The sequence below is a fragment of the Methanobacterium sp. BRmetb2 genome (genome assembly GCA_003491285.1).
Classification (GTDB): domain Archaea; phylum Methanobacteriota; class Methanobacteria; order Methanobacteriales; family Methanobacteriaceae; genus UBA117.
Genome location: CP022705.1, coordinates 675,172 through 732,842 on the forward strand (window position 1 = coordinate 675,172; position 57,671 = coordinate 732,842).

A 57,671-nucleotide genomic window follows, 5' to 3' on the forward strand; every position below is an offset into this window, starting at 1 on the left:
ACTCCTGCATTGGTTTCTCAGGGACTTCATAATGCATTCATTGTAGGGGCCTTGGCAATGGGCATTGCACTGATCCTTATAGCCATGACCAAATATAAACCAGTTAAATAAACTACATTCTTTATATATCTAAACAATACTACACATTGAACAATTTTACTGCATTTTCACCTAATATCAGTTTTTTATCCGTTTCATTGATATCTAAGCTTTTTATTCTTTCAATATCTTTTTTAGGATTTATCCATGGATAATCTGAGCCAAAAAGTATTCGATCTGCACCGATAGTCTTTATAATGTCAGCTGCATCCTCATCATCTAATGTAGTAGGATTTTGAATGTATGAAATTGCAATTGCAGTGTCGAACATTACATGAAGGAATTTATCAGCTATTTCAATGGTTTGATCCCAGAACCCGTTACCCAAATGAGCCAGTATTAGTTTAAGATTTGGAAAATCCTCCAAAACAGTATCCCACCTTTTTGGCTCGCCGTATCGAGACGTTCCATCAATATTAACTCCAGAATGGGCTGTTATGGGTAAATTATGTTTTTCTAACCATTCGTAAACCGGCCACATCCGTTTGTCATCTGGAGCAAAGTTCTGGGCCACAGGGTGAATTTTCAAACCCTTCATACCCCATTTGTACTTGTGTTCCAGTTCTTCAACTGGTTTTCGCCCAGTCATGGTGGGACTGACAGATATAAATGGTATAAACTGAGGATATTTAGCTGGCCGATTTTTTCCAGGCTTGGTGATGGCTACTGTCCAGAAGTTATTGTTTTTAAGTTGGTTATCTGGTGCAAAACTTACCATAACTGCTTTATCAATATTTGCCTTTTCCATTTCCATTAAATAGTCATCGGGAGTACCATAACTGTAATACCCAACACCATGTTTCTCTTTAATCATTTCCACAACCATTTTTCCAACTTCTCTTGTTGGATGCAGGTGTACATGGGAGTCAATAATCATAATATATCCTCTACATCAATTTGTTCTCTCTAGAATAAATCATTTATTGGATTACAGTTTTATTTAAGGAGAATATTCATAACCACATTCTTTACATTTATATTTATACCATAAGATGGGTCCATTGCATTTTGGGCATTTAAATCTGTTTTTTTGATCTTCAACCCAGTTTTCTACCCCAATTTCTCTAATTTTTTTAAGATTATCGTATATTTCATGGCGATATTTGAATCTAGCTTCGCCAGGATACGAATTTTTTAATTTTTCTATTAAAGCACAGGGAAATTCATCGCAATCAATGCATAAATTAAGATTTTTATCTTCAAAGCAGCATTTTCGAATCTTGCATCCCCATTTACTTTTCCTTTTCTGTTTTCGGTCATCGGAACCGCACCCTAAACAGCTTTTTTTATAAGAAGGACATGCTCCGCAAAAAACTCCGCATGGAGCTGCCTCATCAGGTATTCTGCCCATTTAAATCTCCTTTAAAATTTTTTCCATATTTTAATGGCTTTCCAGGTTAAAACCTAATAAATATCCAAAAACATGCTTATAAATGGTGTAATAGTACTATTTTCAAATTTTTTTGTTCATTTTTTTCCACTCTAATATCATTTCCGGATAGGCTGCCTAATAACGGTTTTTAGTTTTTCTGGTTTGGTCCTGCGCATGTCACTTAGATAAATCTCATGGTGTTTTTCTTTAGTACCGTCCATCAGGTAGCCATTTTCATGGATGTAATTATGCAGTAACTCTACAGCAGGCCCTTCCTCCTTATATGGGCCAATGTGCAGAGTCTGAACTGATAATCCTTCTTTAAGAGTTTTAAGGCGAATTTTATCTAAAGCTGCCGGATTTTTCTTTTCTTTGACTTCTTCTAATACTCTTTTAAGTAATTCTGTGGTGATGAAATCTGGTTGTCTAATCATAGAAGTCCATTGCCAGTTGCTCTTGTCCTCAGTGTTGAATTCTTCCATATTTTCAGTCCACCAAAGGCCCTCCAGGGGCATCACCACATAATCCTGATTTAATTCTTTTTTAGATAGAAATTTAGTCTTGTATGCTACTGGAAACAATGTTTCCATTGCATCTTGATATTCCGGGGAGGTGTTAGGGTCTCCCTTACCATCAATCATTAAATAATGCATGGCCGGTACCTCCACCAGTGATACTTCACCAACTTTAGGGTAGTACAGCTCTTTATCTTCTTTTTTTAAATCTATTTTTGGCATTGTTATTTCCCACTATCATTTTTTTGACTAATTTGTTGGATAAAATCATCAACCCAATCTTTTTCAGCTTTTAAAATGGTTAAAGGTCTGGTAAAAAGAGCAATGACATTGAAAGGTGAATCGATACTTTCGTGCATGTCTATGGACTTTTCAAGAAATTCAATACGTTCCTCAGTCGATTTTAAATAGAGTTTCAAACAATTGATTGTTTCGTCTATACCTAAAATTTCAATATTGGCCATTCCCAGGTCAAATGGTGAGATCTGTTTTCTATTTTCAGATAAAATATTTTTTACTTTGTTTTCCATGGCTAATTTTCCTTCCCTGGTTATATAGTAAACCTTTCTGGAAGGTTTGCCCTTACTGATTTTAACTTGACTTTCAACTAATTTGTTTTCTTCCAGCCTTTTAAGGACGTAGTAAATGGATGAAAATCCTATATCTGCCCAGTTACGCATACCCCTTTTTTTTATGATCTGTTCCAGACGGTAGGCGTAATGATGATGTTCATAAAGCAGTCCTAAGATAGCTGCCTCAAGATCTGATATTTTATACATAGAATATTCTATGAATATAATATGATAAAAAGGTTTCCCTATCCAAACACATTAATGATTTAGAAATTTCTGATATTATCACAAATAATTAGAAAAATACTCAATTTTTACAAAATTATTAGTAATTTTCCCAAATCTTTATATATAATCGGGATATATCTTACTTTGAAGATCACTTTAGGTGTTGGATAAAAAATGGACGATATAGATCTGGCAATAATACGCTCCTTAATAAAAAATTCAAGAATTACTATATTACAGATGTCAAAAGAAATTGATGTACCAGATGCTACCATATCTAACCGACTTAAAAAGTTGGAAGATACTATTATAAAGCGTTATACCATGATTCCTAACTGGCAAAAATTGGGAATGGAAATAACTTCTATAATTATTATCCAAACCGAATCTGAAAAGCATGAATCTGTTAAGGAGATGCTATCAAAACTTCAAGAAGTATCTGAAGTTTACAGTGTTTCAGGAGAGTATGATATTCTAATCAAAGTCTGGGTAAAAAACATTGACGAACTCAATCAATTGATAAATAAAAAAATCCGTTCAATTGACGGTATTGAAGATCTAACAGAAATGATAGTAATGGAACGAGTTAAAGAAGATGTTCCAATAATTTAATTGATATTAAAAGATGAAAATGTCAGAAAACAAGGATAATAAGAATTATTCTAGTTTAAATAGCTTATTTAGGTTATTTAGTATAGAATTAGACAGTGCTAGGATTTCAGGGTGGTTGCGTGAAATGGATGGAGAAAATTCTGAAGAAGACCGGGCAGTACATTCACATCATTCTAAACTGGACAGTGAAAATAGCAATCCTAGTGTCAAGAAGATCCCTTGAATTTCTTCAAATACCCCTGGTTGTAAGTAGTAAGATTACTAATTTTTTAAAAGACATTTCAAAAGTTTTAAGGGAAACATTTATTGCTCTTTTTATATGTGCTATTGGGGATCTAATAGCAGGTCTGCTTCTAAGTGGAATGACCGACGTATTTTCAATCCTTCCTGGACTCCTTGTTCTTATACCCGGAGCAATTGGGATGAGGGGTAATATTTTTGGAGCGTTAGGCTCCAGGTTAGGCTCCAACCTCCACATTGGTATTTTATCTCCAGAACTTAAAAAATCAAAAATTTTAAACCAGAACATTATATCTGCAATTATTTTAACCATTATAATGTCCATATTCCTTGCATTTATGGCTAAAGGATTTTGCATTCTTGTGGGATTTGAAAGTATTAGTCTTGTTGATTTTACAGTGGTATCAGTCCTGGGAGGTATATTTTCAGGGGCACTGCTCTTACCTGCAACTATCTTAATTTCCATTAAAAGCTATGAAAACGGCTGGAACCCAGATAATGTGACAACACCATTAATTGCTGCTGCAGGAGACCTTTTTACCATTCCTTCAATTTTATTAGCAGTTCAAATACTTTTATGGATTAGAAATGGCTTTATAGAAACATTCCTATTTTTGATATTCATTGTAATTGGAATAATCGGCTTTATTATTGGAATAAAAGGTGGATATCACCTCAAGAAGATTATTAAACACAGTACCCCTACACTTTTTTTATCTTCAATATTTGGTACAACTGCCGGTACAGTTTTAAACAGCACTTTTTCCACAATTTTAAATAATCCAAGTATACTGACTCTTGTACCTCTGTTTTCAGGTGAAAGCGGTGATCTGGTAAGCATTCTTGGTGCTAGATTATCTTCTGGATTACATATCGGTTCTATAAAAGCTTCACTTAAACCCACACCAGAAACACTGCGAAATTTTGGGATAATTATAACCCTGGCCCTTATAATTTATCCCCTAATTGGACTGCTGGCACATCTAGCTGCAACATCCATGGGAATACCATCAATAGGCACTGAAAAGATGGTTCTAATTAGCACATCTGCCGGACTGCTACTCACACCAGTTATGATATTGATTGGATTCTTTTTGAGCATTATTACATACAGGAAAGGGCTGGACCCAGACAATATAGTGATACCCTTATCAACCAGTTTAACCGACCCTCTGGCCAATACATTTCTGGTCATAATGGTTATTTCAATTTTAAGTACTGCCCTGTAAGTGTATCTAAATATTTTTTATGAAAATCCTTTAATGATTCCCACTACGATGTGGAGCATTCATAAAAAGGTGAATCGTCTTTACTTATTCCCTTTTCCCACACTTTTTCCACCTGGAAATATTCATCAACCCATAGTCCAATAACTCTACAGGAGAGGGTGTAGTTTTTTATCCGTTCAACCGCTTTTTTGATCTGTTTTTTATGTGTTTTTTCGTCTACAGAATTAACTCCACAATCAAAGTGGCCAACAATGAAAATAAGATTAGAATCGTGTTTATTGATAGATATTGTTAATTTACTAAGTACATGAGTCGGATCAAAACTGTAATTTGCCAGTAATCCGTCCATACCTGCTTCGGTGATCATGTCCACATAATCTACTTCATAATTTTGAGTAATCCAATTAATAACCGGTATCTGAACCCGGCCATCAATACAATTAAAACATACCGCAAATTTAGAATTCATTTTAAAACCTCTAAAAAAATATTTTTTTTACTATTATTCAGTTCAACTTAAAATTGTTCTGATTATTAAAATCCTTTATTTTAATTAAATATAATAGGAATATTAAAGCCAATACGAGAGTATATCGTCTCTGTGGAATTTATAAAGGTTATTATCCTTAATATTAAAGATTCATATCTTGAAGGATATTTTCCATCTAATTGTCGTGTTTACTTATTATAACACCATACTCCTTTATAACTATATTTGTTGCTACATTGAAATCAAAAGAGTTAAATAGTTTTGTAGTAAAATAGTTTTGTGGTGATTGTAATGCCCCATCAAAAAACTTTGAATGTTAGGATTCCCATGGAATTAATGGACAAATTTAAAGAAAAATCGTATAAAAAATTTCATTATGAGAAAGGATCAATTAAAAAGGCGTGCATTGAGGCTCTGGAAGATTGGTGTGCTAAAAATTGAATTATTACTAATTCCCAAAAATTGATTATTTTTAAGAAATGGATCTTATATTCTTTATTTCAGATAATTATTTTTTAAAAAAATTGATTATATACTCAGTATTTAGATAATTATTTTAAGTTTGAATAACCAAAAGCCTGTTTTATAAAGTCTGAATTCCATATAAAATCATAAAATCCGGTTATTATATCCACAAACTCCTGATACTGATTCCATATAGCTATAGCAGTTTCTGATAATGCAGTATCTCCAGATACCTTGCAAAAAACAATTAACATCTCTTTTTTGTCTCTTACAATAAGTTTAATAAAGGGAACCGGGAAAAATTTTATTTCCAAGGGTGCATCTTCAATTATCTCCTTTATAGGAACTTCAACATCATCCACCTTACATTTAGAAGCAGTAAGGAGCCTTACATTTACTCCTTTTTTTGTAGCTTTTTCCAGATTTAATTTGAGCTTTGCAGGTTCTTCAGGAAACATTAACCCACCCATGACAAAAAGAGAGTCTTCAGCCCGGGATATGATCTCAAGCTCCTTTTTAACAATTTTATCTTTGCCATGAACCAACCATATTGGCGCTGGAACCTTGGGGATCTGGCTTTCATATACCTGGTTAATTTCTGCTTCAGCTAACTCCATAACCTCTTTAATGTGATTTTTAGATTTGTGGAAAACTTCATGAGGGGGTACAACCGTGAATTTTAATGGTTTTCCCCTGCTCATCTCAATAAATCCTTTTTCTTCTAGATTTTTTAAAACCTGGTATACCTTGGATCGGGGTACATTAGCAGCGATACTAATTTCAGTTGCATTGGCAGATATTAAAGAGTTTAAAGCAATATAAGTTTGTGTTTCATAATCAGTAAGTCCCATAAGTCTTAATGCCTCTGAAGTTTCCCTATTTAAAACCATAAAATTCACCTACACTTTTCAACTAATCAATGATTCTTTTTTGTATTGATAGAATAAACTTGTTGTTTCATTTTATACTACTTTAGTGACACAACATATAAATGGTTGTTCCCTTAAAACATGTTTAGGTAAAAGGGGATAAAGATATGACGCAAAAAAATGATTATGTTATCTTGACCAACCATCTCAACAAAAAATTCGGAAAATTCACTGCCGTAGATGGTTTAAACCTTAATGTAAAAGTTGGAGAAATATACGGATTGTTAGGCCCAAATGGAGCTGGAAAAACCACCATTATCAGGATGTTAACCAGCATCATCAATCCTACATCTGGAACAGCCAAAGTACTGGGAAAAAATATACCTGATGGAAATATATCCTCAAAAATTGGCTACATGCCCCAGGAAACAGGTATATACCTTAATTTAACTGTAAAACAGAACCTGAAATTTTACGGTCGAGTTTTCAATCTCAATAAAGAGGAAATGGAGAAAAGGGAAGAAGAACTCCTTGAATTTGTTGATCTAGAAGATTGGAAAGATGAAATGGTGGAAAACCTCAGCGGAGGTATGAAACACCGGGTATCCCTAGCCTGTACCCTAATCCACCAGCCAGAACTTCTTTTCCTGGATGAACCTACAGTAGGGGTGGACCCTGAACTTAGGATGTCCTTCTGGAACTATTTTCATCAACTGCGGGAAAAAGGAACTACTATCCTCATAACAACCCATTATATGGACGAAGCACGTCATTGCGACCGTATTGGATTTATGAAAAAGGGCCACCTCATAGCTGAAGACACCCCAGACAATCTCCTTAAAAAGAGCAGAACAGAATCACTTGAAGATGCTTTCCTTGTTTTCTCCAGGGAAGATGAAAAAACAAATAAAGGGATGATCCCATGAAATTTTACCGTGTAATGGCCGTCAGCCGTCGGGTTTTTCGAGATGTGGCCAATGATAAACGGAGCCTCGGCATGCTGTTTCTGGCACCTATCTTTGCCATGTGCGTCTTTGGCCTGGCCTTTAGTGGCGACGTAGAAGATGTTAATGTGATCATAGTAAACCAAGACCAGGGATTCATTTCAACACCAGGTAACACCACTTATCTTTCTGATACTATTATTTCCCATTTAGATACCGACGTTTTGAATATAGAAAATATGTCTGACCCTGCTGCTGCCCGAAATAAAGTGGTTAATGGTCAATCTTCTGCAGTGATTATCTTTCCTGAGAATTTCACCCAGAATGCCCTCCTAAAAACCCGTGATCCATCTTACCCTGATAATGCCCAAATAATAATCCAGGGCGATGATAGTATAACCAACATTAAAAATGCTATTTTAAAGACAGTAAATCAGGCTATTTCAGACACATTAGAAGAGGAAGGAGTAGAACCTGCTTTGAATGTTACTTCAGATCCTGTTTATGGTAAGGACGCTGATTTCATTGACTTTTTCGTGCCGGGAATTCTTGCCTTTGTTGTGTATCTGCTTACCACCATTTTAACCCTTATCACCTTCGTAGGTGAAAGGGTTAATGGTACTCTGGAGCGTGTGCTGGCCAGTCCAGTTACTGAAGGTGAACTGGTAACGGGATACGCCATAACCTTTGGTACTTTAGGTATCATGCAGGTTGGACTTCTGCTCTGCATTGCCATTCTGGTATTTAACATTATTGTGGTGGGTAATGTCCTTTTAGCATTTTTGGCTGTGGCTATTCTGGCTGTAACCTGCCAAGCCCTTGGAATATTACTATCCAGCTTGGCTAAAAGACCAGAACAAGCAATACAATTCTTCCCCTTTGTAATATTACCGGCTTTTCTTCTTTCAGGAGTATTCTGGCCACTGCAGGCCATACCCTCCTGGTTAAGACCATTTTCATACCTGGTACCTCCCACCTATGCTGTGGATGCCTGCCGGGCGGTGATGCTTAAAGGGTGGGGTCTGGACATGATATGGCCAGATATTATGGCACTGGTAATATTTGCCGTTCTATTTTTAGCTCTGGCCGTGTTTTCCCTAAAGAGAAGTAAAAAATAATTTTACTTTCTATTTTTTATTAAATAATCATTAGAAAAGTATAATAAATTATGTTAAAAATTTAGTTGAGTTATATTTCGTTATATGACAGCTTAACGAAGTTTTCAATAATAGATGTTCAACTTATGGATACCTAATAACTTTGATCTAAATTTTGTTAATTTAATGGAATAATTATAAAAATAGTAAAAAAGTAGAATTAGAACTCTTCCAGATTTTCCAGATTATCCGAAGCTATGCTATTTTTGTCAGTGCGCATATATTTGGTTCCATCCACTTCAATAAGTTCAACTTTCTGCCCCTTATCATAACGTCCTGTGTTATTTTTGATGACAGTTACAAATTCATAACCTTTTTCTAACCCTGCAACAACCTGCTCTCGCGACCATAATTTAGCATCACCAAGTTTATCTCCCAAATCTTTAGCGCCTCTTAATCTTTCTATGTGAGTTCTTTCACTGTTATATCTGACGGCAAATATGCAGTAGTCAGCCCATTTTACCATTTCATCTTCCCCTTTACAAATTTACTTTTCTATTGTTAAGTTTTACATAGCCCTTAATAAAAAGTTGTTTATGAAAAAATGGAACAACAGAATTTTTAATATTAACACTAATATATTGGGAACTGCTTTTATGTCAGAAAAAGAAATCAGCAGCTAAAAAAATTTGAAGATTAGAACTCTAATTCATCGTAAAACTCAGTGAAACTTTCTATAATCTGGTCTTTAATCTCATCTATACTGGGGCCTGAAAGATCTTTTAATATTAAAGTCACAGCAATATGGGCTATGTTCTTATGATAAACCACTTGTGAAAGGTCTTTATTTACTTCAAAACCCGTAATTAATGGATCGTATTCTTTTATTTTAGTTTTAATAAGTTCAACATCATCTTTTTCCAGTTCTGAATCAAGAAAATGAAATGTATAATTTTGTGCAAATGGCCCTTTTTTACCTAATTCCTTTGTATATTCAAATTCTAGCATCTTTCTTCACCAATTCTACATTATCAGATTACTCTTTTATAAGTTTTTAAAAAAATTAATCAGTAAATAATGTTATCAAATATTAATTCCATCCTTCATCGCCTTCAATGTTTTCAGGTATAACTCCGCACATTTTTTCTTTAACTATTTTATATAGTTCTTTTATAGGGCCAAATTTTATTTTGAAAGGTCTTCCTTCTATAAGATACAAAAGCATTTCTTGGGTTAATACTCCTTTAATTTTGGCATCTACTATTTTATCCCACTCGATTTTAATATTTTTTGTATTTGCTTTTCTAAAGTCTATTTTAACCCCATTTTCATGTGTTGAAATGTAAGCATATCTTTGTTCGTAGAGTTTTTTTCCACTTGCAACACCAAGACCAGTTATGCCAAAAAGTTCTGTTGAAATAACTTTAGATGTATTATCCCTTTCTTTGTAAACAGGCACACTAACTGAAAATTTTTGAGGATCCATTTTATTTATCATTTTTATTATGAGTGAATTTCCACAGTTAAAACAGAACTTAGCTTCATCTTGGTTTTTTTCTCCACAATTTGGACATTTCGTTTGAAACACCCCCCCCCCCCCATCAGTAATTTAAATCTAATTAACTATTATTTCTGTTTTATTCGTTCCTTTAACTTTTTAAGCTTTTTTCCATCAATCTTATCATGGTTAATCTTGATAAAATTAGGCAAATAAAACAATCTACATTTATTGGCTTTCCAAATTTGACAATTATCAATAGAAATGGTAACAACTTTGCCTACTTCATTAGTATTGAGTCTATTAAAAAAAGGTTCTAATTTATTCATTACACTTTCGGCTTCACTAAAACTTCCAACATTATCCAACTCGTCAATTAAATGATCAAAAAGATTAAATTCAGGAAACTCTTTTTTGATGGGATTTATTAAATAATCTAGAGGAACTTTTTTTCTTCCTACTCCGGTTATTGGTTTTCCTTGGCGATGATCCATGAAACCATAGGGGTTAATACTTTTGTCAAGAGTTAAAGGGATCAATAAAATATCCCTAAAACAAGCGATACCCGCTTCCTGAGAACACCATTTAGAATCCTTAAAATTATTACTTAATATAGGAATGAAAATATCTGCTTCCTTTAGTTCATTTAGAATGCGTTTTTTCCATTCTTCGGATATTTCAATATCATTATGGGCCATGAATGAGTTTATTCCCAATCTTTCAAGAATTTCTTTTACTTCAGCTGCAACAAGTTTTTCTTTATTAGAATAACTAATAAACACTTTAATCTTTTCTTTAGAGGAATTTTTTTCTATGGAGTTGATTTCAGATGGGGGTTGTTTGTCATTTAAAAATTCAGTTAAGCCACGATATTCATTTAAATAGCCTTTCGAAATCTTTAAATCTTCTTTGATGATGTGATTCATCATTTCTTTAGATTTAATGGGATTTTCTAGATATGCATCCCTAAGTACATATTTAATTTGCTCTGGATAATCTTCATCATTAAGAAATTGACTATTTAATAGTCTAGGATGTGTTTCTAATAAATTTTTAAAGTCAAAAGCTGCTAAAATTAAGTCCCAATCTATATCCTCTTTTTCATTGTTGTAAATGATTTTTGCAACTTTACCTACAAAAATTATGTTTTTATCAGCCATTTTATTTCACCATTTATATTGTTATTTTATTGTTGGGATTAATGCGTCTAATTCATCAATAAGATCGCCTTCTGCTATGAAATATTTACCATTTTTTTCAAAACAATAAGCTCGATAATAATAACTAGCCTGCCACGTGTATACTTCACATTCGGTTCCATTCACTTCTTTTAATTCTTTAGAACCTGAATAAAAGTTACAATCTTCTTCAATAGCATTTTTTACTTGTAAATAGTCCTTTTCATTATCATAATACTTAACTGACAAACCTAAAGATGCAGACTTCAAATACACGGTCTGGTTACTAGCACCTACTTCCATCTCAAGATTAGATGGATATTGGAATTCCATGTATTGGCTTTTATAAGTTTTATTTTCAGGTTCAGATGTACATCCTGAATTCATTACTATAAAAAATAGAACAGTTATCAATATCAATGATATTTTAAATTTTTTCATAAAGATAAAAACCCCCTGATTATTATGAATTTGATATCATTTATTAAAATCAATTTCTATTTTTTTCCTTGGACAAATCGAATCATTACATTTAAAATATTAGAATTTTGAATAATTGATAATAATAGTACAAGTAAAATATTGGGGGTTTGTTTTTAATATGCCAAAAGCACCAGAAGAAATCATAAAACTAGTAGAAAAATTCGAAAGAAATTACCCGGCTTACAAAAATCCCAGTTTTAAAGAAGAAAACATTAAACAAGAATTCATAAACCCTTTTTTCAAAGCCCTAGGCTGGGATGTGGATAACACAGCAGATGCAGCCCCCCAATACCGGGATGTTATTTTTGAAGATTCCATAAAAATTGCAGAAGGTACCAAAGCACCAGACTACTGTTTTACTCTCGCCGGTAGGAAAATGTTCTTTTTAGAAGCTAAAAAACCATCTGTAAATATAGATAAAGACATTAAACCCTCTTATCAGCTCAGGCGTTATGCTTGGAGCGCCAAACTACCATTATCAATACTAACTGATTTTGAAGAATTTGCAGTCTATGAATCACGGTCCCGGCCTAAAAAGACTGACCGGGCCAGTGTAGGTAGGATAAAATATTTAACCTACAAAGATTATGTGGAAGAATGGGATTACTTGTATAACACGTTCTCCAAGGATGCAGTCTTCAAAGGTTTATTTGATCAGTATGCTGAATCAACCAAGAAAAAAAGAGGCACAACCGAAGTTGATGACGAGTTCTTATCCGAGATAGAAACATGGCGAAAGTTACTAGCAAGGGATATTGCTCTTAGAAATCCTGATCTTTCAGTGGATGAGTTAAATTATTCTGTGCAGCAGATAATTGACCGGATAATCTTTTTGCGTATGGGTGAGGATAGAGGATCTGAAAAATATGGGCAACTGCGAAAGTTCCTGGACCAGGAAGAAATTTATCATGCATTATGTGAATTATGGAAAGATGCAGATGAAAAATACAATTCCGGCCTATTCCATTTCAAAGAGGAAAAAGGACAAAAAAGCCCACCAGATACATTAACGTTAGAATTAGAAATCAAAGATGGTGTATTCAAACAGATAATAAAGAATCTTTATTATCCTGATAGTCCCTATGAATTCTCAGTATTATCACCAGAAATACTGGGGAACGTCTATGAGCAGTTCCTGGGAAAAGTTATCAGATTAACAAAAGGCCACCGGGCCAAGATAGAAGAAAAACCAGAAGTCAAAAAAGCAGGTGGAATCTATTATACACCACAATTTATCGTTGATTACATAGTTGAAAATACTGTTGGTAAACTTTGCAAGGGTAAAACTCCCCAAAAAGTATCAAAACTTAGAATACTTGATCCAGCTTGTGGGTCAGGTTCATTCTTACTAGGAGCTTATAAATACCTTCTAAGATGGCATTTGGATTACTATACCAATTTAAGTGATAAAAATAGACTTAAAGGCCAAATATACAAAGGAAAAAGCAATGAATGGCACTTAACAATCAAAGAAAAGAAAAGAATACTCCTTAACAACATTTACGGGGTAGATATAGATCATCAGGCAGTTAATGTAACGAAACTCAGCTTATTACTCAAGGTATTAGAAGGAGAGAACAAAGACGTATTAGAAGCACAACAAAAACTCTACAAAGAAAGAGCTTTACCAGATCTGGAAAATAATATTAAATGTGGGAACTCTTTAATAGGAAATGAAATTTATGAAGATTCTGACTTAAATGAAAGTGATATTAAACGTATTAATCCTTTTGATTGGGAAAAAGAATTTGGAACTACTAAATTTGATGCAGTTATAGGAAATCCACCTTACATACGTATTCAAGCAATGAAAGAATGGGCTCCAATTGAAGTTGAGTTTTATAAGAAAAATTATGTTGCAGCAAGTAAAGGGAACTATGATGTCTATCTTGTTTTTGTTGAAAGAGGTCTTGATTTATTAAATGAAAAGGGACTATTAGGATTCATTTTACCTCACAAGTTTTTCAATGCAAAATATGGTCAACCTTTGCGCTCATTAATTGCAGATGGAAGGTGCTTGGATAAAATCGTGCATTTTGGTGATGAACAGGTATTTGAGAATGCAACAACTTATACCTGCCTCCTATTTTTGAATAATTCTAGTCATAAGATCTTTAAATTAATAAAAGTAAATAATTTAGATAAATGGCGTAGTTCTAGAGAATCAGTTGAAGGAAAAATTAATTTAAATAAAGTTAATGGGGATGAATGGAATTTTATTGTAGGTAGAGGTTCTGAAATCTTCAATAGACTAGATGAAATGCCTATAAAGCTTGGAAGTATTGCTCATCTATTTGTTGGGCTGCAAACTAATGCTGATAATATTTTTATTCTTGAAGAAATATCGAAAGATGGTAAAACTGTTCTTTGTAAGTCTAAGGCAATGAATACAGAACACTGGTTTGAAGATGATCATATTAAGCATTTTTTAAAAGGTTCAGTTAATATTCGTCGTTATTACCTTGAAAATGTCAATAAAAGGCTTATTTTTCCATATGAAATGCAAGGTGCAAAATCAGTGCTTATATCTCAAGATAACTATAAGAAAAATTATCCTTTAACTTGGGATTACCTCAATGATAATAGAAAAGTGCTTTCATCGAGGAATAAAGGGAAAATGGGTAATGAATGGTACGGTTATGTTTATAAAAAGAATCATACTCGCTTAAGTATGCCTAAACTTGTTGTTCCTTCTTTAGCAAATCAAAGTTCTTTCGCACCGGATTTAAAAGGAGAATACTACTTCGCTGGAAGTGGAGGAGGGGGAGGGGGAGGTTATGGAATAGTTTTAAATGACAATGAACCTATATCTTACTATTACCTATTAGGCATTTTAAATTCAACAATATCAACTTTTTTCCTTAAGAATGTAAGTACGACATTTAGGGGTGGCTATATGGCCTTAAACCGCCAATATATTGAAAAAATTCCAATAAGGACAATTGATTTTGATAATCCCAAGGAAGCTAGTCTTCATAATAAAATGGTTGAATTAGTTGAAAAAATGCTAAAATTACATGAAGATTTAACAAATAGTAAAATTCCGAATGAAAAAGAGATGATCCAACGTCAAATTGATGCTATGGATAAACAGATTGATCAGTTGGTTTATGACTTATACGACTTAACATCTGAGGAGATCAAGATCATAGAAGACAGTCTCAGTGCTTAAATTATTTTTTTTAATATACAATTTAACGGATTTGGTATCGTTGGTAATAAAAAAGATGAAAACGACCGAAAAAGTTGAATGCAGAAAACTTAGACAGAAATATAGATGTGAACCTATTTGTAAAGAACTAAATGAATTAATAAAAAATATAACAAATTTGGTTATTAAAGAGGGTGAAGGTTACAGAGCTCCATCATACCAGTTTGAGCAGCATAGAGACTTGCTTTTTAGTCATCTTTATGAAAAGACGGATCTTAAGGATAGACTTAACAATCTTAAAGTTTCAGATAGTTCTCTTGGAAATTTATTAGAGATTTTTTATAAACTCAGAAAAACAGATGAAAATATACTTACAGACAAATTAATGGAATTTTTGGAAGTAGAATTAACTAAAATAAAAAAAAGAAAGGTAAAAACTTATAAATTTTTAACTTTATTAAATATTCAAAAATTCAGACAAATTGACTTAATTGATTCATTTAATGTTCAAAAAGAATTTAACATATACCGAAGTATTTTAGAATTATTCAACATTAAAAGAGTAACCTTAGAAGATTATTTTTTAAATATAGACAAAAAAGATAAAAGTGAAACCTCTGATGAAAAATTCATAAGAAAAGTTTTGAAAGCTTATGAAAGTTCATGGGGCGAAATTATTGAGATAAATGTCAAAGCAAGAGATTATGGATTTGCTTTTAAAGAAGCCAATATGATTTTAGATTTGTTTTTTGGTTTTTTATCATGGGTTAGATATGGATTTGTTACATTTCAACGTTATGGGTACATTGAATATTCTATTGAAGAAATAAATAGTATTTCATACATTGTTTTAAAAAATAACAAATTATTTGGACCCTCTAAATTTAAAGAATATCATATAACGTCAATAATGAAAGATGTTAATGAATTGAGTCTAAGTAATGTTGTTGATTTGAAAATTAGGGAAAAGGATCAAAAATTTAGAGATTTTATCACAATTGTAAATAAAATACAAAAAAACAGGAAAAAAAATAAATTATGGAAAATTTTACAAGAAATTCTTCGTTTATATCATGCTGCTTGTACTGAGAAAAGTCTACATTATTCTTTTCTTAAATTTTGGATGGTTGCTGAAAAAATATTAAGAAAAATTAGAGGAAGAAGTAAAGACGAAGAATTATTAACCATTATGGCTAAAGTTCTCAAAATATCTGTTAATCTACCCATTGAGGAATTTATAGAAAAACGAATTAAATTTCTTTATAACAAAAGGAATAAATTGGTTCATGAAGGCAAATTTGAAACAATTTCACAAGAAGATAGAAACATATCAAAACTTATAGCTGATAGTACTCTCAGGTTCTATATAGATTATTTACTAACATTCCAAAGTGTTAATGAATATAATTTCTTGATTCAAAATATATCAAAAAATATTGAGGATATCAAAAGATATTCTGAAATATTGGACTTTATTGAAAAAGATAAAGAAGAAGAAAAGATACTTCAAATTATGAAAAGATGGTTATCCTCAAAATAAAGTTTTGTTATTTTGAAGTGTTAGATTTTTCCACACAAATCCTGATACACAAGATCATTTCGATACTTGAAATTCGAATCCCACTCTACCATGATTACTTCGTAATCACCTCCCGGGAAGTAGTAATAATTGTTTTCAGATCAGCAATTGACCAAGTTCCAGAAAATTGATACTAAAATTGATAAGATGATTTATTAAGTACAAGACCTAACGCCAGAGCAGATTAAGATTATCAAGGATTCTGTTAGTTGATCATTTTATATATTATAATTTTATTTTTGTAATATAATAATACTAAAAATTTATTAACAAGTATTAGTCATATCATATGCTACATATAATTGGTAAATTTGGCTAATTATATGAAAAATAAAATTTTTATTTTGCGGGGGGATTTTTTATGGATGAATTTTTTAAATTTGTCCAAGAATCTTATGGAATTGGAAAAAGTTTAAAAATAAAAAATAAAATAGCAGTTAGACCTATTGAAATATTTGAAAGACCATTTGCGGTGGACATGTCCACAGGATTAATGTCAATGGATGGAATATTTGATGTATCAAAGGGAGAACAGTTAATAGGAATTTATTATACTCCCACCATTCCCATGCCATCAGATATTCAAGGTTATTATTATGTGATTTCCGCGCCATCAGGATCTGGGATTAAAATTACTTGGAGTCCTCCCGCGCATAACATTATGATACGTCATTATCCCCTTGGTAAACCTCCAGTACAAAATTTATATCAAGGACGACCTCTTTTAAGATATATTAACGCTGATTTTTCAAATGCTAAACCTGGAAAATATCCATTGCGTTTTGAGGCTTATGAAGTTCCGTTAAGTGGTGTTGGGCCGATACGTCGTCCTGAATGGGATTTGGAGAAATATATTTTTGTTACCAAGACAACTGCGGATCACTTTACGAATAATTATGTGGCTGAATGTCCAGAAGGTAATTTAGTAACACATTTTACCAAAGTTGGTGTTTATCCATGGATGGATTGGAAAAAATGGATTATGCCACCTACTACAGCTAAAGCTCCGAGTGTATTCCCGCCACTGATCATTCCCATTGATTTTTCAATGGAAATGCATCCTACGGAACCTTTTTTTGGTAAATTAGGGCCACTGCCCTATTCTGATCCGTTATGGAAAGTTTTAGGGGCAATAGCTGCTATCCTTTTAGCAATAGCTAGTGCAATTCTCGGTGGCTTGGCAGGATCAAAAGAGGGCAAATGGGTATGTGAACAAAGACAGGGCATTCCAGGCAATACGATATGTGGTTTAGAGGGTTTATCAAATGAACAAAAATATTTGATAGCTGCTAGTTCAATTTGTGGAATTATTGCCGGCATTTTAGGCAAATTAGCTTTAAGTGATGGTGAAGATCCATTTCTTGCAGGTGAAAAAAATACTGATCCTGCTTTAAACGAAGCCACTACCAAAGAAACTGTAGATGTGCAGATTGATTATCTTGGTTTCCCTAATATTGCTGGACCTGCGGACTTAAATGTAAATTGGCAATTTAATAGATATACAGATTCAGGTAACATTTACAGTCATTCGGATACATGGAAAATACGTGCAAATCCCGTGAATGAAAAAACTAAAACATCAAAAAAAGAATACTATTTGAATGAAGACGTTACAATCACTTCTTCATTTGATCATGATGGAAAATTACTTGTTGGCAGTGATGCTTATGTAACAGGATTTCTTTTAGGACCTAATGATCAATTCAAACCTATAAATTTAAATGATACATTAAATCCAGGAAAATATGAATATACTAATAAATTCACTTCATCGAAGGATATAGGTAAGTGGGAGATTATTATTATAGCACAATCAGTTAATAAAGCACGAGAATTTGATACACCTGAAGAAAGTGCCAAATCAATCGGTGGTTCTGTATTAAACCAAATTTTAACAAAAATTCCTAAACGTGAATGTGTTCTTAAGTTTGTAAAATCCGCTACATTTGAAATAATTCCTCCCAAACCAGTAATAGAGTGATAGAAATAATTTTATGAACATTATTTTTCTTTCACTTATTTTTTAATACTCTAAACTTTATTTTGAAGTTTTTTATTCTCTGCATAATTCCTGATACACAGGATCATCCAATAAAGGAAATTAGAATTCCACTCAATCAAAACTATTTCATACTCCCCTCCTGGAAGTAGTAGTAAGTGTTTTCAGGACCAGGAATCTCATCAGGGTTGGGGTCTAGTTCTATTAGTTTGATAGTATGGCAGGTTTTTTATCTCTTTTTTAATGAAAATATTCTCACGGGTTAATTTTTCCACTTGAAAAAAAACCCACATACTCCTCATAATCAATCCCATATTCCAAAATTATTCTATGAATCCCTTTTTGGTAAGTAACACTTTTTTTATATTTTTCATCTGGGTTTTATAATGGTTTCATCTCTTATTCTACCCTGATTTCTCCTGTTTCTATTGAAAAGTTATTTGATGATCTTTTAACTCATAATATCCGTTCTGCGAAGTTTTACGGACTTATTTATGAAAATACTATTTGTTAGTATAAATGTTTTTATGAGTTGTCAAACAGATCTAATAACAGAACTGGGGGGTTTAATATGTTAAAAAAAGGAAGTAAAGGATATACAGTTGGTTTAACCCAGCTTTTTTTACAGAGTTTGGGTTTTTATAAAGGAAAAATAGATAATGATTTTGGAGCAGTGACTGAAAATGCAGTAAAATCATATCAAAAAGCTAAAAAGCTCAGTATAGATGGAAAGATAGACAGTGAAACTGCAAATTCATTATTGAATAATTTAAAAGTGAATTTAAAAAAAGGAAGTAAAGGTTCTCTTGTAAATAGATATATGGGCCTACTAAAAGTCAAGAAATATTACTCTGGTAAGGTAGATTCTATTTTTGGTCCTCTAATGGAAGCATCTGTAAAAAAATATCAAAAAGATAGGAAGTTAACTGTAGATGGTGTAATTGGGAATATAACTGGTAAATCTCTTTATTATACTGGAGCTGGAATATCAGGGACTCCAACAGAACCCAGCCCAAAGAAAGTAGAAACAGAAAAAGTAGCTGCTTATAAAATATATTATCTGGATAAAAGTTATGGTGGAAACATCCTACAAAATCCTGAAATAGCAGATAATATCCCACAAACCGCTTTATTTAAGAAAATAGCTGAAATGAGTAAAAATGGAAGGGTAGTTGTTGAATTAGGGGAAGGAAACGGTGAAAACGTTTTAGTTGAAGCCTGTATCCATGGAAATGAGGAAGAAGCATCCATAGCTACAATGAAATATCTGGAAAGTGTTAAGGATAAAAAGATAAAAGGAAAACTTTATGTCGTTCCTTTTGCATTCCCGGCAAATACTGCTAAAAATCAGAGAAATTACATAGTAAATGCTAAGTCTTACGATCCCAACCGTACTGCAAATTATCCAGGATCACCCGGCCATAATATAGTTAACTTCGCTAAAAAGAAAGGAATTAAAAGGATACTCGACAACCATAGTGGTGGAGGAGTTTCACCTAAAGGATTAATATTTTACAGGTATGATACTGAAACTAAATGGTATAACAAAATAAAATCTAAATCGGGTTGTACAGGCCAAAAAATCGGAGGAATTGTAGGTTCCATAAGAAAAGTTGCCAATGACAATAATATGTCCTGTATAACCTTAGAAGTGGAAAGAGATACCAGACCAACCAGAGATATGGCCACCACAAATTATAAAATGCTTGTACCAGCCATGCAATTTTTTGGTTTCCCATAATCCATATAACAAAATAAGAATACTTCAAATGGAAGGGGGACTTGTTGATGAAAAAGGGAATAAATAAAAATAACAACCTAATTAAATTTTTAATTATCTTAGGAATTGTAATATGCTCTCTATCACTGGTGGCTGCCCACCAGCCCAGGATAACTGATGGGGATTATTCTCTTCTAGAAAATGCCGTGTTGATTGAACAGCCAGAAATTTCCCAGGCATTTTATGGCCAACTTACTGGAAAACCAGTGTACTACAAGATAACTTCAGATAAACCATTTAAATTATATGTGGGCATTTTAATACCGGACATCTCCGGTGTCCAGAAAAATTTTATGTCAGTAGAAGTTACTGATTCTGCAGGTAATAGTGTCCTATTTTTAAATGGTTCTGATTATGATTGGAAGCCATATTTTGAGGAATTTGGAGGGGACCAATACCTTGAAGGCCCGGAAGCCCGGAAGAATGTAACGGCCGGGACCTATTATATCAAGGTTTTCAATAGCAATAATCAGGGAAAGTATTCACTGGCAGTTGGGGAAATTGAATCGTTTCCCCCATTAGAATCCCTGCAGGCTATGGTTTTATTACCTATCCTGAAACAGCAGTTTTTTGAGAAGAATATAGTGGTATTCCTTTTACAGTTCGTTGGTATTATAATTGCCCTTGGTACTTTAACCGTCATGCTCTCCTTAAATCTTAAAGCTAAAAAATCAGAGGAATGGCTAGAAACAGCGCTTAAAGTAAATCCTTATATTAAAAACTTTTACTGGATAGGATTTATATTAACCATAATACTCTGGCTGGCCCACTACATCAGTAATCCATTGAACATACTGGGGATCATCAATACCCTGGTCCTGGTAATATTGGTAATAATGTCCTACAATTTAAATAAGAAATTTGCCAATATAACCATGGACAAGTTATATCTAAAAAGAAGTGTGGCTTTATATGTACTGTGGTGGTTATTCGTGTTTTTAACTGTCACCGTGATCTAAAAAAAACTAGAATTAAAAATTATAAGAGGCTAGTAATGGAGAAAATGTTATAAATGGAAGTCATCAGTCTAGTAACTATTTTTGGACTGGCTATTCTAGAGTTATGGGTAGCCATACCTGCTGGTTTTGCATTTGAGCTAAATCCAATCCTTATTATCATACTTTCCACGTCGGGTAATATTGCTGGAGCTTTAATTATCCTGGTAATTGGTGAAAATATCAGGGACCGTATTTTAAAGTGGCGGTTGGGGGATGATAAGAAGAATAGTCGCCTCTATCATATATGGAATAAATATGGTTTAATTGGATTGGGATTATCTTCACCATTATTATTCGGAGCCTGGCTGGGCACCGCCCTTGGGGTAGCTTTAGATGCCCCTAACGGGCGTTTAATGCCTTGGATGAGTGTAGGAATTATATTGTGGAGTATTGGACTTACAACTGCCATATACTATGGAATATCTTTTTTAAACATATAATTCCATGCTTTGTTAGGTAATATCTGGATATTAAAATTTATAATGACCTATGGCCCAGATTTAGGAGTAGAACAAAAATTTATCCTTTATTAATAAAAAATTAATATTATATATTGAATAGTTTTAGTTAAGGGAACTTGATCGAAACATTTAATAGTGTACCAAGTAAATTTAAAAGAGATATTAACCTAAAAGTTAATATAATTAAATTATGATATTTATTTTAAGATACTATTAATATAATACAATTAACGTTCAAAATAGCATTAAAAGGTGTTTCAATTGGATAAGATAAAAATAGCGATAATTGGTTTGGGTAACTGTGCCAGCTCACTAATACAGGGCATTCACTATTATAAAGACAAAAAACCAGAAGACGCTATAGGTTTGATGCACTGGGATATTGGAGGATACAATCCCAGCGATATCGAAGTTGTGGCTGCTTTTGATATAGACAAGAGAAAGGTAGGAAAAGATGTAAGCGAAGCCATTTTCGCCAGGCCTAACTGCACCCAGGTTTTCTGTGAAGATATTCCTGAAACTGGAGTCAGAGTGTCAATGGGTAAAGTATTAGATGGTGTTGCCCCACACATGAAAGACTATAAAGATGATTACACGTTTATGGTTGCAGATGAAGAAGAATCAGATGTTGTTCAAATATTAAAGGATAGTGGAGCAGAAGTTCTTCTAAACTATCTGCCAGTAGGATCAGAAAAAGCGGCCCGTTTTTATGCCCAGTGCGCGCTGGATGCAGGAGTAGCCTACATCAACAACATGCCGGTTTTCATTGTCAGCGACGATGAATGGGCCTCTAAATTTGAAGAAAAAGGGATACCCATGGTTGGTGATGATATAAAAGCCCAAATAGGTGCCACCATAACCCATAGAACCCTTGCTAACCTCTTCAAAGAGAGAGGAGTTAAATTAGATCGGACCTATCAACTTAATACCGGTGGTAACACCGATTTTCTTAACATGCTAAATAGAACTCGCCTGGATTCAAAAAAGGAATCAAAAACCGAGGCAGTTCAATCCATTCTTGCAGAACGATTGGAACCCGAAAATATTCATATAGGACCCAGTGACTATGTTAACTGGCAAAAAGATAACAAAATCTGCTTCCTGCGCATGGAAGGCAGGACCTTTGGTGATGTTCCTATGAATATTGAGTTAAGGTTGAGTGTGGAAGATTCCCCCAATTCAGCCGGATGTGTTATAGACGCTGTGAGATGCTGTAAACTTGCCCTTGAACGTGGTATCGGAGGACAGTTAACATCCATATCTGCCTATACCATGAAACACCCCCCAGAGCAGTTTATTGATGAAGAAGCATTTAACATGGTCAATGAATTTATAGACGGAAAAAGAGAAAGATAATTTCCTATTATTTTATTATTTTTATTGTATGCCTAAAATAACTAATTCTTTTTTTAATAACAATCTTAATAACAATACTTCTCTTTCTTTTTAATTTAGTATTACATTAAAAAATGATTTAAAATAAATATTATAATTTAAAGTCACCGTGTGCTATTTAATAAGCTTTCCCTAAGTTAAACACAAAAAATTTCAATTTAAAAGGGTATTAAAGCCAGATATTAGGAAAGTTTTAACCATCATTATATGAAGTCTCCATACTAAAGGGACAATATATATGGAACTTAGTACTATGTATATAGAGAAATAAATAGTAATTCAATGACATTACGAGGGTCACAATGAAAAGAATAGAAATCATAGAAACAGCATTTAGGGATGCACATCAATCTCTTCTGGCAACCAGAATGAGAACTCGGGACATGTTACCCATTGCTGAAGAAATGGACAAAGTTGGATTTTTTTCAATGGAAGTTTGGGGAGGTGCAACTTTTGATACTTGCATTCGTTACCTTAACGAAGATCCATGGGAAAGGCTAAGAAGCCTTAAAGAAGTCATAACCAAGACCCCCCTTCAAATGTTACTTCGTGGTCAAAACCTGGTGGGCTACAAACACTACCCTGACGACATAGTCAGAAAATTCGTGGAAAAATCATATGAAAATGGGATAGATGTTTTCCGAATCTTTGACGCTTTAAATGATTTTAGAAATATGGAACAATCTATCAAAGTTGCAAAGGAGCAAGGCGCTTATGTACAGGGTACTATATCTTACACTATCAGTCCATTCCATACCATAGAAAAATATGTCGAGTTTGTAAAAAAATTAGAAGAAATGGAATGTGATGCCGTAACAATAAAAGATATGGCCGGACTCATATCACCCCAAAATACTTATAACCTTATAAAAACTCTTAAAGAAGAAACTGATCTTGACATAAATCTGCATTGCCACTGCACCAGTGGTATGACTCCTATGAGCTATTATGTCGCCTGTGAAGCTGGCGTGGATGTTCTTGATACAGCAATATCACCCTTTGCATGGGGAGCATCGCAGCCCCCAACAGAAAGTATAGTGGCTGCACTTAAAAATACCCCATACGATACTGGACTTGATTTAAAACTTTTAACCCATATAAAGAAATATTTCGAGGAAATTAAGAAAAAATACGGTGGTATATTAGATCCTATTGCTGAGGGCATTGATACAGATGTTTTAATCTATCAGATCCCTGGAGGCATGCTCTCCAACCTGGTATCCCAACTAAAACAACAAAATGCAATGGATAAATATGAGGAAGTTCTAGCTGAGATGCCTAAAGTCAGGAAAGAACTGGGATACCCCCCATTAGTAACACCCACCAGCCAAATAGTAGGTATACAGGCTGTGATGAATGTTTTAGGTGGAGAAAGATATAAATCTGTATCTAAAGAGGTAAAAGATTACATTAAAGGATTTTATGGTAAACCTCCTGCTCCTATTGATCAAGAGATCGCTAAAAAAATCATAGGCGATGAAGAAGTAATTGATGTTCGACCAGCTGATCTTCTAGAACCACAATATGAAGAATTGAAAAAAGAAGCAGAAGATATGGGTATTATTAAAAAAGAAGAGGATGTCTTAACCTATGCCCTTTATCCAGCTGTTGCACCAAAATTCCTCAAAGGTGAAGCTGAAGAAGAAACTTTGGAACCGCCTAAAGAAACAGGACCAGCTGAAACTTCTGCTGCAGTACCCACTGAGTACAGTGTTGAGGTCGATGGTGATGTTTTCGATGTAAAGGTTGTTCCCACCGGTTACATGGAGATTGCAGATGCCACTATGCCAGATAAACCTTCTGGACCTGTTGAAGGCGGTGTGACCTCCACTATGCAAGGCATGATACTCAAACTTAAAGTTAATCCTGGTGATAAGGTCCAGGAAGGTGATGTGGTGGCAGTAATTGAAGCCATGAAAATGGAAAATGACATCCACGCACCACAGTCCGGCACTCTGGATGAGATATTTGTTGCAGAAGGAGATAATGTAAACGCCGGAGATACCTTGATGGTTATAAAATAAGATGAATAGGTATATGGATTTAAAAATAGGTTAAACTATTTGTCTTTTCTTTATTTTTTCACATAAAATAGGAATTAATTTTTTTATTGTCTAAAATCTGATCAATTAGAGTATTTTGTTTCATCTTGAATTTCAGCCTGTTCAAAGGCTCTTCTACGTCTCATACAAGATTCACATACACCGCAATGAAGTTCATCCCCAAGGTAACAGGAATAACTCAAATGTAGGGGCGCCCCAATATCTTTTCCGATTTCAACAATTTCTTTTTTGTTACTTTTTATTAAAGGGGCTTTAATCTCTATTTCTTCAGGTGAACCTATTAATAAAAGGTGGTTAAAGGCTTCCAGAAATTCCTTTGAATTATCAGGAAAAGTTATGGCTTCCTCATAATCCCAACCAACTATAATTTTTTTAGCATTTTCTGCTTCAGCATAAGCAGTTGCTATTGCAGTAAATACGATGTTTCGGCCAGGGACCCATACCAGACCCGCAGTTTCGTTACATAATTCTTCATCATCTAACTGGCTCATTTCCAGTTCTGGTATTTCTTTAGAGGAAGTTAAGGCTGATCCACTAATTTTACCCATCCAGGGAAGATCAATAACCGTATGATCAATACCTAATTCGTCACAGATTGCTTTAGCAGATGAAATCTCCATTTCAGCACTTTTCTGTCCATAGTTAAAGGTTAATGCATGTATATCGTAACGATCCTTGTAGAAGGACGTGGCCACTGCTGAATCCAGTCCTCCAGATAAAACACTTATTGCCTTTTCTTTTGATTTTCCCATATTAAAACTCCTTTTAAACTATAAATTTAGTTAAGTATCCTGTTAATTCTAATAACATCTAATATAATGGTTCTGCTATATCATTTTATGATAATTTCCCACTATTAACATACCGCTTAAAAACTTCTTCAGCCTTTTTCATCACAATTTTTAAGGGAACTTTGAGTTCGCTGGAGATTAATTTTGCATCTTCATATTCCGGGCTGTAATTAATAATCTCATCTCCAATAATGCCCACTTTTACATGGATCATTCTGGTGACGCCATTTATATCCAGATTAATAGGTATGATCTTCCTTTTCAGGATATTTCTATGTACATATGGTAAAACACGTACCCCCAGAGTCCCAGTTTCCCTGAAAATAACCTCTGATAACCTATCACAATCTTCTGGTTTTGATATTACTCTTAAAATGTGTCCCGGCCGATTTTTTTTCATTATGGTAGATATTAAAGATACATCCAGTGCTCCTTCATCTAAAAGTCTGTCAAATACATGTCCTAGAACTTCGCCGGTAACATTATCTAGATTAGTTTCCAGTATGGATATCTTATCGGTGGGAACCGTTGAGTCTGCCATTAATATCCTTAAAATATTTGGGATTTCCAGATCCATTCTTCCTGCCCCATAACCAATTTTCCGATTTATTACTAGGGGATAGTTGGTGCAGAATTCATCCACCATATTTACAAGTAAGGCCGCCCCAGTAGGGGTTGTTAATTCAAAATTAACTGGACCCCCCATTACTGGAACTCCCTTTAAAATTTCAATGGTGGCCGGAGCAGGGACAGTTAAAGAACCGTGCATACTTTTAATTCTGCCTCCCCCTAAAGCTACAGGCACGCTTAAAACTCTTTTTGAGTGTAACCCTAAACTATGGAAACAGTAAGCTGTTCCTATAACATCAGCAACTGCATCAGCAGCACCTACTTCATGAAAATGTATTTTATCCAGAGTTTTACCGTGTACTTTTGATTCAGCAAGAGCCAGTGTTTTAAAAACTTTTTTAGAAAAATTTAAAACATCTTTACTGATGTTCTCATGCTCAATTTTGTCAAATTTTTTAATAAAATCGTTATATCTAACAGGTTCCCTGTCCGTGCATTTAACTTCCGCAAATGTTGCCAGAATGCCTGATTTTTTTGTTTCTTTTATATTTACAGTGACATCTCCAAAATAAGATCCAGCATATTCCATCAAATCTGCTGTAATATCTGGTTCTGCCCCTAAATTGATCATGGCCCCCACAACCATGTTTCCAGATATTCCTGAGTTTTGAGGGTCAAATATAACCACCATGATTTAAATCTCCCTTATAAAATAATTTTTGTATCAATAATTCCATTATTACTTCTTCTCGATTTAATCTAAAAAAATTTAATAAATATATCTCCAATAGCTTAAAAAGGGGGGTAATGTTTAGTTTAAGAATAAGAGTGCTTAATTTAGGTTTAAAAAATTTCTTTACATTCCCTTTTAGGCGTTGAAATTGTAATACATAGTTAATAAAAAAATATGACAATTTTTTTTATTCAGGTGTTTCTAATATGTGGAAAGTATAATATCTGGTGAATCCACATTCCTTGCAGCAGATAGTCATTTTATATTGGTCTATGTTGATTTCATGAATAGTGGCATCTCCACAGTTATAACACTTTGAGGATTTTTTGAGTTTCCATGGTTCAATTTTCATTTAATCACTCCTCAGGATTTTCTACTCCTTTAAAAATATAATGTCTGGTTGCACCACAATTAGTACACCATATTTTCGCTTTGTTTACATCTACACGTATTCTCTGAGCAGCGTCTTCCCCACAATAAAAGCAGGGGACTTTTTTCTCAAGGAACCACACATCAACTTCTTTTGCTTTTTTGTCCTGGTTTCCATAATTAACTATTATCTTTCGAATTGGAACTTCAATTATGGTGTAGCGATCATTTTCCAATGCCTTATTAACTGATTCTTCAACTACAGGTACCTGTTCCTCATTTAAAACTGTGCAGATCTGAACTGCATCGTTTGCATAATCTCTAATCATTCCTATGGCTGATTTAGGATCTTCTTTTATACTAAATCCTTCCCAATCCTCTGGTGACATTCCTTTATATTCTAAAATATAAAATCCAGTTATACCTGAATCTGTTAAGGCATTCATGGCCTTGCCCAGATTTTCTATCTCTACAAAAACCCTTAAATGGACCTTCACTTTACCACCTTCGTTTCACTTATCCTTAAGATTGAATAACATGGAATAATATCCAGGATAAAATCTCCCATTATATTTATCTCTAAATAGCTATTAAAAATTTTCAGTTTTAACATGGTACTTTATGATTTTCAGATATTATAAAATTAATTTTTATCCTCACCCTAAAAATTGTTAATCTATAAATTTTTTAAATCCACAAAACTTCTAAATATCTGGATAAACATATTCTTGCATGGTGGGATCATGAAAAATCAACATTTCAAAGAATGGATGGTTCTATGTCAGAATAAAAACTGTAAAAATAAATATATCCTGCCTGAAGATGCAGTTGTGGATTGGAAAACTCGTAAAAGCTTTGGCCTGTGTAAAACTTCTTGTGACACAGTTTATCCTGAATTAAAAAAAGGAATTCCCTGTCCAAAATGCGGTAGAATAAATTTTAGAGTAATTAAAGCTTATCAAAAAACAAAAAGGGTTAATTAATCTAATTTTGGATGTAGTTACTTAAAAAAATTGATATGAAGTTTATCCAATTAAATAAGTTTTTAATCAAAATAGTTATAGAATCATTATCAACAATCATATTATAATAGGAGGAGTTAGATGAAATTCCGGGGTGCTTTCGGCATATACAATAAAGGTAAAGTTGAGATTTCTGAGGATAAAGAAAAATCAGATGAAGTTTTTAATTCATTAAATGAATCAGAAAAGGTAGTGGTTATCTCAACTCAACAGTTTATAAAGTGGCTTGAAGATTTAGAGATTTCTATAAGCAATATAGAAGAATATGACAAAGAATTGATGTCCCTCATGTTTAGAATAAAAAAATAGACATGATTATTCCTATTTTATTTTAAAAAAATTTATATATTAATTTTTATTCCACCTGGTGATTTAATGGAAGAAACTATCTCTATCAACGATGCAATTGTTAAATTTAATCAAGAAAATCTTATTATAAGTAGAAAAAAAGGATTTGCAATTTTAACTAACCAAAATTCTAAAGACAGTTTTCTCAATGTTAAATCCGTGGTAAAACATAAAAAAACTAATATTACAGAAACGAAAATGATTCTAGATAAATTAAATCATAACAAAGATGTTAGCCCGCCCTTTAGCTTATTAGTCGATGATGTTAATATCAATGATGTGGTAATAGTCACCTATGATTGTGTGACTGCAATAGTAAGTTTAGAATTAAGTAAGGCAAATGATAAGAACCACCAAAGTTCTTCAGATATCATGAAAGGTGGAAAAAAATCATTAAAAAATATTAACATATTGTTATTTGTAGATAAAAATCTAAGCAAAGATAATCTTTTAAAATTGTATATGAACGCAGTTGAAGGTAAATCTTCAGCATTATGGGAATTAGATGTCCGGGACAAATTCAATGAACTATTCACTGGTGGAAATAATGATACAGTTTTAATTGCCTGCAAAGAATTTGAAGATCCAGAAGAAGAAACTGACGAAATAAAACTTCAACAAATGGTTAAAAAATGTGTTAGAGATGCATTAGTTAAGGCCATAAGAAATTCTGGTTATTTTAGAAATATATTAGATTTTATCAATAGTGTGGGCGTAGAAATTGATGATCTAGTTGAAGCGGGCATGGATTTATGTGTAGGTGTGGAGAAAACTGATGAGTTATACCAGAAGCTTAAAGCACAGATTTTAAAATCTCTGGAAGATATAAATGTTATCACCTTGATCATGGCCGGCATCAGGGTTGAGGAGGACTATGAGAAACACCGCCTTGAAGAAGTTGATGTGGATGATGACCCTGCATATCTGTACACTGATGAGGTTTTAGGTATGGCCATTGCGAACCAAATTGCTGGTACCAAAGCCATATTTAATTTTAAAAGATATGATGAAGAAAAACCTGGTATTATAAGTGACTTGGGGCCTATGCTGGATGATATTTTTGCCGGTCTGGTTGCTGGTTGCATGTCAAAAATTTTTGAGGAATGATCATGATCTTAGAAGGTTTTAGAGGATTGCTGGGACTGTTATCCTTCTCCACTATACTGCCCCTAAATATACATACAAGCATTGAAGAAATGGCTAAGGTCACCTGGTTGTGGCCTCTGCTTGGTGGAATAATTGGCATATTTGTAGGGGCTGTGGGTTTTGTCTTTGTGAACCTACTACCTATAGACCAGTTGATCACAGCAACCATTGTTTACAGTTTTGCCATTTCATTTACTGGTTTCCATCACCTTGACGGTTTAATTGACATGGGCGATGCTTTAATGGCCCACGGCGATTATAAAAAAAAGATAGGAATAATGAGAGATTCAAGAATTGGAACTGGTGGAATAGCATCCTTTTTTATTATAGCATTAATAACTGTGGCATCGATCAATGCCATATCCCCCAGTTCTATATTTCTAGTTTTACTGATATCAGAGATAGGGGCTAAAATGGGATTAATAACCTGTTGTGCCTTATCTCGACCCTTTCCAGATGGGACTGGGAAGTTTTTCATTGAATCTATGAATATGAAATTGCTGTTATTATCTTTAATCTTGTGTTTCATAGTGGGATTCATATTATTTAATGTAATCGGAGTTCTGGGAATTATTGGTGGCACTATAGCTGGAGTTATATTGGCTGTAGTATCTAGGAAAAGTTTTTATTGGACTACCGGTGATATTTTAGGTGCTTCCAATGAAGTAGGAAGAATGTTATCTTTATTAGTAATGACCAGCATGGTGATACCGTGGACGTTAATGTTTTAAGATTAGATCACAGAAGAAAAAGGGATGCCCGAATCACCACCCATGTTTGTTTAACTGCCCGGGCTTTTGGAGCATCTAAAACTATTTTAAGTGGTGAAAAAGATTCTAAACTCATGGAAAATGTTGAAGATGTGGTTAGAAGGTGGGGAGGAAATTTTAAAATTGGATATCAGAAAAATTGGGAGAATTTAATGGAAGAATGGCAAAAAAATGGTGGAGAAATTGTTCATCTTACCATGTACGGCACTCCAGTACAGGAAGCTATAAAAGAGATAAAAAATTCCCCAAAAGATAAATTAATAGTGGTTGGCGGCTCCAGAGTTCCAACTAAAGTTTATAAAAAGGCTGATCATAATGTTTCTGTTACATCCCAACCCCATTCTGAAGTTTCATCACTGGCCCTATTCTTACACATGTTATTTGAGGGAAAAGAGCTAGAACTAAATTTTGAAGGTGGAGAAATGAAGGTTATTCCCACAGCTCGGGGTAAAAAAGTGGTTACCCAAAAAGAGGATAAATAAAAAATTAAATTTTTTCCTATTTAATTACCCACTTTTATTCTGATGATCTTATCATCATCAATTTTAGGCACCCCCCTTCCATCTTTATTAGATGTAGCAATGTAAAGGTAACCTTTGTGTTCGACTACATCTCTTATTCTGCCAAGATTATTGAAAAGTTCATCCTCACGGGTGATCTCCATGCCAGAACTATCCAGATACAGTCGTCTAAGCTGATTACCCCTTAGACCTGCCACAAAAAGAGAGTTTTTATAGAAGGCCATTCCAGACGGTGCCAGGGTAAATTCACTAAAACATCGGATAGCATTAATATATCCATCAGTACTGTTATCACACTCTACAATAGGCCATCCATAGTTTCCCCCTTTTTCTATGATATTTATCTCATCATTTCTAGTGGCCCCGTGTTCTGAAGCATACATTAATCCATTGGAAGTATTCCAGGTTATGCCCTGAGGATCTCGGTGTCCATAAGACCAGACATAATTATTGAATGGATTATCAGCCGGTACTGTTCCGTCCTTGTTTAATCTCAATATTTTACCGGCTAAAGAGTTATTGTCTTGAGCCAGAAGTTCATTGCCAGCATCACCCGTGGTAGCATAAAGTTTACCATCTGGACCAAATTTCAATCTGCCTCCATTGTGAATACCAGAACTGGGGATGTTATCCAGTAGAACTGTTTCATTGGTAAGATTTGTGTTCAATGTAAACCTGGAAATTCTATTTCCATTATTCTGTGTAGTATAATATAGATAGACGTACTTGTTGTTATTAAAATCAGGATCAACAGCTATTCCTAAAAGACCAGACTCACTAACCTCTTTTACATTAACGTTTCCAACTTCTTGAACCTGATTTCCATCCCATATCTTTACTTTACCTCCTCTTTCCGTGAATATCATCCTATCATCAGGTAAAAATGCCATGGCCCATGGTGTGTCCAGATTGGTAAGTATTACCTCAGACTGATATCCAGATTCATCTACAGAACTTGGAACAAGTAATACAATCAAGGCGACAGTTATAATAATTAATATTCCCACAAAAACAATGAATTTTTTCTGCATTCCATTCCCCCTAACCTTTTATTGATTTTATTCTAATAAATCATTTAATTCGTTAAATGATCAAAGTTCTATGAAAACCATAGTATTAGGAACTTTAAATAGCACCACTATTAGGACAGGGCATTTCTGCAGCAAATACAAACCCTGAATAACTTAAAATAAACAATAGAATTATTATAAATAAACATTTTTTTGATCATATTTCAATTAAATCCCCTTTTAATATTATTTTATAAAGGGAACTAAAAAATTTTTCGTTTTCAGCGAGTTTATTATTTTAATGGTTATAATTAAATATTTTTCAAATTTAGTAAGTATTCTTTAGTTAATTTTGAATAACAATATTTTAAAAATAATAAAATTTAAAATAGTAATTATAATGGCTAAACTTTATTAAAAGATAGAAACTAAAAATCAGAATAAATCTCCTCTTTATTATCAATTAGATTAGATTAAATAAAGATTCAATCACCTTATTTATAAAATTGGCTCAAATTTGTTTTTAACTGTTCAAAACATAATTATTTGAATAGACTACTTCCAGCTTGATTTTTCTTCCATGAATTTTATCTTTTACCATTGCTTCAAGTTTTTTAAGAGATGGAAGTTGTCCATTTCCTATGATTCTTACAGTTACAATATCTTCTTTAGATTCAGCATCAACAGAGACCAACTCATATCTACTGCCACTCAACCAAGTACTTGATGCCTCAGTTATGGTTCCAGTAATGCTATTATCAATATAGATTGTGTAACCAGTATAGGCTAGAGGTACAGAAATCAAAACCATCATAACTGTAGCAATGGCTATACCCCTTTTTTTGGCAATTTGAGACTTATCTTTCACTGCTATCTTAGAAAAACCCATGATACCAAAAAGAGCAGTTCCAGTAACGAGTATGGCGAAATAATTTGTCATAAAAAGTAAAAGGCTACCCAGGGCCAAGGAATAGTTGGAACTTGCCAATAGAATACCCACATTTGCTAATGGAGGAACAAGAGATATGGCAATGGCTACTCCTGGCAATGTATCAGAAACATCATGGCGGGACATTGCAAAAGCACCAGCAACCCCAGTAACTAGAGCAGCTAAAAGGTCTAGAAGACGTGGAGAAGTTCTAACAATAACTTGGCCTATGTTTTCCGGTTGAAAAAAACTGGTCATAGGCAAGGTTAATAAGAATCCAACTCCAATGGCAGTGGCAATTCCTCCCAGACTTACCAATAGTGAAGTCTTGATAGCCAAACTATCACTTGCGCTGATACTAAAAGCAAGACCCATAATAGGTAGCATTAGAGGCGCGATAATCATGGCACCTATAATTACGGCTACAGAATCTCCAAGAAGCCCATAGGTAGAAATCCCCGAAGCAAGAATAAGCAGACAGAAAAATTTTACCAACTTTTTTTTAACATCCTCACCTTCATATACTACTAAATCTCGAATTCTTTTTACTTCTGCTTCATCAACAGGATCCCCGTGCAGCAATGTACCAATAGATTGTTTCATTTTCAATTCTCCAATATTATATAGTATAAACCTGGTTATATTACTTAGGAACTAAAAACTCGGCCACACCATAACCTTCTTTACCATCCCAATTGTATTTAAAAAGTGTTTCTATGATGATCATATCTCTATCAACCGGAACCATTCCATATATTATAACTTCTCCCTCTACTGTATATTTCATACCTTTTTTGTCAGATAAGATCATTGAAAAATTAGAAGGAATTCCCTCACTAAATTTTACATCTATATCTGATTTAGCGAGTGGTTCATTTACTGAATCCTTATAGAAATATCCTGCATTTATATCTCCTTCATCAACAGAGATTTTAGTAATATTAAAGGATTCATCGTCAGATAACTGGGAATTAATCCACATCCACATCTTAGGAGATCTCCAGTGCCTAATACCGCGGCTCAAATCTCGTTCACCCAATGCATTAATTTCAACTGATTCGCCATCAATATCAATTTTTCCCACAGCTTTTCCAAACTGTTCATAATGCTGGGATATTACATTAGATGACATTTACCTAAATTAAGTGCCTTACCTCCTATTTTTTCTATTGGAAGGCCTTTTTCTTCGAATTTTATCACATAAGTGTTTGTATCTGCCATATTACCATTACCTGCCATATCATCGTCATATTTTTCTATAGTTATCAAAAATAAGAGAATTCTGTATTTATCTTTAGATAAATAAAATATAAACAATAGGATTTTTTAAAAATTGAAAAATGAAACTAAAAAATAAATTTTAATAAAATATAAAACAAATATAGGCCTTAGAGTGTTATATATAAGTTTTAATATAAAGTTATTATGTGATATTATCCAATTAAAATACTAATAAATCTAAAAAAAGTGATTAAAGATGTTAAAAATTGTTGATCATATACTGGCCCAGGAAATTCTCACCAAGATCAGGAAGAAGGGAGTAGATAGTGTCCAATTTCGCTCGGGTGTGGTTGAACTTGGTCGCCTAATAAGTTATGAATTCATAAATACCATGGAACGAAATTCAGTTAAAGTAGAAACACCTTTAGGATTTGCTAAAGGAATCAAAGTAAAAAATAAAAAGGACGTTGTGGTTATAAGCATATTAAGGGCAGCTATCCCCTTAGTTGATGGTATTATGAGAGTTTTCCCTGAAGCCCAGTGCGGGGTGGTTGGTGCCTGGAGAGAAGATGAGCCTCCCTTTAAGGTGAAAATGGATTATATGAAAATACCTAACTTAGATGGAAAGATAATTATTGTGGCTGATCCTATGTTAGCCACAGGCAATACTATGAACACAATTTTAAAAGCCATAAAAAAGTTTGGAACACCTAAAAGACTTGTACTTTTTAATATAATCTCTACTGATGAGGGTATAGCAAAGGTAATTAACAATCACCCTGAAATTGAAATATACACTTGTTCCATTGAAAAAGAGTTGAGTAAGGAAGGTTATATTATACCTGGATTGGGAGATGCAGGAGATCTGGCTTTTGGTAAGCCTAATTAGTTACTTTTGTTATATATGGATTTTCCGTGGGCTGCTGCCACAATACCTGGGATTCCATCAACTTCCAATTCATAGATTGCTTCCATTCCTTCCTCAGAAAAGGCCGCTACTTTTTTAAATAAAACTTTACTGGTTAAAAGTGCAGCTACCGGCGGTGTAACCACATATACTGAATTTTCAGTATTTAATGTATCTATAGTTTCTTGTTTCAATATTCCCTTACCTAAATGTATTTTAACACCATACTTAGCAAGTAATGGTATGCTTCCCTCAATATCTTCCTTGTTACTGCTGGTGGGTGCTATTCCTGCGTCACTTACTGCAGTGTGCATTATCACTGATCCTTCTAGATCCAAAAGATTACTGCCATCTTCCAGTTTTTTAACCAGTTTTGGTAAAGCTGCATCTCTACCAGTAAATATTTTACCGTATATCTCAACCCGGTCTCCTATATCCAGAGTTTCAATTACCTCAGTTTTAACTGGTGTTTTAATTTTTTTCATAGTAACCACCGCATTAAAAGTATAATATCAAAAAACTTCTGAGATTCAATGAAAATATGATCAATTACAATAATTATGATTAATTCGCAGTTATTTGTTTTAAATCACTTAAAAATTGTGTAATATGTTCTTTTTTGATATGAGGCATTACTATAATTCTTATAGCTCGCGGATAGGAAGATATAGATACTGCCCATCCTTTATCACTCAATTTCTGTGCAAGTTCATCTACAGACATTTTTTCTGATTTAAAAGCCACTATATTTAGTTCTGGTTCAGTTATTAATTCCAGTCCTAACTCTTTTAGTCCCTGGGCCAGGGTTTTTGTAATTTCCATGCAGTTTCTGGACAGAGCCGTGTACCCTTCTTTTCCCATATATTTTAAAAGCGCCCATGTAGCAGCTGCTGAAGCACCAGTTCGGGTGCCTACAATAGTTGACTGTTTTTTTTCGGTTAAATAGGGAGTTTCTATACTCATAACATCCAGATATTTTTCATCCCGGAACAATATACCGCCGGTAGGTATAGGTGCTAAACCCATTTTATGCGGATCAATGGTCAGGGAACATACACCATCCAATGAAAAATCAAAGTCAGGAAGATCATAACCAATCTCCTTTAAGAAAGGTATAATAAAACCACCGAATGCGGCATCAACATGTAAATAAATTTCCTGTTCTGTGCATATTTTGGAGAGTTCCGGTATGGGGTCAATCTTTCCCAGTTCAGTGGTTCCAGCCACACCTACCACCGCCACAGTTCTATCAGATAATAGTTCCATTACTGAATCTAAATCCATTTTATAATCATCATCAAGCTTTGCTTCTTTCAGTTTAAGAGATAGAATATCTGCTGCTTTTTTAAAGGAAAAATGAGCCGATTTTGGCACAATTATTTCTGGATTTTGTACATTCGAACAGTTTCTGGCAGCACGCATAGCCATAATGTTTGCTTCGGTTCCTCCAGTAATTATATGGCCAAAAACATTCTTTGAGCCAAGGATACTTCCAAGAAGCTCTATAGATTCTCTTTCAAGTTTCTGAGTGCCTTTAAATAAACCAGGATCTCCCAGATTAGATTCTAAAAACATGGCATAAGCTTTTCTTCCGACTTCATGAGGACAGGTGCACATAGACCCTAATATCTTTCCAGATCGGTGGGTTAAATCCTCTTTCTGAAATTCTCTGAGTTTCTGGAATACTTCCTCTTTTGAAAATCTATTTTCATCCATATTAATTACCTGAAAAAAATAACTGATTAAAAAAATAGTATTAAAATTTAAAAAAAAGAATTATGATATTTTTATTCCTGCATCATTTTTCGGGCAGCTTTTAAAACCAGTTTCTTCTCTATTCGAGCTACTGTTTCTCTTACGGCTGGCACAGCATCAGTATTTGCAGATACACTGTCAATTCCAAGTTCCACTAATTTTTCCACAATATGTGGAATACTTCCTGCCTGTCCACATATACTGGTTTTTACTCCAGCAGCATTACATTTTTTGATAACCCGTGCTATCAATTTTAGTACAGCAGGGTGTCCTTCACTGTAAAGGCCAGCTACATTTTCATTGTTTCTATCAATGGCCAATGTGTACTGGGTAAGATCGTTGGTTCCAAAACTGGCAAAATCTATTCCAACATCAATGAAATCTTCAATCACCATGGCCGCTGCAGGTGTTTCCACCATAATACCAAATTCTATATTTTTCTGTGGTTTTAAACCAACTTCTTCTGCTATTTGCTTGGCCTTGCGCAGTTCATCTGGATGCTGGACTAATGGAATCATTATGCCTATATTGGTATAGCCCTGTTCATGTAATTTTTTTATGGCCTTAAATTCTGCTCTGAGAATATCTGGTTGATCTAGTTCCCGTCTGATACCCCTCCAACCCAGCATAGGGTTGTGTTCGTATGGTTCATCTTCTCCACCGTCTAATGTTTTGAATTCGTCAGTTGGAGCATCCAGTGTTCTGTACCATACTGGTTTAGGATAGAAGGCATCCACCACTTTTAGAATATTTTCCATAAGTATGTGAATGAGTTCGTCTTCACGACCGTCTTTTATGAATTTGATAGGGTGCACACCGGCAGTTAACATCATGTGTTCCGTCCTAAGTAGGCCGACACCATCTGCACCAGTTTGCGAAGCTTTTTTAGCTGCCTCCGGCATGCTGACATTCACTTTAACATCGGTAACTGTGAGTATTGGTGATTGCACCACTGCCTGCTGTCTTTCAACTTCAACTTTTTCAGCTACTTTGAGTTTACCTTTATAAACAATTCCCTTATTTCCATCTATAGTTACCAGTTGATTTTCATCCAGGATTTGTGTGGCATCTGTAGTTCCAACTACACAGGGAATTCCTAATTCTCGAGATACTATAGCTGCATGACAGGTTACACCGCCTTCATCAGTTATGATTCCACTGGCCCGTTTCATGGCCGGCACCATATCGGGAGTGGTCATGACTGTTACTAAAATATCACCGGTTTCCACTTTATCCAGTTCATCTATCTCTCTTACAATTTTTACTGCTCCAGAGCCCATGCCAGGACTTGCACCTAATCCTTTGGTTATAATGGTTCTTTCGTCTTCCATTTCTTCCCCATCCTCTTGATTTGATGATTTATCCAGAGTGGTTACTGGCCTTGATTGTAACATGTAAACCTTTCCATCTTCAATAGCCCATTCTGTGTCTTGTGGGAAGTTATAGTGACTATGTATATTTTTTCCAAGTTCTGTGAGTTCTGCCATCTCTTCAGCAGTTAGTACCTGTTTGTTCTTCATGTCTTCAGGAACTTCTACTTTGACTGTCCTGCCAGACTGGGGATCCTTATGGAACATGACATTTTTTTCACTGACCATGGTATCCAGAATTTCGCCGGTTTTTTTATCTATCCAGTAAGTATCTGGTGTAACAGTTCCAGAAACAACAGCTTCGCCCAATCCCCATGAAGCTTCGATTAATATTTTTTCTTCACCGGTCGATGGGTGTACCGTGAACATTACACCTGCTTTCTCAGCATCCACCATTTCCTGAACCACAACTGCGATGTAAACCTTTGAATGATCAAAATCATTTTCTTCACGATAAAAAATTGCTCTAGCACCGAAAAGAGAAGCCCAACATTTTTGAACATATTTTACGACATCTTCAGAACCGCTTATATTAAGATAAGTATCTTGTTGACCTGCAAAAGATGCTTCAGGCAAATCTTCTGCAGTAGCAGAAGATCTTATGGCCACAAATGCGTTTTCTTTGCCAATTTTATCGCAAAGGGCGTTATAAGATTCAGTAATAAGGGTTTTTATTTCATCAGGGACCCATGCATCCATAATGATCTTTTTTATGCGTACAGCAGCGTTTTGGAGTTCTTTATTATTATGAACATCCAAAGCATCAAGAATGTCCATGATTTCATCAAAAATTCCGGTTTCATTTATGAATCTTTCGTAGGTTGCTGATGTAACCACAAATCCTGGCGGAACTGGAATTCCTGCCTGGGTTAATTCACCTAAATTTGCTCCTTTTCCACCTGCAATTGCAACATCTTCTTTGTTTAGCTCATCAAAATATGCGACATTCTTCATGCTGATCCCCTAATTACAATTTTGAAAAATTTTTATAAAAAAATTCTTATTTGACTAATTCTTCTCCCTTGTCAATCACGATTCTACATGGTACGGGTAGCTTCATAGCAGCTCTTCTTAATGCTTCTTTTATATCTTTAAAGTTTTTCTTATTGGAATGGATAGTTAAAACTTTTTGATTAGGTTTTACTATTGCAACTGAACTTACAGGTTTACCGAAAGCTTTTCTCATACCATCCTGAACCCGGTCCGCACCAGCCCCAGTTGCCATTGGATTTTCTCGCACTATGTGGTGTGGATATACCCTTAACTTAAGGTGGTATCCCATTCTACCTGCTTTTCTCTGCATATATCTATTTGAAGCAATTCTTGCTGCTTCTAATGCATTGTGTTTAATATGTGCCGGCTCTTTAACTGCTAAACTAAGAGATAATGGGAATTCCGCTGATAGATTACCCATATCATATTGAACAATTCGTGAGCCTGGAATTTTACGTATATACTCTTTTCTTGTGTATGCTCTTACCATAAATAATCCTCCTAATAAAAATTTGAGTGTGAATTTTATACCTTAAAATTGGTCTTATAAAACTTTAAGTTCACAGTCTTAATAAACCTTCTCCTTAATATATAACCATATTATTACTATAATTAATACAGTCATATAATTACCAACATAACCAAAGATATTGGTTATTATTCATATAATACCTATATAACCAAGTTTATCAGTTATAAAAAGATGGTGAAAACATGAAAATTGCAATAACGGGAAAAGGAGGGGTGGGTAAAACAACCCTTTCTAGTACTTTATCATGTATCTTGTCACAGACTTATAAAGTATTCGCTATAGATGCTGATCCAGACATGAACCTGGCATCAAGCCTGGGTATTCATGAACAAATCACACCTATTTCTAAAATGAGAGATCTTATAAAGGATAGAACTGGTGCAGAGTCGGGATCATCCTTCGGCGAAGTATTCAAGATGAATCCCAAAATAAATGACTTACCTGAATCATTATCAATTAAATATAACGAAAATTTGAAACTTCTGGTAATGGGGACCGTGGATAAAGGAGGAGAAGGATGTGTCTGCCCTGCTTCAGTGTTATTAAAAGCACTTATGAGACACATGATCCTCCAAAAGGATGAAATCGTGGTTCTGGATATGGAAGCAGGTATTGAACATTTGGGACGTAGAACATCTGAATCTGTAGATCTAATGATCGTGGTAGTAGAACCCAGCCTTAAATCAGTTGAAACTGCTAAAAGAATTAAAAATCTGGCAACCGATATTGGAGTTAAAAATATAACTGCCGTTATAAATAAAGCGTCTAATAAAGCAGAAGAAAAATTTATCCATTTAAAATTAGATGAAATAGACATTAAAGTAATTGGATGCATTCCTCTTGACAGTAATATTGTCAGGGCAGATATGGAAGGAAACCCTTTGATAAATTATCCAGATTCGCCTGCATTTAAGTCAATAGAAAATATTGCAGAAAGTATTTTAAGTTTTAAACAATGATCTAAAAAATATGCATATAAAAACCAAAATAACCTTTGTTTACCACCAGGAATTTCAGGCAAAAACAGCACATGAGTCACTAAAACCAGATAATATGGATTTTATTGATTCTCATATTGATAATAATCATCTAATTTATGAATTAAAAGGGAATTCTTTGAGAACTATTTTGGCAACTGTTGATGATCTGATATTTTGTGAAATGATGTCAGAAAAAATTTTAGATTCAATCTAATAAAGGAAAATTAATTATTTAAAAAAATTTTTAAACAGATTTATAAAATTATTATTTGTTAGAAGGTGATTTAAAATGAAATTTAAACTTAAAGGGAAAATCACGTTCAGTAAAGATGCACAAGAAGCTGAAAAAGATATTGAAAAGTTTATAGATTATGCTAACCATGACCTCTTTCAAAAAGGGGTTCCTGAAGAACAAAAAGAGGATGCCTCCTACATAAAAAACTGGAATTTAGAGGACAATACACTACATATAACCATTGAATCTGGAAGACGTGGAAGGGCTCATGATGCACTTTTACGGATGAAAAAACCGTTACTACAAATTATGGGACCTAAATATCATGTGGGGGTAAGAAAGATTCATGTAAGTGAATATGAAATCCAGATACCTACCACTAGAAAAATCGATCTAAGCGACATGCCATATGTAGCTGAATTTGAAACTATAGATGACGTGATCATTATCAAGTTCCAGGACTTGGAGGAAGGAGACCTTAGAAGACACGTGGTTGACCGGGTAATAAAACAGGTGCTGGCTGAAACTGAAAAAGATACGGTTACAACCGAAGGTCCCAGTGATATCTTAACTAAACAGGTTACCAAAATAGAACCCGGCACAATAGTATCCAAAAGCCAAAAACAAAAGTTCTTTTTTGAAGGCGACGCCACAGAAGAGGCTGCAAAACTGGGATGGGTCAAGAAGTTTCCAGGAAAAGGACAATGGTTCTACGGACCAAAGCTTATTGCCTTACAACGAACCATAGAAGAGATATTTCTGGAGGAATTAGTCTACAAAATGGACTTTGTAGAGTGCATGTGGCCTAAACTGATACCAATTCCAGTGATGAACAAAATGCGTTACCTTGAAGGACTCCCAGAGGGAATGTACTATTGTTCTGCTCCCCGTAGAGACCCTGAAATTTTTGAAAAGTTCAAACAAGAAGTTGTAATTAAAAAAGACGTTCCAATTGACCTCTTAAAAGAAGGGCTTAAAGATCCTTCCTATGTCCTAGCACCAGCCCAGTGTGAACCATTCTACGAATTCTTCTCTCACGAAGTAGTTGATGAATCAGAATTACCCATAAAGTTTTTTGACCGTAGTGGCTGGACATACCGATGGGAAGCTGGAGGAGCCAAAGGACTGGATCGGGTTCATGAATTCCAACGAGTGGAACTGGTATGGCTTGGAAAACCAGATGATGTGGAGAAAATAAGAGACACCACTGTGAATATATCCCAAAAAATCGCCGATGATATGGAACTGGAGTGGTATACAGAAGTGGGCGATGATCCATTCTACCTGGAAGGCCGAAAAGTGGAAGAACGAGGAATCCAATTCCCAGATATTCCTAAATATGAAATGAGACTTGTTGCGCCTAATCAAAGTAAAGGAGTTGCTGTGGTATCCGCTAATGTACATGGAACTCATTTTACTGAAGGATTTTCCATCAAAGAAGCCCATAAACATGTTCTGTGGACTGGTTGTTTGGGTATCGGTATTTCCCGGTGGATATTTGGATTTTTAGCTCAGAAAGGTTTTAATCCAGAAAACTGGCCAAAAGATGTAAAAGAAAGAGTTAACGATGTTAAAGTGCCAAAGATCTTAACCTGGCCTTAAATAAATCCGATAAATAAGTTTTTAATTTAAAAATAAATAAAAAATTAAAAGGAATCAATGATTATTCCTTTTTTTCTTCTTCAATTTTTTCTTCTACTTCTTCAGCAACTGTAGATTCTTCTTTAGCTTCTTCTGCAATCTCTTCGGCTACTTCTTCCGCACCTTTAACTTCTTCAGCTACTTCTTCAGCTACTTCTTCGGCTACTTCTTCCGCACCTTTAACTTCTTCAGCTAGTTCTTCAGCTGCTGCAGCTTCTTCTGCCTTTTTCTCAAAGACATCGGTAAATTCCACTTTTTCAATACCTTCAATGTTTTCCCAAACATCACGTGCAATGCGGAATCTGGCAAAAGTTATGTCCATGTAAGGTTTTTGATCAAAGCGGGCCATTTCATCCATTTGTATTACGACTTTACCATCTTCTAGTTCTATCTGGGTTTTATCCAGGTCTAAATTACCGGCAGGATAGTGTAATTCTATCATGCTTTTGATCTTGTCCATGTCATCATCAATTATCTTTTCAACCTTAACATCGTAAACCAGATTTTTACCTGCTAATTCATGGTTGAAATCAACGTTAACTCTTCCGCCGCTTATACTTCTAATGATACCATTATGTCCTTCTGAAGTTATGGTCATTCCCACGTATGGTTTTATGTTCTGTTTTTTAAATTCTCGCATAGGGACCAGTTGTATGAGTTTAGAGTCTCTTTTACCAAATGCTTCTTCTGGAGTTAGCTCCACGATTTTTTCTTCGCCTTCATCCATGCCCACTAAAGCTTCATCAAGACCTTTTAATACATGGCCACCTGCCACTACTATTGGTATTGGTCCGTAATTTTTATTTTCAACAAGTATTCCTGCCTCTTCTGCCACACTTTCAATTGTGGTGTCAAAAACATCACCTGTTTCCTTTGTTTTTGCTGTATATTCTAATCTTATAAAATCTCCTTCTTTCACTGCCATATCTCTAGCCTCCTGTGTGTTATTTTTTCATTAAACTTTTTTAAAATGTTTTTATTTTTGAAATTTAATATTCTTATTATAGATGGATAAGAATCTATATATTTTGATATTTGATCCTTATTTATTCTTGCCTCTAATGATGATAAAATCCTTTGCTTATAATGACGGCTGAATCCCCATGAAATAATTTTTTCAATCTCCTCTAAACTTTCAAAAGGACGCCCTTCAATCATATTCTGGGCAGTAACATCATTGATAAGATTCAATGAAGCTAAATCATCCAAACTACTTTGGTTTACAACTTCCAGTATTCTCTCCTGGTCCCTTATATCATTTAGGGGTGCTCGATTATTCGCTATTTCTTCTTTTAAAACTGCAATAGTTTCAGATGGTAACATTTCCTTAGCAGATTCAAAATCGCCATTGGAAACGAATTGTCTGATTTTTGTGCCGCTGACTCCTTCCACACGTTTTACAAATATGAATTTATCCTTAAAGTTAAACCCAACCTTTTTCAGAGACTTGGAAAGGGATACTATTACGTAGTTATCTTCATCCAGTTTTCCCTCTTTTAAGACTTTTTTACTTTCCACATCAACGAACTTGTAGGGTTTAGGGGCGACTGCCTTACCCTTATTTATATGTTCTAATATTTCATTAAAGCCTTCTACTGGTTTATATCCTCGGGGGATGAAATCCGTGTTTAAAGCTTGAAACATTTTGGCTAAACACAGCGAATATTGTCCGGATCCCATAATACCCATTGGTGGTCCTTCTACTACCACGTCCGCCCCCACATTCACCGCGGCCTTAGCACGGGCCTGGCGTGTCATTATATAGGGCATACCCCTACCATTTCGCTCGAAAAGTCCGGGAACCACTGCAACAAAAATGGCATCTGGCTCTTTTTCCTTTGCTTTCATCATACAGTGGCGGTGACCAAGGTGCAAAGGAGAATATTCCGTGAAATCAGCCATTATCTTAACTGTGCCAGTTGGTTCCTGCAACAAAGGTTCATTACTTAGATCATCAAAGAATATTTTCCTATCCCGTTTAATTAAATCTCTGATAAAATCAGTTTGTGATACCATAGACACACACATACCATTATGTAAATTTTGGGATAAAATATTTATTATCAATATTATTATAGAACTGACTCTTTTTTTAGAAGATTTTAACTTAAGCGTTAATTTAATTTATCATGACTACGTTTAATTTCAAAAAATATATAGACTGGATTTTATAATATCTTACTGAGGACTTATCATGAAATTTAAACATCTAATCACTATTCTTGTATTTGTTATAGCTGTTATTTCAGTATGTGGATGCCTAGAAAGTAAAAAAACCTTTGAAGATAATGAAATATCCTTTGATTATCCATCCCAGTGGAAAACAGGCGAAGTTATGGACCTGCCTGGAGCCATTATTAGTGTTAGAAATGGAAATACAGATGTTATCATATCTAAAAATAAAATGAACAATAGTTCTAGTTTAAAAGATTATTACAACAATTTTAAAGAGAATAATAAAAAAAGTTTAGTAAAATACTGTTATGAACTCATATCCGAGAAGACTCTGAAGGTAGATAATACCGACGCTTATGAGATAATTTATAAAATTGGATGCAATGATACTCAAACTCGTCAACAGCATCGAACTATTTTCACAGCAAAAAATGGCTATCTATATACTATATCTTGTACAGTTATACCTCCCGAAGAATTTGATAATCAAAAAAATGATTTAGACATTATAATTGAAAGTTTTCATGTGAAATAATGTTTTAAACAAATGGTGTTTTAATGATGGACCTGTGCATTGTAAACTGCAAAATACCTCCCATGAAATCAGAATGCTGTATAACTGTGAATAATGGAAAAATAATATCCATTAAAAAACTTCCAACAAAAAGTGATGATATAATTGATTTGAAGGGTAAAACAGTTTTGCCAGGATTGATAGATGTTCACGTCCATCTAAGAGATCCTGGGTTAACTGAAAAGGAAGATTTTAGAACCGGAACCATGGCAGCGGCGCATGGAGGATTTACCACAGTTTTTGACATGCCCAACACCCTCCCCCCTACAAATACTGTTGATGCATTTTGTCAGAAAATGGAGATAGCTCAAAAGAAAAGTTTAGTAGATTATGGTTTGCATGCCGGTGTTGGAGATCTGGATGAAATAAAAGAAATTGCCAAACTGAAACCAGTGTCTTTTAAAATTTTTATGGACCTAATAGACAACAAATTCTTAATAGAATCTTTCCAGCAAATATCAAAGTTAAAATATAACCCTATAATTTCTTTGCATGCGGAAGATGGTAACATTGTCCAGTACTGCACCTCTCAAATCATGAAGAAAATTGATTTAAAACCTGAATTATATGCAAAAGCCCGGCCCCCATTGGCTGAAATAATATCTTTATCCAATGCCATTGAAATGGCCAAATACATAGGAAATAAAATTCATATTTGTCATTTGAGTACAATAGAATCCTTAAAATTAGTTAAAAAAGCTAAAAAAGAGGGTTGTGATATAACTGCTGAGATAACACCTCATCACTTATTTTTAAACTCGGATTATCTCAGATTGAAAGGTAATTTTGCTAAAACTAATCCTCCTCTTCGTTCAAATAAATATAAAATTGGAATAAGCCAACTAGAGGAACTAGATATGATTGGAACAGATCACGCACCCCATAGAATTGTTGAAAAAAATCAGGACGTTTGGAATGCTCCACCAGGTGTTCCTAATCTGGAAACTGCACTTCCACTTCTTTTAACTGAATTTAATAGGGGAAATATTAGTCTAGAACTTATTAAGAGATTGTTGTGTGAAAATCCATCAAAAAGATTTAACTTAAAAAGTAAAGGTTTCATAAAAAAAGGGTTAGATGCAGACTTTGTAGTTGTGGATTTGAAAAAAGAGGGAATTATAAATCCAGAATATTTTAAATCTAAGGCAAAATATTCTCCTTTTGAAGGATTTGAAATTCAAGGAATGCCCGTCATGACACTGGTCAGAGGTAAAGTGGTAATGAAAGAAGGAGATATTTTTGAAAATAAGGGAAAATTTGTTTATGATTAACTTTTTATTATTCTTTTAATAAACTTCTTTTTTTAAAATTATAGAATTGAATATTCTACCAAAAATTAGATGGATCAAATCTTTTTGAAAAAAATTTATTTAGACAGTTAATTACAATTAAATGAAATTAGGTGATAAAATGTGTGAATCAAGTGTTTATAGTACTGAAGGCTCACTGATAATGGAAGATGTTATCTATATCAAAATTGACAATGCAAAAATAGATTTAACTGATATTTTAAATCAGAAAAAAGAGCTAAAAGGTAAAATTGTTGAGATGGATCTTGAAAAGCATAAAATCTATGTAAATTTAGAATAAGGATAAAAATTGCTGAAAAATAACTCAAATTTGGGTTAAGAATTAAAAAATTATTTTTTTAGATTTAATATTGAGTTAAGATATTCTTAAAAAAATAGATAATACTGATTTAAGAAAATTCTTAAAAAAAAATAGATTTTGGTGGAAAATCCACCATTAAAAAATTTTTATTTTTGATTTTACTTGAGGAATAGTGCTCCTTTTGGACATGCAGGTATACATTGGTCACAAAGTATACAGAACCCTTTGAGGGGTACTTTATCATCTGTGAGTTTCAGCATGTTGTAAGGACAGACTTCCACACAGTCTCCACATTCTGTACATTTTGCAGGATTGTACTGTATTCTTTTACGTTTTTCAACTTTTCCATCAATGACTTTGTCCATATCCACTAGGGTTAAGGCGTCATTTGGGCAAGCTACAGTACAGGCACCACATCTTGTACACATGGCAAATGATGGTTCTGAATCCACCTTTTCCTCGCCAGGAACTTGCATTCCAGTTTTAGTTACGACTCTTATGGCATCGTTGGGACATATTTGTGCACATGCTCCAATAAAATCACATTTTTCTTCATCGTATACTAAACCTTCATCACTGGCAGGCGTTGCTGGTTCGAGTTCGACTTCTAAGTCTATAGCATCTACTGGACAGATATTTTCGCATAAACCACATGCAGTACATATTTCTGGTAATTCTACAGTTAAATTAGATGGATTAACTCCTATGAAGTCACCAGGACATGCTTCCACACACGTGTTACATCCTATACAAGTATCTGCGTCCAAATCGAATTTGATGATTTCTTTTCCACGTTTTACTGGCTTTTTACCAGATATGAATACTGCATTCCATGGGCAGGTCTGAGAACAGATTCCACACTTGATACATGTATCTTCATCAATTTCTATGGTGCCACCTATCTCTGGGAGAGTTATGGCATTAACTGGACATTCATCTACACACATCCCACATCCAACGCAATCTGCGATGTAAATAGGGCCTTCAATTTCCAGTTCAACTGTTTTAGGTTCTTTAACTCCTTCAACCCCTATAACTTCAACTGGGCAGATGTCAACACATTTTTGACACATTACACAGTATCCTTGAAGTGGAACTTTTTCAGCCTTTCCACCACCTAATTTCAAGGTTTGTGGTGGGCAAACTTCTACACATTCTCCACATTCATCACATTTTGCAGGGTTGAAGACTATACGACCTTGAACATTTCCTTCCTCATCTAAGACCATATCTTCAAGTTTCAAGGCATCTTGTGGACATACTTCTACACATTTTGGCTCCCCTCCACAGATATCACAGTATATCACATCTTCTGGTGATACTTCGATTGCTGCGGTGGGACATGTGCCTTGACATGCTCCACATCGGATGCAGTCTTCTTTGTTGACTACTATCATTTTTTATTCACCCCTGGTGAATTAAATCTTTTTGACGAGATGTCCGTCACTATCAAATACTTCAAGGGTTGATAGTCTCATTTGACTGTCTAATTGGTGGGTTGCACAGGATAGACATGGGTCGTATGCTCTTATTACCATTTCCATCAAGTTGAAAATACTGTCGTCTACTTCAACACCTGGTTTTATGTAATCTTTAGCTACTTTTTGTATACCCATTTCCATAGCTGGGTTGTTTTGAATTGTGGCTACTACAATGTTTGCTTTGGTAACTAAACCATTCTCATCACAAGCATAATGGTGAGTTAAAGTTCCACGAGAAGCTTCAACAATACCTACACCTTCTCCAGCTGTTTTTTCTAGAGCTTCTGGGAATTTTTGTCCAGATAAATCTCCTTCAAGAGCATCAGCAGCACATTCTGATGCAGCTAATAACTCTATAAGTCTTGCCCAGTGGTATAGTAATGGTTCATGAGCATATCCAAAGGTTTTCTTGAAATCTTCAAATTCTGCTTGAGCTAATGGGGCGGCATCAGGCATTTTATCAGCTACATTTAGCCGGGACAATGGACATACTCTGTAAATACCATCAGGATATCCTAAATCTTTAATGTATGGGAATTTTAGCCAGGAGTATGGTTTCACATGTTCTGCAATGTAGTCAAGGTAATTACTGCAATGGAATTCTGCATATATATTACCTTCCTTATCTTTCATACGTACGTCTCCATCGTACATATCCCAAACACCATTTTTAACCAGACCAGTGTGATAAGTTTCTATATAACCAAGAGTTTTTACCAAATCAATATTTTCTTCAAATATTGGTTTAGCTAGTTCTAATGTAGCTTGAGACAATTCTACATTTCTTTGCGCTTTTTTAAGAAGATCTTTTTGAGTTTCATCATCTAGACTAGTGGATATTCCACCAGGAGTAGATGAAGTTGGGTGAATAGGTCTTCCACCAGTAGCTTTAATAAGATCTAATGCATTTTTTCTTAACTCAATTGCTTGAAGAGCTACATCTGGTGCGTCTTTTATGATTTGGAATACATTTCTGGTTTTTCTATCTTTTCCTGCAATAAAGTCAGGAGCTGCCAGGAAGTAGAAATGCAAAGCGTGGGAGTGCATGGTGGAACCCCAGTTCATAAGTTCCCTCATTTTGTAAGCAGTTGGGAGTATATCTTCAGCTTCGAATCCAAAACACATATCCACTGCCTTTGCAGCTGCAAGGTGGTGCTGTACATCACATATACCACATATACGTGGTACCATACGTGGTACTTCTTCTATGTTTCTTCCTTGCAGAAATTTTTCAAATCCACGGAACTCCATTACGTGTAGTTTAGTGTCCTTGACGTTTCCTGCATCGTCCAAGTCCACTGTAATTTTTGCGTGACCTTCAATTCTGGTCACAGGTTCCATTTTTAATTTAACCATTTATTTACCCTCCTTTCTTATTTTAGCGGGTACAAGGGCCGCTGGGAGTGTATAAGTGTAGAATGTTCCTACAATATCATCTAATTGTTCAGCCACTTCTTCAGGATCCACGGTTTTATCTCTTTCTACACCGAAGTCAGAACCAATAGCACTTATCATTTTTGCACCTTGGTCTACTACGTTGAAAGTAGGTCCGTAGCATCCCTGACATCTAATACCTATACTTGGGCATTCTGCTCCACAGATAGATATTGTGGCAGGTCCGTTACATACTAATCCTTGTGGTATTAAGCATAATTCTGGTTCAGGTTCTCCCAGTTCAAACTGACGTAAAATTTTATCCATGGCCAATCCTTCTGGTGGTTTTTCCCTAGGACAAACTTCACATAAGTTAGTTGTAGGTACTTCCACAGGTTCTCCTTTCAGTAAAGCCATTACTACTTCAGCTACTACATCAGACCGGGGTGGACATCCAGGTAAGGCTATGTCAACGTCTATAACTTCAGCCAATGGTCTAACCCTGCTTTCTAGATGTGGTATTTCCTCAGATGGGATAACATTATCCGGGTTAATTGTACTTTCTGAATTTTGGTATGCCTCTTCTATGAGTTCTTCTGGAGTGTGTAAGTTACCCATTCCAGGTATTCCACCGTATACTGCACAAGTACCAAATGAAACAACAAATTTTGCTTTTTCTCTGATCTTTTCAGCTAATTCCCTGTTTTCATCATTTCTAATACCGCCAGTAATTACGGCAACGTCTAGTTCTGGAATTTCATCATACTTAACATCCATTAAAACTGGACAAAATTCAAAATCTGCTAATTCCATAACATCTATTAATGCTTCATGAAGATCAGCAATGGATAAGTGGCATCCTGAACATACACAAAGCCAGTTTGTTCCTATTTTTGCTTTTTCTGCCATTTATAATCCTCCGTTTATGCCTCAACTGCTAATTGTTCTTTTAGAGGAGATGGGCCAAGAGCGGTTATACGATCTACCATCATTTTTACGGTTTCAGCAAATTTTTCTCCTTCTGATGCTGATATCCAGTCGTGGTATATCCTTTCTCTTCCAATGCCTATATCTTCTGCTAGTTTGTATATTAATCTCATTCTTCTATCTAGTTTGTAGTTTCCTGCGTCGTAGTGACAGTCACCATGGTGACATCCTGCAACGATTACACCGTCTGCACCTTCTCTGAAGGCCTTAAAAATAAATTGCGGTTCGATTCTTCCAGAGCACATTACTCTGATTACACGTACATTTGGAGGATATTGCATCCTTGCTGTACCTGCAGTGTCTGCTCCACCATAGGAGCACCAATTACAACAAAACATTACGATCTTCACATCATCCTCAGCCATAGAGTTTCCTCCTTGCTTTTATGCATGTACTATCAATTGTACTATTCATTTTATTATGTACCATTAATGTACAGTATATGGATATAAAAGTAGTAAGTATAAAGATTACTTATAAAACAAAGTCGAAAATTTTATATATGTGAACACGGTTTTTTGTTTTCGTAATATTCCATTTAAAGCGTATAATAAGAATTATTCCTACCTATTTATCTTTAATTACAAGTCATGATATTGTTATTAATTTTTATAAGAATTTTATCTTAATTCAGATATATTATTACAAAAAAATTATAAAAAATTATTGATTTTCAAATAATTTAGATTATTACAATATGATTAATAAATTTAGTGAGTTATATATAAAATAAAATACAAAATAGCAGATAGTTAATGGAATTAAAAGCAATATTTACGGTGGTGATTAAGCTGCTACTTGAAATAACTGATCTAGCAGTTGAAGTAAGTGGAAAAGAAGTTTTGACTGATGTAGATTTGTATATAGATAAAGGAGAAACTCACGTCCTTTTAGGACCCAACGGAGCAGGTAAGAGTACTTTATTTATGAGTTTACTAGGATTTCCTAAATACAAAGTTACTCGAGGAGAAATCTTATTCAAAGGTGAAAATATAACCAATCTTTCAACCACAGAAAGAGTGAGGATGGGAATCGGGGTAAGTTTCCAAAACCCTCCTGCCATAAGAGGGGTTAGATTAGAAGATATATTAAAAGTGGAAAGTGGTGTTGGAGAGGACGCTGAAGAACTTACTCCCGAAGTTATGGAACTTGTATATAAACTAAAATTTGATGAAAAATTCTTAGAAAGAGACGTGAATCTTGGATTTTCTGGAGGAGAAGTAAAAAGATCCGAAATTTTACAGTTACTAGCCCAGAAACCTGATTTTATCATGTTTGATGAACCAGATTCAGGAGTAGACATTGAAAATGTGGAATTACTAGCAGAAGAAATCAATAATCTGTTGGAAAAAGAGAAAAAAATTGGTTTAAGAGAAAAATCGGGTCTTTTAATAACTCATCTTGGTTACATATTGAATTTTGTAAAGGCGGATACTGCTCATGTGCTAATGGATGGTAGAATAGCATGTTCCGGGAACCCAACTGAAATCTTAGAAGATATTAGAAAAGAAGGATTCAAGGGGTGTGTAGAATGCTGCGGGATACACTAGAAAAGGCCGAAAAAGCTAAAGAAAAGAAAGCTCTTTATGGTACAGACATTGATTTAGAAAAATTTATAAAAGAAGAAGCAGGAGAACACGAAAAAGTTACCAAAGCCCAGGAAGTGCCTAAAAAAGTTCAGGAAAGTCTCTTAAAAATTGGAGTAGATCCCAGTGAAAAAGAAAGATCTGGTACATTTATCCAAGTTGATCAAAGTGGAGTCTGCACAACCTGCGCATCCGAGTCCGTGGAAATAATGGGTTTGAACGTGGCTTTAGATAAATATGGATGGTTAAAAGATTACATGTGGAAAGCCGTAGCACCAGATACAGATAAATACACTGCACAAGCAGCTATTAGAGAATCAAAAGAATATCCTAGTGGTTATTTTATCAGATCTATGCCGGGTTCAAAAGAAGTATTTCCTCTGCAAGCATGTATGTTTATTGGTGATGAAAAGGTTATGCAAACTGCCCATAATGTTATAATCGCTGAAGAAAACTCTGAATTACATATTATAACTGGTTGTGCAACGGGAGAAGATGTAAGTTCAGCGCTGCATGTGGGGGTATCTGAATTTTACTTGAAAAAAGGAGCAAAAATTACTTTCACTATGATACATAATTGGGCAGAACAGGTAGAAGTTCGTCCCCGGACCGGAATAATGGTGGGAGATGACGCCACCTACATTAGCAATTACATACTCACCAGTCCAGTTAAAAGTATCCAATCGTATCCTACTGCTTACTGTACTGGAGAAAATTCAAGAGTAGTGTTCCAATCCATTCTTGGTGGTCAAAAAGAATCTGTCTTGGATTTAGGATCTAGGGTATTTCTGGAAGGGCATGGTTCCAGTTCAGAAATGATTTCTCGGGCTGTTTCCAAAGACCAATCCCAAGTATATGCACGTGGTCACTTAGCAGGACGAACACAAAATGTAAAAGGCCATTTGGAATGTCATGGTTTGGTTTTGTCTGATGATTCTATGATTTACGCAGTTCCAGAACTGGAAGGTAGTGCTACAGAACTGGAAATGTCTCACGAAGCAGCAGTAGGTAAAATAGCTGAAGAAGAGGTGCTCTATCTAACTTCGCGTGGTCTTTCAGAAGAAGAAGCTGCTAGTATGATTGTCCGTGGATTTTTAAGTATGGACATCACGGGTCTGCCACCAGAACTTGCAGCTGAAACCAAAAAAATGATTGATATGAGCTTGAAGGGAATGTAAAACCTTTAAACTCATTAATTTTTCAAAATTCTTTTTTAATATTCTATTTTTTTATTCAACAATTATTTCATTGATATTTCTCATTACATGTAAAATTAAAAAAATGAAATCTATAAAATATAAAAAATCTGGGAAAAATAGTGACAACTTAGATTGGACAAAATAATCAGTATAAACTATAATTAATTACTTAAGAAAAATTTTTAGAAGGCGAAGAATTATTCTGATATTATGATAAATTCGCCTACTTTTTCAACTTTTCCAAACGGTACTAATAGGAATTCTCCTTGTTTTTTAGCACCTTTAACATTAACATTTCGGCCTTTTTCTACTTTAATGACTACTTCAGAAATTTTTCCTGTTTTATCATTTATTATTAATTCTTCCAACTCCCCCAGTATTCGGGCGTTGTCTGTGGCAACTTGATAGCCCTTAATTTCACTCCAAATCTTCTCTTCCCCTTTAATTGGTTTCCTCTCTTCAACCATCGTATCACCCTAAAAATTTCTCTATGAGTTTTATATCCTCACAAGTATTAATATTTAAAGCAAGTTCAATTTCACTTAAGATAAGAACTTCCTCATCTTGTATCTTGTTTATACACCTCAATATATTTAAACCTGAGGGTACTATGCCGTCAAAAACCATGGATGGTTTCAAATTATAATTTTCAAAAATTTCTATAGGTAATGCTACACACATTGCAGGTTTACCACATTTTTCATATTCACCTAAAACATGATCAATTAATGAACTGGATATTAAAGGTAGATCTGCAGTTATGGTTAACAGAATTGAATCAGGAACTAATTTAGATATTATAAAGGCCAAATCTTCCACATAACCTTTTCCAGGCGTTTCAATTGTTTTTATTCCCCTTTTTTCAGTGAATTCTCTTGTTTTCGGTGTATTTTTTGTTGTGGCCACCAAAATTGAGTCTACCTTCTTAGAACTATCTACTGCATTCCACACATGTTCAATCATTGGCTTGCCACTTATCTTAATGAGAGGTTTTTCTTTTGGGTATTTCATCCGAGTACCCTTACCCCCCGCCATTATTACAGCATTTATCATCTTACCCTCATTAAAATCAATATTGTCAACTACTCATAATCTAATTGATACTCGGATTGATAATTAATTTTTAACTTTAAATTATTATAATTCCTGGTTCTAACTATTAGTCCTTTTTTTGAAGTTTCGTTCTATGCCCCAATATACAGGGTCCGCCTTGTTTTCCACCAATGGGTATGTGAGGCGTTCCCATAGAATTCATACAACGGGCCATGACAGCTGCACCCATTGCCAATGCATCAGAAACAAAAATAGTGTGATTAAAGCGTTCTTTAGTGTATTCCATGACTAATTTAGGTTTTTGACCAGTTATTCCAGCCCTTCCAGTTATTCCAAGCACAGAACCCTCTTCTATTACTCCTTCATCAAATGCCTCATCCACCAGACGTTTAACTATTAAAGCACTTACATGATCAAGTGCTGCAAAAAGGGTGTGAATATCTGATTCTTCATATATTTTATGGCCCAGTTTTGTTAGTTTAGATAATTTATCCCCATCTTTACCAGCATCACAACCAATCAAAGTGGTTCCTGCATTGTACGCTGCTTCAGGATCTACAGGAACAGTTCCAAATCTTTCACGACCTTGGGGAACCTTTCGTATATCTATATATTCATGGGCTTTTTCTGCGTAGGATTTTGCAGCCTTCCAATCAGCTTTTTTAAGTATATCTTTTTTATATAAATCCAAAGCTGCTCCTCCTCTCTTATCAACCAGTTCCGTGCCCCTTATTATGGCATCAGGTAAAGCCCCTGCCAGTCCACAGAAATTACCGATTGTTCTAGCATATGGCTCGTCACTATTTGTTATTCTACCGGCCAATGTAGTTCCAAAGTCCATTGAAACACAGGGATTTCTATAATCAACTTCAGTCCATTTAGATCCTACTTTTATTCCCGCAGTAACCAGTTCTCCTTCCATTTCATTTGCAACCACAACTTTGCCTGTTGGAGGAAGAACGCTTACCACTGCACCGTCAAACATTACCTTATCCAAAAGTGAGAAATCCTGTAATCGGTCTGGTAAACTTTGCTTTGAAAGTGCAGGGGACATCTTTTTTGGAGGAATTCCAGCCATCAAACAACCATCAGCAAGAGCAATTATAAGTTCACCCACATCTTCAGGAGAAGCAAAACCCGCAGTAACACCAGTTGAACGTACAACAAAGTCCAGATCATTTTCCATGTCTATTTTTGATCTTTTAACTGATTCTAATATAGTATTCCTTATCATTTCAGATACTGATTCTTTAGTAAGTTCTACTCCCCAAACAGTTTCCCCAAAGACTTTTTCACCTTTTTTAGGTGGGCGGATATCTCGGGTCATCTTCACAGTTTTATCCAGTAAGTAAGTTTTGCTGGTATTAAGATTTGTGGCTGTTAAAATACACTTAGTTGTGGTATTTCCAAGTTCAACCGACGCTACGATATAATAAACATCAGGTCTCATAGAATAGCCAGAACCTACAGTCTTCTTAGTAAAAGGAGAAGTTTTTGCATCTTCAACTGTAATGTATCTACTTTTAGCAATAATTGGTTTAGAACCTCTTCCTAATATTTTATTCAAAAATGACAAGTAATTTCCTCCAGAATATTACATTTTTTCAAATAATGTTTATCTAAAAGCAATATAAATTTTGTGAAATTAATTTGATGGAATAAACCTCAATTTTTAGTTATTTTTTAGTTGTTTTACAATAAACTGTTTAAATTATTGAGTAATCACTTAAAAATAAATAACAAAAATACTGTCCTTTTTAGATATATAATTCAAAAATAGCTCAAAAATTAGTTATTAAATTAATAAATAATTAAAAATAAAAAAATAAAGTTTAGGCGAATAATCGCCTTTTTTTCATTGTCTTAGAGCAGTTTGAAGAATGGGTGTTCTTCGATTGGCTCTGTTCCAATGTCTTTTACTGCTTCTGATATGAATATATCAGTCATAGCACATGCTGGGAATGCCATTTTAGCGTTTTCGATTGGACCTATGAGTACGAAGTCTCCTCCAGCCATTTGCTGGACAATGTTTGATCCAACGTCAGCTACTGGCCATGCTTCTGGATGTTCTTTTTTGTATTCTCTCATCCAGTCCCATGCAGATGGTACGTTGTGAATACCACTACCAACTGGGTATCCCCATTTACTCTTTTCAGCAAATGAAGTTCTAACAGCAGTACCTGCGCCTTGTCCTAATGGAGTTACAGCAACATCCATTAATGGTTTGGTAATACCTACTTCTTCTGCCCATTGGAGTAATCCTTTGTCAATGACTCCTGCACCGTCTTCCCAGATAGCCATTCTTCCACCTACACCCATGTCCATAGCATTGAAACCTAAAACAATGGATGCTTCAATATCAGTTTCTTTAATAGCATCAATTTCTGATGCATCTGCTGCCATGTTTATAGAGTTGTAGATACCTCTTTCTGCAGCTCCAACTTCTGTTACATAGTTTGCACCAGCAATTCT

General features: G+C 34.5%; 57 protein-coding genes and 2 pseudogenes (2 of these 59 only partly in view). 27 read left to right on the forward strand and 32 right to left on the reverse strand.

Features of this window, described 5'->3' with window-relative positions:
• A protein-coding gene (locus CIT01_03300) for an MFS transporter (protein ID AXV37292.1) crosses the window boundary here: on the forward strand, positions 1–111 show its end. 1,290 nt of this gene lie to the left of the window's left edge; only the last 111 of its 1,401 coding nucleotides appear in the window; its start codon lies beyond the left edge, outside the window; its stop codon occupies positions 109–111.
• A 28-nt stretch (positions 112–139) separates the two neighbouring features.
• Here the strand turns inward: CIT01_03300 and CIT01_03305 are convergent, their stop codons facing one another.
• The 4 genes from CIT01_03305 to CIT01_03320 all read right to left on the reverse strand — a co-directional run bounded on the left by CIT01_03305 (position 140) and on the right by CIT01_03320 (position 2,765).
• On the reverse strand, positions 140–976 hold the full coding sequence (locus CIT01_03305) for a hypothetical protein (protein AXV37293.1): 837 nt from the start codon (positions 974–976) through the stop codon (positions 140–142).
• Positions 977–1,039: 63 nt separating this feature from the next.
• Positions 1,040–1,450 carry a hypothetical protein gene (locus CIT01_03310; GenBank protein AXV37294.1) on the reverse strand — a complete coding sequence of 137 codons (411 nt, stop codon included), beginning with the start codon at positions 1,448–1,450 and terminating at the stop codon, positions 1,040–1,042.
• A 137-nt stretch (positions 1,451–1,587) separates the two neighbouring features.
• Complete coding sequence (locus CIT01_03315; GenBank protein AXV37295.1) at positions 1,588–2,208, reverse strand: hypothetical protein; 621 nt, start codon at positions 2,206–2,208, stop codon at positions 1,588–1,590.
• A gap of 2 nt (positions 2,209–2,210) precedes the next feature.
• The gene (locus CIT01_03320; protein AXV37296.1) at positions 2,211–2,765 is read right to left on the reverse strand and encodes a transcriptional regulator; all 555 of its coding nucleotides are present in this window, start codon (positions 2,763–2,765) and stop codon (positions 2,211–2,213) included.
• 195 nt (positions 2,766–2,960) lie between these two features.
• On the opposite strand from CIT01_03320, the gene CIT01_03325 reads away from it, so the two are divergent.
• The gene (locus CIT01_03325; GenBank protein ID AXV37297.1) at positions 2,961–3,398 is read left to right on the forward strand and encodes a transcriptional regulator; all 438 of its coding nucleotides are present in this window, start codon (positions 2,961–2,963) and stop codon (positions 3,396–3,398) included.
• Between the two features lie 119 nt (positions 3,399–3,517).
• Positions 3,518–4,867 (forward strand): divalent cation transporter, encoded by a 1,350-nt coding sequence (locus CIT01_03330; GenBank protein ID AXV37298.1) that lies wholly within the window; start codon positions 3,518–3,520, stop codon positions 4,865–4,867.
• Positions 4,868–4,976: 109 nt separating this feature from the next.
• On the opposite strand, the pseudogene CIT01_03335 reads toward CIT01_03330, so the two are convergent.
• Positions 4,977–5,336 (reverse strand): annotated as a pseudogene (locus CIT01_03335) (hypothetical protein).
• 572 nt (positions 5,337–5,908) lie between these two features.
• Entirely contained in the window at positions 5,909–6,712 is an 804-nt protein-coding gene (locus tag CIT01_03340; protein AXV37299.1) for a TrmB family transcriptional regulator, read from the reverse strand.
• Between the two features lie 146 nt (positions 6,713–6,858).
• On the opposite strand from CIT01_03340, the gene CIT01_03345 reads away from it, so the two are divergent.
• Together CIT01_03345 and CIT01_03350 are read left to right on the forward strand one after the other, a co-directional pair.
• Positions 6,859–7,617, forward strand: a complete 759-nt coding sequence (locus tag CIT01_03345; GenBank protein ID AXV37300.1) for an ABC transporter ATP-binding protein — start codon at positions 6,859–6,861, stop codon at positions 7,615–7,617.
• Positions 7,614–8,753, forward strand: coding sequence for an ABC transporter (locus tag CIT01_03350; protein ID AXV37301.1), 1,140 nt, complete (start codon positions 7,614–7,616; stop codon positions 8,751–8,753). The genes CIT01_03345 and CIT01_03350 overlap by 4 nt, the downstream gene beginning before the upstream one ends.
• A 199-nt stretch (positions 8,754–8,952) precedes the next feature.
• Here the strand turns inward: CIT01_03350 and CIT01_03355 are convergent, their stop codons facing one another.
• From CIT01_03355 to CIT01_03375, 5 genes are all read right to left on the reverse strand, one after another.
• The gene (locus tag CIT01_03355; GenBank protein ID AXV37302.1) at positions 8,953–9,258 is read right to left on the reverse strand and encodes a hypothetical protein; all 306 of its coding nucleotides are present in this window, start codon (positions 9,256–9,258) and stop codon (positions 8,953–8,955) included.
• Positions 9,259–9,428: 170 nt separating this feature from the next.
• Positions 9,429–9,740, reverse strand: coding sequence for a hypothetical protein (locus CIT01_03360; GenBank protein AXV37303.1), 312 nt, complete (start codon positions 9,738–9,740; stop codon positions 9,429–9,431).
• An 82-nt stretch (positions 9,741–9,822) separates the two neighbouring features.
• Positions 9,823–10,341, reverse strand: a complete 519-nt coding sequence (locus CIT01_03365) for a hypothetical protein (GenBank protein AXV37304.1) — start codon at positions 10,339–10,341, stop codon at positions 9,823–9,825.
• 17 nt (positions 10,342–10,358) lie between these two features.
• Positions 10,359–11,390, reverse strand: a complete 1,032-nt coding sequence (locus CIT01_03370) for a hypothetical protein (GenBank protein AXV37305.1) — start codon at positions 11,388–11,390, stop codon at positions 10,359–10,361.
• Between the two features lie 21 nt (positions 11,391–11,411).
• Complete coding sequence (locus CIT01_03375; protein ID AXV37306.1) at positions 11,412–11,849, reverse strand: hypothetical protein; 438 nt, start codon at positions 11,847–11,849, stop codon at positions 11,412–11,414.
• A gap of 160 nt (positions 11,850–12,009) precedes the next feature.
• Here CIT01_03375 and CIT01_03380 point away from each other — a divergent pair, with 160 nt between their 5' ends.
• The 8 genes from CIT01_03380 (at position 12,010) to oadA (ending at position 25,278) form a co-directional block, all read left to right on the forward strand.
• The gene (locus tag CIT01_03380) at positions 12,010–15,063 is read left to right on the forward strand and encodes a restriction endonuclease subunit M (protein ID AXV37307.1); all 3,054 of its coding nucleotides are present in this window, start codon (positions 12,010–12,012) and stop codon (positions 15,061–15,063) included.
• Positions 15,056–16,582, forward strand: a complete 1,527-nt coding sequence (locus tag CIT01_03385; protein AXV37308.1) for a hypothetical protein — start codon at positions 15,056–15,058, stop codon at positions 16,580–16,582. The genes CIT01_03380 and CIT01_03385 overlap by 8 nt, the downstream gene beginning before the upstream one ends.
• 400 nt (positions 16,583–16,982) lie before the next feature.
• Positions 16,983–18,602 (forward strand): hypothetical protein, encoded by a 1,620-nt coding sequence (locus tag CIT01_03390; GenBank protein AXV37309.1) that lies wholly within the window; start codon positions 16,983–16,985, stop codon positions 18,600–18,602.
• A 589-nt stretch (positions 18,603–19,191) separates the two neighbouring features.
• On the forward strand, positions 19,192–20,361 hold the full coding sequence (locus CIT01_03395; protein AXV37310.1) for a hypothetical protein: 1,170 nt from the start codon (positions 19,192–19,194) through the stop codon (positions 20,359–20,361).
• 47 nt (positions 20,362–20,408) lie between these two features.
• Positions 20,409–21,359 carry a hypothetical protein gene (locus CIT01_03400; protein ID AXV37311.1) on the forward strand — a complete coding sequence of 317 codons (951 nt, stop codon included), beginning with the start codon at positions 20,409–20,411 and terminating at the stop codon, positions 21,357–21,359.
• A gap of 53 nt (positions 21,360–21,412) precedes the next feature.
• Entirely contained in the window at positions 21,413–21,838 is a 426-nt protein-coding gene (locus CIT01_03405; protein ID AXV37312.1) for a small multi-drug export protein, read from the forward strand.
• 282 nt (positions 21,839–22,120) lie between these two features.
• Positions 22,121–23,215 (forward strand): inositol-3-phosphate synthase, encoded by a 1,095-nt coding sequence (locus CIT01_03410; GenBank protein ID AXV37313.1) that lies wholly within the window; start codon positions 22,121–22,123, stop codon positions 23,213–23,215.
• Positions 23,216–23,556: 341 nt separating this feature from the next.
• Positions 23,557–25,278, forward strand: coding sequence for an oxaloacetate decarboxylase subunit alpha (gene oadA / locus CIT01_03415; protein AXV37314.1), 1,722 nt, complete (start codon positions 23,557–23,559; stop codon positions 25,276–25,278).
• A gap of 101 nt (positions 25,279–25,379) precedes the next feature.
• Here oadA and queC read toward each other — a convergent pair whose 3' ends face one another.
• The 4 genes from queC to CIT01_03435 form a co-directional block, all read right to left on the reverse strand.
• Positions 25,380–26,069 (reverse strand): 7-cyano-7-deazaguanine synthase QueC, encoded by a 690-nt coding sequence (gene queC, locus CIT01_03420; protein AXV37315.1) that lies wholly within the window; start codon positions 26,067–26,069, stop codon positions 25,380–25,382.
• A gap of 85 nt (positions 26,070–26,154) precedes the next feature.
• Positions 26,155–27,369, reverse strand: coding sequence for a TIGR00299 family protein (locus CIT01_03425; protein AXV37316.1), 1,215 nt, complete (start codon positions 27,367–27,369; stop codon positions 26,155–26,157).
• Positions 27,353–27,592 (reverse strand): hypothetical protein, encoded by a 240-nt coding sequence (locus tag CIT01_03430; protein ID AXV37317.1) that lies wholly within the window; start codon positions 27,590–27,592, stop codon positions 27,353–27,355. Before CIT01_03430 ends, CIT01_03425 begins: the two co-directional genes overlap by 17 nt.
• Positions 27,593–27,767: 175 nt before the next feature.
• The gene (locus CIT01_03435; GenBank protein AXV37318.1) at positions 27,768–28,277 is read right to left on the reverse strand and encodes a hypothetical protein; all 510 of its coding nucleotides are present in this window, start codon (positions 28,275–28,277) and stop codon (positions 27,768–27,770) included.
• 246 nt (positions 28,278–28,523) lie between these two features.
• Between CIT01_03435 and CIT01_03440 the strand changes: the two genes are divergently transcribed.
• The 5 genes from CIT01_03440 to CIT01_03460 all read left to right on the forward strand — a co-directional run bounded on the left by CIT01_03440 (position 28,524) and on the right by CIT01_03460 (position 31,548).
• Positions 28,524–28,763 carry a hypothetical protein gene (locus CIT01_03440; GenBank protein AXV37319.1) on the forward strand — a complete coding sequence of 80 codons (240 nt, stop codon included), beginning with the start codon at positions 28,524–28,526 and terminating at the stop codon, positions 28,761–28,763.
• Positions 28,764–28,883: 120 nt separating this feature from the next.
• Entirely contained in the window at positions 28,884–29,111 is a 228-nt protein-coding gene (locus CIT01_03445) for a hypothetical protein (protein ID AXV37320.1), read from the forward strand.
• Positions 29,112–29,177: 66 nt separating this feature from the next.
• Entirely contained in the window at positions 29,178–30,257 is a 1,080-nt protein-coding gene (locus CIT01_03450) for a hypothetical protein (protein AXV37321.1), read from the forward strand.
• Positions 30,254–31,027 carry an adenosylcobinamide-GDP ribazoletransferase gene (gene cobS, locus CIT01_03455; protein AXV37322.1) on the forward strand — a complete coding sequence of 258 codons (774 nt, stop codon included), beginning with the start codon at positions 30,254–30,256 and terminating at the stop codon, positions 31,025–31,027. The genes CIT01_03450 and cobS overlap by 4 nt, the downstream gene beginning before the upstream one ends.
• Positions 31,009–31,548 (forward strand): tRNA (cytidine(56)-2'-O)-methyltransferase, encoded by a 540-nt coding sequence (locus CIT01_03460; GenBank protein AXV37323.1) that lies wholly within the window; start codon positions 31,009–31,011, stop codon positions 31,546–31,548. Before cobS ends, CIT01_03460 begins: the two co-directional genes overlap by 19 nt.
• A gap of 20 nt (positions 31,549–31,568) precedes the next feature.
• Here the strand turns inward: CIT01_03460 and CIT01_03465 are convergent, their stop codons facing one another.
• From CIT01_03465 to CIT01_03475, 3 genes and pseudogenes are all read right to left on the reverse strand, one after another.
• Positions 31,569–32,618 (reverse strand): quinoprotein glucose dehydrogenase, encoded by a 1,050-nt coding sequence (locus CIT01_03465; protein ID AXV37324.1) that lies wholly within the window; start codon positions 32,616–32,618, stop codon positions 31,569–31,571.
• A gap of 502 nt (positions 32,619–33,120) precedes the next feature.
• Positions 33,121–34,128: a DUF389 domain-containing protein gene (locus tag CIT01_03470; GenBank protein ID AXV37325.1), complete on the reverse strand. Its 1,008-nt coding sequence runs from the start codon at positions 34,126–34,128 to the stop codon at positions 33,121–33,123.
• Positions 34,129–34,168: 40 nt separating this feature from the next.
• Positions 34,169–34,657, reverse strand: a pseudogene (locus tag CIT01_03475) (hypothetical protein).
• A gap of 345 nt (positions 34,658–35,002) precedes the next feature.
• Here CIT01_03475 and upp point away from each other — a divergent pair.
• Complete coding sequence (gene upp, locus CIT01_03480) at positions 35,003–35,635, forward strand: uracil phosphoribosyltransferase (protein AXV37326.1); 633 nt, start codon at positions 35,003–35,005, stop codon at positions 35,633–35,635.
• Here upp and CIT01_03485 read toward each other — a convergent pair.
• The 4 genes from CIT01_03485 to rplJ all read right to left on the reverse strand — a co-directional run bounded on the left by CIT01_03485 (position 35,632) and on the right by rplJ (position 40,261).
• A complete protein-coding gene (locus CIT01_03485) occupies positions 35,632–36,138 on the reverse strand; it encodes a fumarate hydratase (protein AXV37327.1) in 507 nt (168 codons plus the stop codon). The genes upp and CIT01_03485 overlap by 4 nt on opposite strands.
• Before the next feature lie 79 nt (positions 36,139–36,217).
• Positions 36,218–37,369 carry a tyrosine decarboxylase MfnA gene (locus CIT01_03490; protein AXV37328.1) on the reverse strand — a complete coding sequence of 384 codons (1,152 nt, stop codon included), beginning with the start codon at positions 37,367–37,369 and terminating at the stop codon, positions 36,218–36,220.
• Positions 37,370–37,440: 71 nt separating this feature from the next.
• The gene (locus tag CIT01_03495) at positions 37,441–39,732 is read right to left on the reverse strand and encodes a phosphoenolpyruvate synthase (GenBank protein AXV37329.1); all 2,292 of its coding nucleotides are present in this window, start codon (positions 39,730–39,732) and stop codon (positions 37,441–37,443) included.
• Between the two features lie 46 nt (positions 39,733–39,778).
• Positions 39,779–40,261, reverse strand: coding sequence for a 50S ribosomal protein L16 (gene rplJ / locus CIT01_03500; protein AXV37330.1), 483 nt, complete (start codon positions 40,259–40,261; stop codon positions 39,779–39,781).
• 224 nt (positions 40,262–40,485) lie between these two features.
• Between rplJ and CIT01_03505 the strand changes: the two genes are divergently transcribed.
• The 3 genes from CIT01_03505 to serS all read left to right on the forward strand — a co-directional run bounded on the left by CIT01_03505 (position 40,486) and on the right by serS (position 43,120).
• A complete protein-coding gene (locus tag CIT01_03505) occupies positions 40,486–41,262 on the forward strand; it encodes a carbon monoxide dehydrogenase (GenBank protein AXV37331.1) in 777 nt (258 codons plus the stop codon).
• 10 nt (positions 41,263–41,272) lie between these two features.
• The gene (locus CIT01_03510; GenBank protein AXV37332.1) at positions 41,273–41,497 is read left to right on the forward strand and encodes a hypothetical protein; all 225 of its coding nucleotides are present in this window, start codon (positions 41,273–41,275) and stop codon (positions 41,495–41,497) included.
• Positions 41,498–41,572: 75 nt separating this feature from the next.
• A complete protein-coding gene (serS, locus tag CIT01_03515) occupies positions 41,573–43,120 on the forward strand; it encodes a serine--tRNA ligase (GenBank protein ID AXV37333.1) in 1,548 nt (515 codons plus the stop codon).
• Between the two features lie 61 nt (positions 43,121–43,181).
• Here serS and CIT01_03520 read toward each other — a convergent pair whose 3' ends face one another.
• Both CIT01_03520 and CIT01_03525 read right to left on the reverse strand, forming a co-directional pair.
• Entirely contained in the window at positions 43,182–44,084 is a 903-nt protein-coding gene (locus CIT01_03520) for a peptidylprolyl isomerase (protein ID AXV37334.1), read from the reverse strand.
• Positions 44,075–45,175, reverse strand: a complete 1,101-nt coding sequence (locus tag CIT01_03525) for a hypothetical protein (GenBank protein ID AXV37335.1) — start codon at positions 45,173–45,175, stop codon at positions 44,075–44,077. The genes CIT01_03520 and CIT01_03525 overlap by 10 nt, the downstream gene beginning before the upstream one ends.
• Before the next feature lie 178 nt (positions 45,176–45,353).
• On the opposite strand from CIT01_03525, the gene CIT01_03530 reads away from it, so the two are divergent.
• From CIT01_03530 to CIT01_03540, 3 genes are all read left to right on the forward strand, one after another.
• On the forward strand, positions 45,354–45,869 hold the full coding sequence (locus tag CIT01_03530) for a hypothetical protein (GenBank protein ID AXV37336.1): 516 nt from the start codon (positions 45,354–45,356) through the stop codon (positions 45,867–45,869).
• Positions 45,870–45,892: 23 nt separating this feature from the next.
• Positions 45,893–47,179 carry a dihydroorotase gene (locus tag CIT01_03535; GenBank protein AXV37337.1) on the forward strand — a complete coding sequence of 429 codons (1,287 nt, stop codon included), beginning with the start codon at positions 45,893–45,895 and terminating at the stop codon, positions 47,177–47,179.
• 139 nt (positions 47,180–47,318) lie between these two features.
• Positions 47,319–47,498 carry a hypothetical protein gene (locus CIT01_03540; protein AXV37338.1) on the forward strand — a complete coding sequence of 60 codons (180 nt, stop codon included), beginning with the start codon at positions 47,319–47,321 and terminating at the stop codon, positions 47,496–47,498.
• A gap of 179 nt (positions 47,499–47,677) precedes the next feature.
• On the opposite strand, the gene CIT01_03545 is transcribed toward CIT01_03540, so the two are convergent.
• Genes CIT01_03545 through CIT01_03560 form a run of 4 tightly spaced genes read right to left on the reverse strand, consistent with a single transcriptional unit; the run spans position 47,678 to position 51,726 of the window.
• Positions 47,678–48,916: a ferredoxin gene (locus tag CIT01_03545; protein AXV37339.1), complete on the reverse strand. Its 1,239-nt coding sequence runs from the start codon at positions 48,914–48,916 to the stop codon at positions 47,678–47,680.
• A 21-nt stretch (positions 48,917–48,937) separates the two neighbouring features.
• The gene (locus CIT01_03550; protein AXV37340.1) at positions 48,938–50,356 is read right to left on the reverse strand and encodes a Ni/Fe hydrogenase subunit alpha; all 1,419 of its coding nucleotides are present in this window, start codon (positions 50,354–50,356) and stop codon (positions 48,938–48,940) included.
• Positions 50,357–51,283 carry a F420-nonreducing hydrogenase gene (locus CIT01_03555; GenBank protein AXV37341.1) on the reverse strand — a complete coding sequence of 309 codons (927 nt, stop codon included), beginning with the start codon at positions 51,281–51,283 and terminating at the stop codon, positions 50,357–50,359.
• A gap of 14 nt (positions 51,284–51,297) precedes the next feature.
• On the reverse strand, positions 51,298–51,726 hold the full coding sequence (locus tag CIT01_03560; protein AXV37342.1) for a methyl-viologen-reducing hydrogenase subunit delta: 429 nt from the start codon (positions 51,724–51,726) through the stop codon (positions 51,298–51,300).
• Between the two features lie 426 nt (positions 51,727–52,152).
• Between CIT01_03560 and sufC the strand changes: the two genes are divergently transcribed.
• Complete coding sequence (gene sufC / locus CIT01_03565; protein ID AXV38710.1) at positions 52,153–52,911, forward strand: Fe-S cluster assembly ATPase SufC; 759 nt, start codon at positions 52,153–52,155, stop codon at positions 52,909–52,911.
• Complete coding sequence (locus CIT01_03570; protein ID AXV37343.1) at positions 52,893–54,125, forward strand: hypothetical protein; 1,233 nt, start codon at positions 52,893–52,895, stop codon at positions 54,123–54,125. The genes sufC and CIT01_03570 overlap by 19 nt, the downstream gene beginning before the upstream one ends.
• 218 nt (positions 54,126–54,343) lie before the next feature.
• On the opposite strand, the gene CIT01_03575 is transcribed toward CIT01_03570, so the two are convergent.
• The 4 genes from CIT01_03575 to mtrH all read right to left on the reverse strand — a co-directional run.
• The gene (locus CIT01_03575; GenBank protein AXV37344.1) at positions 54,344–54,613 is read right to left on the reverse strand and encodes a photosystem reaction center subunit H; all 270 of its coding nucleotides are present in this window, start codon (positions 54,611–54,613) and stop codon (positions 54,344–54,346) included.
• 4 nt (positions 54,614–54,617) lie between these two features.
• Positions 54,618–55,199: a TIGR00454 family protein gene (locus CIT01_03580; protein AXV37345.1), complete on the reverse strand. Its 582-nt coding sequence runs from the start codon at positions 55,197–55,199 to the stop codon at positions 54,618–54,620.
• A gap of 106 nt (positions 55,200–55,305) precedes the next feature.
• Positions 55,306–56,775: a methanogenesis marker 14 protein gene (locus CIT01_03585; GenBank protein ID AXV37346.1), complete on the reverse strand. Its 1,470-nt coding sequence runs from the start codon at positions 56,773–56,775 to the stop codon at positions 55,306–55,308.
• Between the two features lie 287 nt (positions 56,776–57,062).
• On the reverse strand, positions 57,063–57,671 hold the 3' portion of the coding sequence (mtrH, locus tag CIT01_03590) for a tetrahydromethanopterin S-methyltransferase subunit H (GenBank protein ID AXV37347.1). Its footprint extends 324 nt past the window's final position; the window shows 609 of its 933 coding nt (coding positions 325–933); its start codon lies off the right edge, out of view; its stop codon occupies positions 57,063–57,065.

What these genes read in the sequence shown, in the direction of transcription:
- cobS (AXV37322.1), top strand. Translation starts at nt 30,254, where the DNA reads ATGATCATGATCTTAGAAGGTTTTAGAGGATTGCTGGGACTGTTATCC.
- CIT01_03540 (AXV37338.1), top strand. Translation starts at nt 47,319, where the DNA reads ATGTGTGAATCAAGTGTTTATAGTACTGAAGGCTCACTGATAATGGAA.
- CIT01_03450 (AXV37321.1), top strand. Translation starts at nt 29,178, where the DNA reads ATGGAAGAAACTATCTCTATCAACGATGCAATTGTTAAATTTAATCAA.
- CIT01_03400 (AXV37311.1), top strand. Translation starts at nt 20,409, where the DNA reads ATGAAAAAGGGAATAAATAAAAATAACAACCTAATTAAATTTTTAATT.
- CIT01_03470 (AXV37325.1), bottom strand. Translation starts at nt 34,128, where the DNA reads ATGAAACAATCTATTGGTACATTGCTGCACGGGGATCCTGTTGATGAA.
- CIT01_03520 (AXV37334.1), bottom strand. Translation starts at nt 44,084, where the DNA reads ATGGCAGTGAAAGAAGGAGATTTTATAAGATTAGAATATACAGCAAAA.
- CIT01_03505 (AXV37331.1), top strand. Translation starts at nt 40,486, where the DNA reads ATGAAAATTGCAATAACGGGAAAAGGAGGGGTGGGTAAAACAACCCTT.
- CIT01_03490 (AXV37328.1), bottom strand. Translation starts at nt 37,369, where the DNA reads ATGGATGAAAATAGATTTTCAAAAGAGGAAGTATTCCAGAAACTCAGA.
- CIT01_03550 (AXV37340.1), bottom strand. Translation starts at nt 50,356, where the DNA reads ATGGTTAAATTAAAAATGGAACCTGTGACCAGAATTGAAGGTCACGCA.
- serS (AXV37333.1), top strand. Translation starts at nt 41,573, where the DNA reads ATGAAATTTAAACTTAAAGGGAAAATCACGTTCAGTAAAGATGCACAA.
- CIT01_03575 (AXV37344.1), bottom strand. Translation starts at nt 54,613, where the DNA reads ATGGTTGAAGAGAGGAAACCAATTAAAGGGGAAGAGAAGATTTGGAGT.
- CIT01_03395 (AXV37310.1), top strand. Translation starts at nt 19,192, where the DNA reads ATGTTAAAAAAAGGAAGTAAAGGATATACAGTTGGTTTAACCCAGCTT.
- CIT01_03525 (AXV37335.1), bottom strand. Translation starts at nt 45,175, where the DNA reads ATGGTATCACAAACTGATTTTATCAGAGATTTAATTAAACGGGATAGG.
- CIT01_03530 (AXV37336.1), top strand. Translation starts at nt 45,354, where the DNA reads ATGAAATTTAAACATCTAATCACTATTCTTGTATTTGTTATAGCTGTT.
- CIT01_03360 (AXV37303.1), bottom strand. Translation starts at nt 9,740, where the DNA reads ATGCTAGAATTTGAATATACAAAGGAATTAGGTAAAAAAGGGCCATTT.
- CIT01_03560 (AXV37342.1), bottom strand. Translation starts at nt 51,726, where the DNA reads ATGGCTGAGGATGATGTGAAGATCGTAATGTTTTGTTGTAATTGGTGC.
- CIT01_03535 (AXV37337.1), top strand. Translation starts at nt 45,893, where the DNA reads ATGATGGACCTGTGCATTGTAAACTGCAAAATACCTCCCATGAAATCA.
- CIT01_03320 (AXV37296.1), bottom strand. Translation starts at nt 2,765, where the DNA reads ATGTATAAAATATCAGATCTTGAGGCAGCTATCTTAGGACTGCTTTAT.
- oadA (AXV37314.1), top strand. Translation starts at nt 23,557, where the DNA reads ATGAAAAGAATAGAAATCATAGAAACAGCATTTAGGGATGCACATCAA.
- CIT01_03390 (AXV37309.1), top strand. Translation starts at nt 16,983, where the DNA reads ATGGATGAATTTTTTAAATTTGTCCAAGAATCTTATGGAATTGGAAAA.
- CIT01_03510 (AXV37332.1), top strand. Translation starts at nt 41,273, where the DNA reads ATGCATATAAAAACCAAAATAACCTTTGTTTACCACCAGGAATTTCAG.
- CIT01_03440 (AXV37319.1), top strand. Translation starts at nt 28,524, where the DNA reads ATGAAAAATCAACATTTCAAAGAATGGATGGTTCTATGTCAGAATAAA.
- CIT01_03355 (AXV37302.1), bottom strand. Translation starts at nt 9,258, where the DNA reads ATGGTAAAATGGGCTGACTACTGCATATTTGCCGTCAGATATAACAGT.
- CIT01_03380 (AXV37307.1), top strand. Translation starts at nt 12,010, where the DNA reads ATGCCAAAAGCACCAGAAGAAATCATAAAACTAGTAGAAAAATTCGAA.
- CIT01_03545 (AXV37339.1), bottom strand. Translation starts at nt 48,916, where the DNA reads ATGATAGTAGTCAACAAAGAAGACTGCATCCGATGTGGAGCATGTCAA.
- CIT01_03345 (AXV37300.1), top strand. Translation starts at nt 6,859, where the DNA reads ATGACGCAAAAAAATGATTATGTTATCTTGACCAACCATCTCAACAAA.
- CIT01_03310 (AXV37294.1), bottom strand. Translation starts at nt 1,450, where the DNA reads ATGGGCAGAATACCTGATGAGGCAGCTCCATGCGGAGTTTTTTGCGGA.
- rplJ (AXV37330.1), bottom strand. Translation starts at nt 40,261, where the DNA reads ATGGTAAGAGCATACACAAGAAAAGAGTATATACGTAAAATTCCAGGC.
- CIT01_03495 (AXV37329.1), bottom strand. Translation starts at nt 39,732, where the DNA reads ATGAAGAATGTCGCATATTTTGATGAGCTAAACAAAGAAGATGTTGCA.
- CIT01_03370 (AXV37305.1), bottom strand. Translation starts at nt 11,390, where the DNA reads ATGGCTGATAAAAACATAATTTTTGTAGGTAAAGTTGCAAAAATCATT.
- CIT01_03445 (AXV37320.1), top strand. Translation starts at nt 28,884, where the DNA reads ATGAAATTCCGGGGTGCTTTCGGCATATACAATAAAGGTAAAGTTGAG.
- CIT01_03425 (AXV37316.1), bottom strand. Translation starts at nt 27,369, where the DNA reads ATGGTGGTTATATTTGACCCTCAAAACTCAGGAATATCTGGAAACATG.
- CIT01_03305 (AXV37293.1), bottom strand. Translation starts at nt 976, where the DNA reads ATGATTATTGACTCCCATGTACACCTGCATCCAACAAGAGAAGTTGGA.
- CIT01_03340 (AXV37299.1), bottom strand. Translation starts at nt 6,712, where the DNA reads ATGGTTTTAAATAGGGAAACTTCAGAGGCATTAAGACTTATGGGACTT.
- CIT01_03350 (AXV37301.1), top strand. Translation starts at nt 7,614, where the DNA reads ATGAAATTTTACCGTGTAATGGCCGTCAGCCGTCGGGTTTTTCGAGAT.
- CIT01_03485 (AXV37327.1), bottom strand. Translation starts at nt 36,138, where the DNA reads ATGAAAAAAATTAAAACACCAGTTAAAACTGAGGTAATTGAAACTCTG.
- CIT01_03465 (AXV37324.1), bottom strand. Translation starts at nt 32,618, where the DNA reads ATGCAGAAAAAATTCATTGTTTTTGTGGGAATATTAATTATTATAACT.
- queC (AXV37315.1), bottom strand. Translation starts at nt 26,069, where the DNA reads ATGGGAAAATCAAAAGAAAAGGCAATAAGTGTTTTATCTGGAGGACTG.
- CIT01_03315 (AXV37295.1), bottom strand. Translation starts at nt 2,208, where the DNA reads ATGCCAAAAATAGATTTAAAAAAAGAAGATAAAGAGCTGTACTACCCT.
- CIT01_03570 (AXV37343.1), top strand. Translation starts at nt 52,893, where the DNA reads ATGCTGCGGGATACACTAGAAAAGGCCGAAAAAGCTAAAGAAAAGAAA.
- CIT01_03405 (AXV37312.1), top strand. Translation starts at nt 21,413, where the DNA reads ATGGAAGTCATCAGTCTAGTAACTATTTTTGGACTGGCTATTCTAGAG.
- upp (AXV37326.1), top strand. Translation starts at nt 35,003, where the DNA reads ATGTTAAAAATTGTTGATCATATACTGGCCCAGGAAATTCTCACCAAG.
- CIT01_03555 (AXV37341.1), bottom strand. Translation starts at nt 51,283, where the DNA reads ATGGCAGAAAAAGCAAAAATAGGAACAAACTGGCTTTGTGTATGTTCA.
- CIT01_03580 (AXV37345.1), bottom strand. Translation starts at nt 55,199, where the DNA reads ATGATAAATGCTGTAATAATGGCGGGGGGTAAGGGTACTCGGATGAAA.
- CIT01_03325 (AXV37297.1), top strand. Translation starts at nt 2,961, where the DNA reads ATGGACGATATAGATCTGGCAATAATACGCTCCTTAATAAAAAATTCA.
- CIT01_03375 (AXV37306.1), bottom strand. Translation starts at nt 11,849, where the DNA reads ATGAAAAAATTTAAAATATCATTGATATTGATAACTGTTCTATTTTTT.